49 protein-coding genes, 1 pseudogene and 2 riboswitches (2 of these 52 running past the window's edge) are annotated in these 56864 nt (G+C 72.1%); of the genes and pseudogenes, 28 read left to right on the top strand and 22 right to left on the bottom strand.

The window, feature by feature from the left end:
* Positions 1 to 176, top strand: partial view of a DNA helicase PcrA gene (gene pcrA, locus RE027_RS10010; protein ID WP_368808110.1) — the 3' end only. The gene continues 2287 nt to the left of window position 1, outside the view; only the last 176 of its 2463 coding nucleotides appear in the window; its start codon lies off the left edge, out of view; it ends in the stop codon at positions 174 to 176.
* Between the two features lie 170 nt (positions 177 to 346).
* Here the strand turns inward: pcrA and RE027_RS10005 are convergent, their stop codons facing one another.
* From RE027_RS10005 to RE027_RS09995, 3 genes are all read right to left on the bottom strand, one after another.
* A complete protein-coding gene (locus tag RE027_RS10005; protein ID WP_368808109.1) occupies positions 347 to 1792 on the bottom strand; it encodes a sugar porter family MFS transporter in 1446 nt (481 codons plus the stop codon).
* Between the two features lie 313 nt (positions 1793 to 2105).
* The gene (locus RE027_RS10000; protein ID WP_368808108.1) at positions 2106 to 2645 is read right to left on the bottom strand and encodes a hypothetical protein; all 540 of its coding nucleotides are present in this window, start codon (positions 2643 to 2645) and stop codon (positions 2106 to 2108) included.
* Between the two features lie 231 nt (positions 2646 to 2876).
* A complete protein-coding gene (locus RE027_RS09995) occupies positions 2877 to 3626 on the bottom strand; it encodes a hypothetical protein (RefSeq protein WP_368808107.1) in 750 nt (249 codons plus the stop codon).
* A gap of 264 nt (positions 3627 to 3890) precedes the next feature.
* On the opposite strand from RE027_RS09995, the gene sucC reads away from it, so the two are divergent.
* Positions 3891 to 5060, top strand: a complete 1170-nt coding sequence (gene sucC / locus RE027_RS09990) for an ADP-forming succinate--CoA ligase subunit beta (protein ID WP_368808106.1) — start codon at positions 3891 to 3893, stop codon at positions 5058 to 5060.
* 39 nt (positions 5061 to 5099) lie between these two features.
* The gene (sucD, locus tag RE027_RS09985; RefSeq protein WP_368808105.1) at positions 5100 to 6017 is read left to right on the top strand and encodes a succinate--CoA ligase subunit alpha; all 918 of its coding nucleotides are present in this window, start codon (positions 5100 to 5102) and stop codon (positions 6015 to 6017) included.
* Positions 6018 to 6159: 142 nt separating this feature from the next.
* Here sucD and RE027_RS09980 read toward each other — a convergent pair.
* A pseudogene (locus tag RE027_RS09980) lies at positions 6160 to 6300 on the bottom strand (tautomerase family protein); the annotation flags it as partial.
* Between the two features lie 354 nt (positions 6301 to 6654).
* Between RE027_RS09980 and RE027_RS09975 the strand changes: the two are divergent.
* From RE027_RS09975 to RE027_RS09945, 7 genes are all read left to right on the top strand, one after another.
* Complete coding sequence (locus tag RE027_RS09975; RefSeq protein ID WP_368808104.1) at positions 6655 to 7614, top strand: sugar phosphate isomerase/epimerase family protein; 960 nt, start codon at positions 6655 to 6657, stop codon at positions 7612 to 7614.
* Positions 7615 to 7648: 34 nt separating this feature from the next.
* The gene (locus RE027_RS09970; RefSeq protein WP_368808103.1) at positions 7649 to 8539 is read left to right on the top strand and encodes a sugar phosphate isomerase/epimerase family protein; all 891 of its coding nucleotides are present in this window, start codon (positions 7649 to 7651) and stop codon (positions 8537 to 8539) included.
* Positions 8536 to 9522, top strand: coding sequence for a 5-dehydro-2-deoxygluconokinase (iolC, locus tag RE027_RS09965; protein WP_368808102.1), 987 nt, complete (start codon positions 8536 to 8538; stop codon positions 9520 to 9522). The genes RE027_RS09970 and iolC overlap by 4 nt, the downstream gene beginning before the upstream one ends.
* Positions 9519 to 10457 (top strand): Cgl0159 family (beta/alpha)8-fold protein, encoded by a 939-nt coding sequence (locus tag RE027_RS09960; RefSeq protein ID WP_368808101.1) that lies wholly within the window; start codon positions 9519 to 9521, stop codon positions 10455 to 10457. Before iolC ends, RE027_RS09960 begins: the two co-directional genes overlap by 4 nt.
* Positions 10454 to 12409: a 3D-(3,5/4)-trihydroxycyclohexane-1,2-dione acylhydrolase (decyclizing) gene (gene iolD / locus RE027_RS09955; protein ID WP_368808100.1), complete on the top strand. Its 1956-nt coding sequence runs from the start codon at positions 10454 to 10456 to the stop codon at positions 12407 to 12409. Before RE027_RS09960 ends, iolD begins: the two co-directional genes overlap by 4 nt.
* A 12-nt stretch (positions 12410 to 12421) precedes the next feature.
* On the top strand, positions 12422 to 13948 hold the full coding sequence (locus tag RE027_RS09950) for a CoA-acylating methylmalonate-semialdehyde dehydrogenase (protein ID WP_368808099.1): 1527 nt from the start codon (positions 12422 to 12424) through the stop codon (positions 13946 to 13948).
* 166 nt (positions 13949 to 14114) lie between these two features.
* Complete coding sequence (locus tag RE027_RS09945) at positions 14115 to 15152, top strand: Gfo/Idh/MocA family protein (protein ID WP_368808098.1); 1038 nt, start codon at positions 14115 to 14117, stop codon at positions 15150 to 15152.
* Between the two features lie 89 nt (positions 15153 to 15241).
* Here the strand turns inward: RE027_RS09945 and RE027_RS09940 are convergent, their stop codons facing one another.
* A complete protein-coding gene (locus RE027_RS09940) occupies positions 15242 to 16246 on the bottom strand; it encodes a LacI family DNA-binding transcriptional regulator (protein ID WP_368808097.1) in 1005 nt (334 codons plus the stop codon).
* Between the two features lie 172 nt (positions 16247 to 16418).
* Between RE027_RS09940 and RE027_RS09935 the strand changes: the two genes are divergently transcribed.
* Together RE027_RS09935 and RE027_RS09930 are read left to right on the top strand one after the other, a co-directional pair.
* Positions 16419 to 17597, top strand: a complete 1179-nt coding sequence (locus RE027_RS09935; protein ID WP_368808096.1) for a Gfo/Idh/MocA family protein — start codon at positions 16419 to 16421, stop codon at positions 17595 to 17597.
* Positions 17594 to 18601 (top strand): sugar phosphate isomerase/epimerase family protein, encoded by a 1008-nt coding sequence (locus tag RE027_RS09930; RefSeq protein WP_368808095.1) that lies wholly within the window; start codon positions 17594 to 17596, stop codon positions 18599 to 18601. Before RE027_RS09935 ends, RE027_RS09930 begins: the two co-directional genes overlap by 4 nt.
* Positions 18602 to 18671: 70 nt before the next feature.
* Here RE027_RS09930 and iolB read toward each other — a convergent pair whose 3' ends face one another.
* Complete coding sequence (iolB, locus tag RE027_RS09925) at positions 18672 to 19589, bottom strand: 5-deoxy-glucuronate isomerase (protein WP_368808094.1); 918 nt, start codon at positions 19587 to 19589, stop codon at positions 18672 to 18674.
* Positions 19590 to 19652: 63 nt separating this feature from the next.
* Entirely contained in the window at positions 19653 to 20393 is a 741-nt protein-coding gene (locus RE027_RS09920; RefSeq protein ID WP_368808093.1) for a GntR family transcriptional regulator, read from the bottom strand.
* 190 nt (positions 20394 to 20583) lie between these two features.
* Between RE027_RS09920 and RE027_RS09915 the strand changes: the two genes are divergently transcribed.
* The 4 genes from RE027_RS09915 (at position 20584) to RE027_RS09900 (ending at position 24794) form a co-directional block, all read left to right on the top strand.
* Positions 20584 to 21612 carry a substrate-binding domain-containing protein gene (locus RE027_RS09915; RefSeq protein ID WP_368808092.1) on the top strand — a complete coding sequence of 343 codons (1029 nt, stop codon included), beginning with the start codon at positions 20584 to 20586 and terminating at the stop codon, positions 21610 to 21612.
* Positions 21613 to 21641: 29 nt separating this feature from the next.
* A complete protein-coding gene (locus tag RE027_RS09910; RefSeq protein WP_368808091.1) occupies positions 21642 to 22742 on the top strand; it encodes an ABC transporter permease in 1101 nt (366 codons plus the stop codon).
* A 9-nt stretch (positions 22743 to 22751) separates the two neighbouring features.
* A complete protein-coding gene (locus tag RE027_RS09905) occupies positions 22752 to 23654 on the top strand; it encodes an ATP-binding cassette domain-containing protein (RefSeq protein WP_368808090.1) in 903 nt (300 codons plus the stop codon).
* A 96-nt stretch (positions 23655 to 23750) separates the two neighbouring features.
* Complete coding sequence (locus RE027_RS09900) at positions 23751 to 24794, top strand: Gfo/Idh/MocA family oxidoreductase (RefSeq protein ID WP_368808089.1); 1044 nt, start codon at positions 23751 to 23753, stop codon at positions 24792 to 24794.
* Positions 24795 to 24846: 52 nt separating this feature from the next.
* On the opposite strand, the gene purU is transcribed toward RE027_RS09900, so the two are convergent.
* The 4 genes from purU to RE027_RS09880 form a co-directional block, all read right to left on the bottom strand.
* Entirely contained in the window at positions 24847 to 25719 is an 873-nt protein-coding gene (gene purU, locus RE027_RS09895; protein WP_368808088.1) for a formyltetrahydrofolate deformylase, read from the bottom strand.
* A 612-nt stretch (positions 25720 to 26331) separates the two neighbouring features.
* Positions 26332 to 27474, bottom strand: a complete 1143-nt coding sequence (locus RE027_RS09890; protein WP_368808087.1) for a VIT1/CCC1 transporter family protein — start codon at positions 27472 to 27474, stop codon at positions 26332 to 26334.
* A 249-nt stretch (positions 27475 to 27723) separates the two neighbouring features.
* Positions 27724 to 29139, bottom strand: a complete 1416-nt coding sequence (locus RE027_RS09885) for a TY-Chap domain-containing protein (RefSeq protein WP_368808086.1) — start codon at positions 29137 to 29139, stop codon at positions 27724 to 27726.
* A 175-nt stretch (positions 29140 to 29314) separates the two neighbouring features.
* Complete coding sequence (locus RE027_RS09880; protein ID WP_368808085.1) at positions 29315 to 32680, bottom strand: DEAD/DEAH box helicase; 3366 nt, start codon at positions 32678 to 32680, stop codon at positions 29315 to 29317.
* A gap of 127 nt (positions 32681 to 32807) precedes the next feature.
* Between RE027_RS09880 and RE027_RS09875 the strand changes: the two genes are divergently transcribed.
* On the top strand, positions 32808 to 35933 hold the full coding sequence (locus RE027_RS09875; RefSeq protein WP_368808084.1) for a hypothetical protein: 3126 nt from the start codon (positions 32808 to 32810) through the stop codon (positions 35931 to 35933).
* 82 nt (positions 35934 to 36015) lie between these two features.
* Here the strand turns inward: RE027_RS09875 and RE027_RS09870 are convergent, their stop codons facing one another.
* The 3 genes from RE027_RS09870 to betT all read right to left on the bottom strand — a co-directional run bounded on the left by RE027_RS09870 (position 36016) and on the right by betT (position 41380).
* Positions 36016 to 37635: a GMC family oxidoreductase gene (locus RE027_RS09870; protein WP_368808083.1), complete on the bottom strand. Its 1620-nt coding sequence runs from the start codon at positions 37633 to 37635 to the stop codon at positions 36016 to 36018.
* A gap of 110 nt (positions 37636 to 37745) precedes the next feature.
* A complete protein-coding gene (locus RE027_RS09865; protein ID WP_368808082.1) occupies positions 37746 to 39239 on the bottom strand; it encodes an aldehyde dehydrogenase family protein in 1494 nt (497 codons plus the stop codon).
* A complete protein-coding gene (gene betT / locus RE027_RS09860) occupies positions 39236 to 41380 on the bottom strand; it encodes a choline BCCT transporter BetT (protein WP_368808081.1) in 2145 nt (714 codons plus the stop codon). The genes RE027_RS09865 and betT overlap by 4 nt, the downstream gene beginning before the upstream one ends.
* 176 nt (positions 41381 to 41556) lie before the next feature.
* Here betT and RE027_RS09855 point away from each other — a divergent pair, with 176 nt between their 5' ends.
* The 5 genes from RE027_RS09855 (at position 41557) to RE027_RS09835 (ending at position 43624) form a co-directional block, all read left to right on the top strand.
* Positions 41557 to 42087, top strand: coding sequence for a TetR/AcrR family transcriptional regulator (locus RE027_RS09855; RefSeq protein WP_368808080.1), 531 nt, complete (start codon positions 41557 to 41559; stop codon positions 42085 to 42087).
* Between the two features lie 3 nt (positions 42088 to 42090).
* Positions 42091 to 42438: a DMT family transporter gene (locus RE027_RS09850; RefSeq protein WP_368808079.1), complete on the top strand. Its 348-nt coding sequence runs from the start codon at positions 42091 to 42093 to the stop codon at positions 42436 to 42438.
* Positions 42438 to 42761, top strand: coding sequence for a DMT family transporter (locus RE027_RS09845; RefSeq protein WP_368808078.1), 324 nt, complete (start codon positions 42438 to 42440; stop codon positions 42759 to 42761). Before RE027_RS09850 ends, RE027_RS09845 begins: the two co-directional genes overlap by 1 nt.
* Before the next feature lie 329 nt (positions 42762 to 43090).
* Positions 43091 to 43297 carry a transcription antiterminator/RNA stability regulator CspE gene (gene cspE, locus RE027_RS09840; RefSeq protein WP_047804984.1) on the top strand — a complete coding sequence of 69 codons (207 nt, stop codon included), beginning with the start codon at positions 43091 to 43093 and terminating at the stop codon, positions 43295 to 43297.
* Between the two features lie 144 nt (positions 43298 to 43441).
* On the top strand, positions 43442 to 43624 hold the full coding sequence (locus tag RE027_RS09835; RefSeq protein ID WP_368808077.1) for a hypothetical protein: 183 nt from the start codon (positions 43442 to 43444) through the stop codon (positions 43622 to 43624).
* A 74-nt stretch (positions 43625 to 43698) separates the two neighbouring features.
* On the opposite strand, the gene RE027_RS09830 is transcribed toward RE027_RS09835, so the two are convergent.
* Positions 43699 to 43995, bottom strand: a complete 297-nt coding sequence (locus tag RE027_RS09830; protein ID WP_368808076.1) for a hypothetical protein — start codon at positions 43993 to 43995, stop codon at positions 43699 to 43701.
* A gap of 8 nt (positions 43996 to 44003) precedes the next feature.
* A riboswitch (SAM riboswitch) is annotated at positions 44004 to 44117 on the bottom strand.
* Positions 44118 to 44397: 280 nt separating this feature from the next.
* Positions 44398 to 44523, top strand: a riboswitch (SAM riboswitch).
* A gap of 13 nt (positions 44524 to 44536) precedes the next feature.
* Between RE027_RS09830 and RE027_RS09825 the strand changes: the two genes are divergently transcribed.
* Together RE027_RS09825 and RE027_RS09820 are read left to right on the top strand one after the other, a co-directional pair.
* On the top strand, positions 44537 to 44716 hold the full coding sequence (locus RE027_RS09825) for a hypothetical protein (protein WP_368808075.1): 180 nt from the start codon (positions 44537 to 44539) through the stop codon (positions 44714 to 44716).
* 22 nt (positions 44717 to 44738) lie between these two features.
* Positions 44739 to 45122, top strand: a complete 384-nt coding sequence (locus tag RE027_RS09820) for a PIN domain-containing protein (RefSeq protein WP_368808074.1) — start codon at positions 44739 to 44741, stop codon at positions 45120 to 45122.
* Positions 45123 to 45125: 3 nt separating this feature from the next.
* On the opposite strand, the gene RE027_RS09815 is transcribed toward RE027_RS09820, so the two are convergent.
* A complete protein-coding gene (locus RE027_RS09815) occupies positions 45126 to 46295 on the bottom strand; it encodes a glycosyltransferase family 4 protein (protein ID WP_368808073.1) in 1170 nt (389 codons plus the stop codon).
* Between the two features lie 171 nt (positions 46296 to 46466).
* On the opposite strand from RE027_RS09815, the gene RE027_RS09810 reads away from it, so the two are divergent.
* Positions 46467 to 47975 (top strand): cell division protein PerM, encoded by a 1509-nt coding sequence (locus RE027_RS09810; protein ID WP_368808072.1) that lies wholly within the window; start codon positions 46467 to 46469, stop codon positions 47973 to 47975.
* On the opposite strand, the gene RE027_RS09805 is transcribed toward RE027_RS09810, so the two are convergent.
* Complete coding sequence (locus tag RE027_RS09805) at positions 47861 to 48370, bottom strand: hypothetical protein (protein ID WP_368808071.1); 510 nt, start codon at positions 48368 to 48370, stop codon at positions 47861 to 47863. The genes RE027_RS09810 and RE027_RS09805 overlap by 115 nt on opposite strands.
* A gap of 61 nt (positions 48371 to 48431) precedes the next feature.
* Between RE027_RS09805 and purN the strand changes: the two genes are divergently transcribed.
* Together purN and purH are read left to right on the top strand one after the other, a co-directional pair.
* Positions 48432 to 49013 (top strand): phosphoribosylglycinamide formyltransferase, encoded by a 582-nt coding sequence (gene purN / locus RE027_RS09800; protein WP_368808070.1) that lies wholly within the window; start codon positions 48432 to 48434, stop codon positions 49011 to 49013.
* Between the two features lie 78 nt (positions 49014 to 49091).
* On the top strand, positions 49092 to 50702 hold the full coding sequence (gene purH / locus RE027_RS09795; RefSeq protein ID WP_368808069.1) for a bifunctional phosphoribosylaminoimidazolecarboxamide formyltransferase/IMP cyclohydrolase: 1611 nt from the start codon (positions 49092 to 49094) through the stop codon (positions 50700 to 50702).
* 87 nt (positions 50703 to 50789) lie between these two features.
* Here purH and RE027_RS09790 read toward each other — a convergent pair whose 3' ends face one another.
* From RE027_RS09790 to RE027_RS09780, 3 genes are all read right to left on the bottom strand, one after another.
* Positions 50790 to 53012, bottom strand: a complete 2223-nt coding sequence (locus tag RE027_RS09790) for an NADP-dependent isocitrate dehydrogenase (RefSeq protein WP_368808068.1) — start codon at positions 53010 to 53012, stop codon at positions 50790 to 50792.
* 210 nt (positions 53013 to 53222) lie between these two features.
* Entirely contained in the window at positions 53223 to 53750 is a 528-nt protein-coding gene (locus RE027_RS09785; protein WP_387920588.1) for an Hsp20/alpha crystallin family protein, read from the bottom strand.
* Between the two features lie 203 nt (positions 53751 to 53953).
* Positions 53954 to 55048: a Gfo/Idh/MocA family protein gene (locus RE027_RS09780; RefSeq protein ID WP_368808066.1), complete on the bottom strand. Its 1095-nt coding sequence runs from the start codon at positions 55046 to 55048 to the stop codon at positions 53954 to 53956.
* Between the two features lie 81 nt (positions 55049 to 55129).
* Here RE027_RS09780 and RE027_RS09775 point away from each other — a divergent pair, with 81 nt between their 5' ends.
* Positions 55130 to 55729: a TetR/AcrR family transcriptional regulator gene (locus RE027_RS09775; RefSeq protein ID WP_368808065.1), complete on the top strand. Its 600-nt coding sequence runs from the start codon at positions 55130 to 55132 to the stop codon at positions 55727 to 55729.
* Positions 55730 to 55763: 34 nt separating this feature from the next.
* On the opposite strand, the gene RE027_RS09770 is transcribed toward RE027_RS09775, so the two are convergent.
* Together RE027_RS09770 and RE027_RS09765 are read right to left on the bottom strand one after the other, a co-directional pair.
* A complete protein-coding gene (locus RE027_RS09770) occupies positions 55764 to 56300 on the bottom strand; it encodes a gamma carbonic anhydrase family protein (protein ID WP_368808064.1) in 537 nt (178 codons plus the stop codon).
* 115 nt (positions 56301 to 56415) lie between these two features.
* Positions 56416 to 56864, bottom strand: partial view of a beta-phosphoglucomutase family hydrolase gene (locus RE027_RS09765; protein WP_368808062.1) — the 3' end only. It continues 2872 nt past the right edge of the window; 449 of the gene's 3321 nt are visible here — the last part of the coding sequence; the start codon falls outside the window, past its right edge — the gene reads right to left on this strand; it ends in the stop codon at positions 56416 to 56418.

Genomic DNA, 56864 nt, shown 5'->3' with positions numbered 1-56864 from the left:
CCAACAAGGAGATCCCCAGCCTCTCCGTCGGCGACACCGTGGACCACAAGGCGTTCGGCAAGGGGACCGTGGTCTCCGTCGAGGGGGCCGGCGACAAGACCGTGGCGAAGGTGCGCTTCGGCGGGGACGAGAAACGGCTGCTGCTGCGCTACGCCCCGCTCACCAAGGTGGGCTGAGCCCCGCCGCCGCGGTCCCGGGCGCCCCGCAGGACCCCGCCGTGGACGGTTGCGCACGCGTGTCCACTGGAGTGTCCAGGGAACGGGAGAGCCTCCGGGTGGGGGTGTGGCCCTTCGATCCGCCACGCCCCACCCGGAGGCCCTCCTCGTGCCAGGGTGTTCCCGGCCTCCTATGAGTCCTTCGCCTTGACCGTGTAGATCGCGCCGGTCGAGACGTCCTCCTCGAGCGCCTCGAGCGTGCGTCCCCGGGTCTCCGGGACCTGTGTGTAGACGAAGATCAGCGCCAGCACGCCGACTCCGGCGAAGAGGAAGAACGTGCCGGTGATCCCGACGGCGTTGACCAGGGAGGGGAAGTAGAGCGAGAGGATGCCGTTGGCGATCCACAGCGCGAAGACGGACACCCCGATCCCGAAGCCGCGCATGTGCAGCGGGAACACCTCGGAGAGGTAGACCCACACGGCGACGTTGAGGAAGGTCTGCATCGACCCGACGAAGGCCACCACCAGGGCCAGGATCACCCAGGGCCGCATCGGGTTGCCCGGCTCCAGGGTCATCGCGGAGAACCCGATCAGCAGGTGGAAGGTGGTCGTGAGGCTCAGACCGATCATGAAGGTCTTCCGCCGGTCGAGCCGGTCCATCAGGTACAGTGCGATCAGGCCGCCGATCACGGCGATCACCCCCGGGGCGATGTTGGCGATCAGGGCCGCATCGGCCTCGAAGCCCGATTCGATGAGCACGATCTGGCCGTAGTACATGATCGAGTTGATGCCGGTGAGCTGCTGGGCCACGCCCAGGCCGATGCCGACCAGCATGATGCGGATCAGGTTCTTGTTGGTCAGGATCGTGCCCAGCCCGATCTGGTTCTCGGCCCTCTCCTCCTCGGTGATGTGCTCGACCTCGCCGAGCTCGGCGATCGCCCGGTCCTCGGAGCGCACCGTCTTGAGCACCTGGAGGGCGTCCTCGTGCCGGCCCTTCTCGACGAGCCACCGCGGGGACTCCGGCATCCGCAGCATCCCGATGAACAGTGCCACGGCCGGAAGCGCGGAGATCGCGAACATGATCCGCCAGACGCTCGGGTCATCGGAGACGTTGCCGATGATCGCGTTGATCACGAACGCCGAGAGCTGGCCGATCACGATGGCCACCTCGTTGCGGCCGGCGATCGATCCGCGGATCTCATACGGTGCCATCTCCGCGAGGAAGACGGGCACCACTGCCGAGGCCCCGCCGACGGCCAGGCCCAGGCAGATGCGCCCGGCCACCAGGATCTCGAAGTTGGGGGTGAACACGACGATGGCCGTGCCGATGAAGAACAGGACGGCCAGCAGGAGGATGGTGCGCCGCCGCCCCCAGGCGTCGGAGATGCGCCCGCCGGAGAGCGCCCCGAAGGCGGCCGCGAAGACGAGCGAGCTGGTGACCACGCCCTCGGTGAACGGGGTGAGGCCGAGCTCGGCCGACATCGGGCGCAGCGCGCCGTTGATGACACCGGTGTCGTAGCCGAAGAGCAGGCCGCCGAAGCAGGCGACGATGGAGATCAGACCGAGGTACTTGCGATGCGGTCCGGGGGTGAGGGGAGGCAGCGCGGCGGCTGCCTCCCGGGGTGCTGATGTGGCCATCGAAGGCTCCTTCGTCCATGCGCAGAACTGCGCTCTTCACACTGTTGGTTCGCCGGTTCGACGGGCCACTCGGCACGTGACCCACGTCTCACTCGTAATGATGTCCTTATGTTAGGACATATGGGGGAGGGATGAAACCCTGCGGAACTAATTTCGTGTGACCGCCGCAGCAGCGGGGGCCGGGGCGGCGGGCGAAGGGTCCGGGTGTCAGGGCTTCGGGGGCCTTCGGGTCCCCGCTTGTGCTGCTCTCGCCCCCCGTGCCCGTCCCGACCGTCCCGGAAGGACTGCTGCCACCTCGGCCGGGCCTCGTTCCTCACGTCCTCCGACGATGATGGAGGAGCAGCAGGCGCGCGTAGCCGTCCGTGAGCCGGTCGATGAGGTCGACCTTCGCGTAGTCGCTCTCGGAGATCCTGCGGACGGTGTGGAGGGAGATCCCGTCGTACTCCACGGGATGGGGCAGGTGGTGCCGCCCGTCGGGCGGCTCCACCTCCAGCCGCCACGCACCCAGGTCCATCTGCGGTGTCGGGCCGGAGACCCGCTTGCGAGCCCACAGCCGGCCGTCCGTGCCGACGACCAGGCCGCGGATCACGTGCCACCCGTGACCGCACCCGACCCCGGAGAACGCATGGCCGAACAGGGGGTACGACCTCGCGCCCCGGGGGACGTACACGAGTCCGGCCGGCTTCAGCCCCTCTGCGCGCAGCAGTTCACTCGCCTCGACGGCGACCTGCCGGACCTCTTCCACGGCCCGCTCCAGACCGGCCTCGCGGTCATGCGGCGCTCGCCGGACCGACTCCTGCCCGCCCGCCTCCATGGCATCGGCCCGGGAGCGCTGCTCGTCCTCGATGCCCATGCCGGCTCCTCACCTCGATGGCCACGATCCTATGTGCGCCGCGCCACTCGGGAGTGACCCGGATCGGACGGCGCCCGCGTGTTTCCGTCCCGCCCAGCCGCGGCCGGGCCCGCGACGCCTGTCGAGGCCGGCCCATCACGTCCGGCCGTCGCCGGGCGACCGCCGAACGGTTCCCGTCGGCGGTCGCCGGGCCCGCACTCCCGGCGGACCCGGGCGGTCACCACCTGCCGTCTAGACGAACAGGAGCACCACGACCGCGGCGGGGGCCGTCCAGCGCAGCGACTTGCCGGTGAGGTTGTGCACCATCCCGAGGAGCGTGCAGCACACCACGGCCGAGGCCACGGAGGCCCACCCGCCGAGGACGAGCCCGGGCAGGGCCAGCAGGGCCCCCAGCACGAGCCCGCCCACCGGGGCCGCGCGGGTCCACGGGGCCGGTCGCTGCAGCTCCGCGGCCCGCTGCACGCACGTCAGCACCAGCGCCAGGAGCAGGGACCGGCCCACGTGGTAGGCGGCGAAGCCGACCATGCCCAGCCACGCGCCCCCGCCGTAGTCGGCGTAGAGGTCGAGGTAGAGCTGGATCGGCTGGAGCCGCCACTGGCCCACGAGGAAGACCGGCAGGATCACCCCCAGCAGCACCGCGGCCACGAACAGCACGAGAGCGGTGGTGGTCCGCCGGTGGTCGACCGCTGGGGAGAGCTCGGCGGCGGAGGGCGGGGGGGCCGCGGGATCGGCCGCGCGGTGGCGCAGCCACGCCACCAGTCCGCGCTGGATCCCGACCCAGGCCGCGCCCAGGCACAGCCAGGTGAGGACCTGCCAGCCCAGCGGGTAGACGTCGGGGATCTCGCCGGTGAGCGTGAGCACCGTGCCGTCGACCACGGCCTCCAGGCCGAGGGCCACGAAGGCGAAGGTCGCGATGGAGACGAGGAAGCCGGGATCGGCGGGGGCGAACGCCCGGTTCTCGGGGGAGTCTACGGAGCTCATGGGATCAGTCAATCAAGAAACGTCCGGGAACTCGTGCGCGCCCTCGGTTGCCGCCGCCGATTCAGCATGGACTACAGTCTCGTACAGGGAGTGCTCCGGTTCGTCCCGCGCCCGGGAACGGCTCCGCGGAACGGGCTGGACGCATCCGGCAGGCCTCGGCCGGCCGGATGCACGGTGCTCCGTTCACCATCAGGTCGGAGGACGACCCGTCTACTGCCCGGGCCGTCGCCGATCCACGACTTCGACGAAGAAGGGCATTCACCCGTGGACCTGTTCGAATACCAGGCACGCGACCTGTTCGAGAAGCACGGCGTCCCCGTGCTCCAGGGCATCGTCGCGACCACCCCGGAAGAAGCAAAGGCCGCCGCCGAGAAGATCGGCGGAGTCACCGTCGTGAAGGCCCAGGTCAAGGTCGGGGGCCGCGGCAAGGCCGGTGGCGTGAAGGTCGCCAAGACCGCCGACGAGGCCTACGACCACGCCCAGCAGATCCTCGGCATGGACATCAAGGGCCACACCGTCCACCGGGTCATGATCGCCCAGGGCGCGGACATCGCCGAGGAGTACTACTTCTCGATCCTGCTGGACCGCGCCAACCGCTCGTACCTGGCCATGTGCTCCGTCGAGGGTGGCGTGGAGATCGAGCAGCTCGCCGTCGAGCGGCCCGAGGCCCTCGCCCGCGTCGAGGTCGTCCCCACCGAGGGCATCACCGAGGCCAAGGCCCGCGAGATCGTGGAGCAGGCGAAGTTCGACGAGGAGACCGCGGCCAAGGTGGTGCCGGTCCTGGTCAAGCTGTGGGACGTCTTCAAGCAGGAGGACGCCACGCTGGTGGAGGTCAACCCGCTGGTCAAGACCGGCGACGGGCAGGTCATCGCTCTCGACGGCAAGGTCACCCTCGACGAGAACGCCGAGTTCCGCCAGGCCGACCACGCCGCGCTCGCGGACAAGTCCAGCGCCGACCCGCTCGAGGAGAAGGCCAAGGAGCACGACCTCAACTACGTCAAGCTCGACGGCGAGGTCGGCATCATCGGCAACGGCGCGGGCCTGGTCATGTCCACCCTGGACGTCGTCGCCTACGCCGGCGAGAAGCACGGCAACGTCAAGCCGGCCAACTTCCTGGACATCGGCGGCGGCGCCTCGGCCGAGATCATGGCCGCCGGCCTGGACGTGATCCTCAACGACCCGCAGGTGAAGTCCGTGTTCGTCAACGTCTTCGGCGGGATCACCGCGTGCGACGCCGTGGCCAACGGCATCGTGAAGGCCCTCGAGATCCTCGGCGACGAGGAGGACAAGCCGCTCGTGGTCCGCCTGGACGGCAACAACGTCGAGGAGGGCCGGCGCATCCTCGCCGGCGCCGACCACCCGCTGGTCACCCTCGCCGAGACGATGGACGAGGGCGCGGACAAGGCTGCCGAGCTCGCCCACGCCGCCAAGTAACCCGCCGACCGGACGAACACTTCTAAGGAACGAACAGCAATGGCTATCTTTTTGAACAAGGACTCCAAGGTCATCGTTCAGGGCATCACCGGCGGCGAGGGCACCAAGCACACCGGTCGCATGCTCGCGGCGGGGACCCAGGTCATGGGCGGCGTGAACGCCCGCAAGGCCGGCACCACGGTGGCCCACCAGGACAAGGACGGCAACGACGTCGAGCTGCCGGTCTTCGGCACCGTCGCCGAGGCCGTCGAGAAGACCGGCGCGGACGTCTCGATCGTCTTCGTGCCGCCGGCCTTCACGAAGGACGCCGTGATCGAGGCCGTCGACGCCGAGGTCCCGCTCGTCGTGGTCATCACCGAGGGCATCCCGGTGCAGGACTCCGCGGAGTTCTGGGCCTACGCGCAGTCGAAGACCGGTGCCGACGGCAAGCAGACCACCCGCATCATCGGCCCGAACTGCCCCGGCATCATCACCCCGGGCGAGTCGCTGGTGGGCATCACCCCGGCGAACATCACCGGCAAGGGCAGGATCGGCCTGGTCTCCAAGTCCGGCACCCTCACCTACCAGATGATGTACGAGCTGCGGGACATCGGGTTCACCACCGCCATCGGCATCGGCGGCGACCCGGTCATCGGGACCACTCACATCGACGCGCTCGAGGCGTTCGAGGCGGACCCCGAGACCGAGGCCATCGTGATGATCGGCGAGATCGGCGGCGACGCCGAGGAGCGCGCCGCGGACTTCATCAAGGCCAACGTGAGCAAGCCGGTCGTCGGCTACGTCGCGGGCTTCACGGCTCCCGAGGGCAAGACCATGGGCCACGCCGGCGCCATCGTCTCCGGGTCCTCGGGCACCGCACAGGCCAAGAAGGAGGCCCTCGAGGCCGCGGGCGTGAAGGTCGGCAAGACCCCGTCCGAGACCGCCCAGCTGATGCGGGAGGTCTTCGAGAGCAAGTGATCCGGCGGGCTCCGGCCCGATGCTCGACCACGGGGAAGGCCCCGGCCACGCATCGCGTGGCCGGGGCCTTCCCCGTGGTCGGCGACCGGGAGCCCTGGAGCTGTCCCTCGAGGAACGGGGCGACGCCCCGGCCGAAGGACCAGTGCTCGCGGGTGTTCTCCGTGACCGAGGCGATCAGGTCCTGGGGGTCCAGCCCGGTGCGCTGCTCGAGCCGGTCGGCCGGAGCACGCAGCCGCTCGGGGGTGCGGCGGCCTGCGACGACGTCGATGCGCACGAGGGGCATGGTGCGGACCTCTCGTTCGGGGCGCCGACGGGACCGCCGCCGTGTCCTCCCGGTGGTCGGAGGCGTCGTGGAGCGGATCCCGCCCCACGGGGACGTCGCCGAGACCACACGGTGCTGCATGATTGTTATTACATTAAGACAAAGCGGGAAGTGCTCGTGCTTCCGCCCGTCCGCCAGGTGCACGGCCCGGGTCGGACCGGGGTCGGCCGATCGGCGACCCGCCCCCTGGGGCATTGGACGTTATGTCTTTACAAACTGACCTAGTTCAGTATCCTGGTTGTGATCCCGACCACTGATCGCCCGGACGACGGACCGTGGTGGTGATCAGGGACCAGAACCAGGAAGCAGGTCATCATGGAGCAGCAGAACGCGACCACCACGACCGCCGGCGCGGCGGCGCAGCAGAAGAACCCCGTGCTCATCGGCACGGCCCCGGACTCCTGGGGTGTGTGGTTCCCGGACGACCCCCAGCAGACCCCCTGGGAGCGCTTCCTCGACGAGGTCGCCGAGGCCGGCTACTCCTGGATCGAGCTCGGCCCCTACGGGTACCTGCCCACCGACCCGGCCCGGCTCGCCGACGAGCTCGCCCAGCGCGACCTGAAGGTCTCGGCGGGCACCGTCTTCACCGCCTTCCACCGCGGCGCCGACCAGTGGCAGCAGGCCTGGGAGCCCGCCCGCAAGGTCGCCGAGCTGACGGCCGCCATGGGCGGCGAGCACATCGTGGTCATCCCGGCCATGTGGCGCGACGACGTCACGGGCGAGGCGCTCGAGAACGAGCACCTGAGCGAGGAGCAGTGGCACGCCCTGTGCACGGGCCACGACCGTCTGGGGAAGGTGCTCCGCGAGGAGTACGGCCTCCAGCAGCAGTTCCACTCCCACGCGGACTCCCACGTCTGCGGCCAGCCCGACATCGAGACCTTCCTGCAGCGCACGGACCCCGAGCTGGTCACCCTGTGCCTGGACACCGGCCACGCCGAGTACGGCGGGGCGTCGTCGGTGGACCTGATCCGCAAGTACCCCGAGCGGATCGGCTACCTGCACCTGAAGCAGATCGACCCCGTCGTCCTCGAGCGAGTGCGCCGGGAGAACATGACCTGGGCCGCCGCGAACCTGGCCGGCGTCATGGTGGAGCCCCCGGCCGGCCTGCCGGACCTCGCGGCGGTGATCGCGGAGGTCGAGAAGCTGGACCGGCCGATCTTCGGCATCGTCGAGCAGGACATGTACCCCGTCTCCTCCTTCGACGTCCCGCTGCCCATCGCCACCCGCACCCGCTCCTACCTGCTGGGCTGCGGGTCCCGCACGAGCGTCCGCTGACCCGCCCCGGTCCCGCACACCTGGAGAACCGTCCATGAAGATCGCTCTCGATCCCACCCCGTTCCACTCCACCCACTCGCTGCTGGAGTTCCCCGCACTCGCCGCCGAGCTCGGCTACGAGTACCTGCAGCTGACGCCCCACGCGGACTTCCTGCCCTTCTTCAACCACCCCAAGGCCGACGACGAGCTCGTCGCGCAGCTGCGCCGGGCCTGCCGCGACGCCGGCGTCGAGATCGCCTCCGTGCTGCCGGTGCTGCGCTGGTCCGCCCCGGACCCGGACGCCCGGGAGGCCGCCGTCCGCTACTGGAGGCGCGCCATCCGGATGACCGTCGACCTCGGCGTGACCCAGATGAACACCGAGTTCCAGGGCCGGCCCGAGCGCGCCGAGGAGTCCGAGCGCGCGTTCTACCGCTCCATGGAGGAGCTGCTCCCCATGATCGAGCGGGAGGGCGTGCACATCGCGATCGACCCCCACCCCGACGACTTCGTCGAGCAGGGTCTCGCGGCGTGGCGCGTCATCCGCGGCGTGAACTCCCCGAACCTCGGCTTCGCCTACGTGGCGCCGCACACCTTCCACATGGAGGACGCGCCGCTGGAAATCATGGCCGCCGTGGGGGACCGGCTGCGCGTGGTCCACGTCGCCGACACCATGGACCACCACCGCTCGCACGGGCTGCGCTACATCACCAACCCGCCGGGCAACGCGGCCCGGGTGCACCAGCACCTGAAGATCGGGGACGGCGACGTCGACTGGGGCGAGTTCTTCGGTGGGCTCGCTACCAACGGCTTCCTCGACCGCGAGGACACCGTGATGGTCTCGTCGGTCTTCGCGGAGAACGAGAACGCCGTGGAGGTCTCCCGGTACCAGCTGGAACAGATGCGCGAGCGCACCGCCGCCGCGCGGAAGGTGGAGGTAAAGGCGTGAGCTACGACGTCGTGACCCTGGGACGCATCAGCGTCGACATCTACCCCGACGACGTCGGGGTCGGCCTCGAGGACGTGACCACGTTCCGCAAGTACCTCGGCGGCTCCCCGTCCAACGTCGCCGTGGCCGCCGCCCGCCACGGCGAGTCCGCCGCGCTGATCAGCCGCACCGGCGACGACCCGTTCGGCACCTACCTGCACCGCGAACTGGTCCGCTACGGCGTGGACGACCGGTTCGTCACGGCCGTGCCGGGGCTGCAGACCCCCGCCACGTTCTGCGCGATCCGCCCGCCGGAGGACTTCCCGCTGTACTTCTACGGCCGTTTCCCGACGGCCCCGGACCTCCGTATCCGCGCCGAGGAGATCGACACCGAGGCCGTGCGCGAGGCGCGCATCCTGTGGTCGACGGTCACCGGGCTGTGCCAGGAGCCCAGCCGCTCCGCCCACCTGGCGGCGCACGAGGCACGCCCCCGCGAGCAGCTGCGCGAGGACCAGCACACGATCCTCGACCTCGACTACCGGCCGATGTTCTGGGAGTCCGAGGAGGAGGCCCGCGAGCAGGTCCACGCGCTGCTGCAGCACGTCACCATCGCCATCGGCAACGACAAGGAGTGCGCGGTGGCCGTGGGGGAGGGCACCCCCGACGAGCAGGCGGACCGGCTGCTCGAGGCGGGCGTGCGCATCGCCGTGGTCAAGCTCGGCCCGGAGGGCGTGATGGCCAAGACCGAGGACGAGCGCGTCGTGTCCGCCCCCGTCCCGGTGGAGACCGTCAACGGCCTCGGGGCCGGGGACTCCTTCGGCGGCGCCTTCTGCCACGGCATCAACCAGGGCTGGACGCTCGAGCAGGTGCTCGACTACGCCAACGCCTCCGGCGCCATCGTCGCGTCGAAGATCTCCTGCTCGGACGCCATGCCCACCCCCGACGAGGTTTTCCAGCTGCTGCGCGAGCGCGGCCGCGCCGTTCCCGAAGGAGCCACCCGATGACGACCACGTCCCCCACCGAGCTCGACACGGCCGACCCGCGCCGCTACGAGCACCTCAGCCGGATCCGGCTCGAGGACCCCCGGGCCGTCCAGCGTGCCGCCGACTCCCGCCGCCGCCACCCCGGCCTCGTGCACGGGCGGCAGAACTTCGTGGTCGCCGCCGACCACGCGGCCCGCGGCGCCCTGAAGGTGCGTCAGGACCCGACCGCCATGGCCGACCGGCGCAGCCTGCTCGACCGGCTGCAGATCGCCCTGGCCAACCCCAAGGTGGACGGCGTGCTGGCCTCCCCGGACGTGCTCGACGACCTGCTGCTGCTCGGCGCCCTCGAGGGCAAGCTCGTCTTCGGCTCCATGAACCGCGGGGGCCTGCCCGGGCTGGTCAACGAGATCGACGACCGCTTCACCGGGCACACCGCCGAGGCGCTGAACAGGATCGGCGCCGACGGCGGCAAGATGCTCACCCGGATCTGCTTCGAGGACCCGCACACCACGTCGGTGCTGGAGAACACCGCCCGCGCGGTGGACTCCCTCGCCGAGCTCGGGCTCATCGCGATGGTGGAGCCGTTCATCTCCCGGACCACCGACCGGGGGGTCGTCAACGACCTCTCCGCCGACGCCGTGATCCAGTCCGTGGCCATCGCCCAGGGCCTCGGCGGGACGTCGTCGCACACGTGGATGAAGCTGCCCGTGGTGGAGGAGATGGAGCGGGTCATGGCCTCCACGACCCTGCCGACCGTGCTGCTGGGCGGGGACCCGAGCGGCCGGCCGGACGAGGTCTTCGCGACCTGGGAGGCCGCGCTGGCCCTGACCGGCGTCCAGGGCCTCACGGTCGGACGCACCCTGCTGTACCCGGAGGACGGCGACGTCGCCGGAGCCGTCGCCACCGCCGCCTCCCTGCTGAAGGGGCACCCCGTCGAAGAAGGAGCCGCCCGATGAGCACCCGCACCCTGTCCGTCTCCCAGGCGCTCGTCGCGTTCCTGGCCAACCAGTGGACCGTGGACCGGATCGGCGCCGAGGAGTACCGGCAGCGCACGATCCCGGGCATGTTCGGCATCTTCGGCCACGGCAACGTGGCCGGGGTGGGCCAGGCCCTGAAGCAGTTCCAGGCCGAGGACCCCACGGTCATGCCCTACTACCAGGGCCGCAACGAGCAGGCCCAGGTGCACCAGGCCGTCGGCTACGCCCGGCACACCCGCCGCCGGGCGACCTTCGCGGTGAGCACCTCCATCGGTCCCGGGGCCACGAACATGGTCACCGGTGCGGCGCTGGCCACCACGAACCGCCTGCCCGCGCTGCTGTTCCCCTCCGACCAGTTCGCGTCCCGCCGGCCCGACCCGGTGCTGCAGCAGCTCGAGCGCCCGGACGCGAACGACGTCACGGTCAACGACGTCTTCCGGCCCGTCTCGCGCTACTTCGACCGGGTGTGGCGGCCCGAGCAGCTCTTCTCGGCGCTGCTCAACGGCATGCGCGTGCTCACGGACCCGGCCGAGACCGGGGCGGTGACCATCGCCCTGCCCCAGGACGTCCAGGCCGAGAGGCTCGAGGTGCCGGAGGAGTTCCTGGCTCCCCGGGAGTGGCGGATCCGCCGCCCCGCCCCGGAGGAGGAGGACGTCCGCGCCGCGGTCGCGGCGATCCGGGCGGCCGAGCGGCCCGTGGTCATCGCCGGCGGCGGGGTGCACTACGCCTTCGCGACCGAGGCGCTGCGGGAGTTCGCGGAGGCCACCGGCATCCCCGTCGCCTACACCCAGGCGGGCGTGGGCGTGCTGGACTGGGACCACCCGCTGTGCCTCGGCGCCGTCGGCTCGACCGGGTCCACCGCCTCCAACGCGGTGGTCGCCGACGCCGACCTGGTGATCGGCATCGGCACCCGCTACGAGGACTTCACGACCGCCTCCCGCACCGCGTTCCAGCACCCGGACGTGCGCTTCGTCAACATCAACGTCGCCGCGTTCGACGCCTACAAGCAGGGCACGGCCGTGCCGGTCGTCGCGGACGCCCGCAAGACCCTCGTCGCGCTGACGCAGGCGCTCGGCGGGTACCGGGCCGGCGGGGATCTCGCCGAGGTCGTCGAGGCGGAGAAGCAGCGCTGGGACAGCACGGTGGACGAGGCCTTCGGCGAGCGGCACGAACCCCTGCCCAGCCAGAACGAGATCATCGGGGCCGTCAACGACGCCATGGACGACCGCGACGTCGTCGTGTGCGCCGCGGGCTCCCTGCCCGGGGACCTGCACAAGATGTGGCGGGTCAAGGACCCCTACGGCTACCACGTCGAGTACGCGTTCTCCTGCATGGGCTACGAGATCGCCGGCGGTCTCGGCGTCAAGCGGGCCGCCGTGGCCGAGGCCGAGCGGGAGGGCGCTCCCGAGGACGCGCGCGACGTCGTCGTCATGGTCGGCGACGGGTCGTACCTGATGATGCACACCGAGCTCGTGACGGCCGTGGCCGAGGGCCTCAAGCTCGTGGTCGTGCTGATCCAGAACCACGGGTACGCGTCGATCGGTGCCCTGTCGGAGCAGCTGGGGTCCCAGCGCTTCGGCACCAGGTACCGCTACCTCGACGAGGAGCGGCACAGCTTCGACGACGGCTCGACGCTGCCGATCGACCTCGCCACCAACGCCGAGTCCCTCGGTGTGCGCGTGCTGCGCGTCGAGCCCGGCGGGGGCGTCATCGACCGGCTGAAGGCGGCCGTCGAGCAGGCCAAGGCCGTGCCCGAGGGCGCCGGTCCCGTGCTCGTGCACGTGGAGTCGGACCCGCTGATCGACGCGCCCAGCTCCGAGTCCTGGTGGGACGTGCCCGTCACGGACACCGCCACCCTGCCGTCCACGAACGAGGCCTACGAGGTCTACCAGCAGCACAAGTCCCGGCAGCGTCCGCTGCTCGGGAACTGAAGGAGGAATCCCATGACACAGCAGACCCAGCAGCAGATCCAGCACGTCGAGCACTTCATCGACGGCAAGCGCACCCCCGGCACCGGGAACCGCACCCAGGAGATCTACAACCCCGCCACCGGTGAGGTGTCCGGCATCCTGCACCTGACCACGGACGAGGACCTGCAGGCCACCGTCGCCGCCGCACGGGCGGCGGCCGACACGTGGGGTGACATGTCCACCGCACGGCGCACCGCCGTGCTGTTCACGTTCCGTGAGCTCGTGGCGGCCCACACGGACGAGCTGGCCGCCCTGATCACCGCCGAGCACGGCAAGGTGCTCTCCGACGCCAAGGGCGAGGTGGGCCGTGGCCTGGAGGTCGTGGAGTTCGCCTGCGGGATCGCCGAGCAGCTCAAGGGGGAGTACTCCGACCAGTTCTCCACCGGCATCGACGTCTACTCCTTCCGCCAGCCCCTGGGCGTGGTGGCCGGGATCACCCCGTTCAACTTCCCGGTGATGGTGCCGCTGTGGATGGCTCCCGTCGCCATCGCCACCGGCAACGCGTTCATCCTCAAGCCCTCGGAGCGCGACCCCTCCCCGTCCCTGCTGATCGCCGAGCTGTGGCAGCAGGCCGGCCTGCCGGACGGCGTCTTCCAGGTCCTGCACGGCGGCAAGGAGGCCGTGGACGGCCTGCTGACCCACCCCGATGTCGACGGCATCTCCTTCGTCGGCTCCACCCCGATCGCGAAGTACGTGCACGAGACCGCGACCAAGCACGGCAAGCGCGTCCAGGCACTGGGCGGGGCGAAGAACCACGCGATCATCCTGCCGGACGCGGACATGGACTCGGCCGCGGACAACCTCACGGCGGCGGCCTTCGGCTCCGCCGGTGAGCGCTGCATGGCCGTGTCGGTCGCCGTGGCCGTCGGCGAGGCCGCGGACCTGCTCGTGGACAAGCTCGCCCAGCGGGCGAAGGACATCACGGTGGGCAACGGCATGGACGCCTCCTCCGACATGGGCCCGGTCATCACCCCGGCCTCGCGCGACCGCGTGGTCCGGATCGTGACCGCCGCTGAGGAGGCCGGCGCGGCCGTGGTCGTGGACGGGCGCGACCTGATCGTGCAGGACCACGAGGACGGCTTCTTCGTGGGCCCGACCGTGCTGGACAAGGTCCGCCAGGACATGGAGGCCTACGAGGAGGAGATCTTCGGGCCCGTCCTCGTCGTGCTGCGCGTGGACAGCCTCGACGAGGGCATCGAGATCATCAACGCCAACCCCTACGGCAACGGCACCGCGATCTTCACGTCCTCCGGCGCCTACGCCCGCCAGTTCAAGCGGCGCGTCACCGTGGGCATGATCGGCGTCAACGTCCCGATCCCGGTGCCGGTCGCGTGGCACTCCTTCGGCGGCTGGAAGGCCTCCCTGTTCGGTGACCACCACATCTACGGACCCGACGGGGTGCGCTTCTACACCCGCGGCAAGGCCGTCACCGAGCGCTGGCCCGAGCCGCACCACGCGTCCGGGGCGTCCTTCGCCTTCCCGTCCTCGTCCGACCACTGAGTCCAGCCCGTCCCACGGCCCGCGGTTCCCAGCCGCTGTGCCCGGACCTCGGGTCTTCGTCCCTGCCCCGCCCGCGAAGGTGCGGCAGGGACGGAGCGACGCAGCTCTCACCACCATCCGGACCGATCCGGTCCACACGCCCCCAGCGGGCGGAAGGAGATTCATCATGACCAAGACTCTGCGGGTAGCCGTCGTCGGAGCAGGCCGCATGGGCGCCGACCACATCGAGCGGATCCACCGCCGTATCAACGGCGCCGAGATCGCCGCCGTCGTCGACATCGACAGGGCCCGGGCCGAGGCCGCCGTCGCCCACATCCCCGGCGCGGTCGCCCACACCGACTTTCAGGAGGTGCTCGACCGGGACGACGTCGACGCCGCCCTGATCGCCACCCCGGGATTCCTGCACGAGCAGGTGCTGCTGTCCGCGATCGAGCACGGGCTGCCCACCCTGTGCGAGAAGCCGCTGACCCCGGACGCGGAGTCCTCCTGGCGCGTGGTCGAGGCGGAGGTCGCCGCCGGCCGCCAGCTGATCCAGGTCGGCTTCATGCGCCGCTTCGACGCCGGCTACCTCTCCCTGCGCCGGATGATCGAGGAGAAGACCTACGGCGAGCTGCTGACCCTGCACCACCAGCACCGCAACCCGACCACCCCGCCCGGGTTCACCAACGAGATGATCATCAACGACTCCGTGGTGCACGAGTTCGACGCCGTGCGCTTCTTCACCGGGGAGGAGATCACCTCGGTCCAGGTACGGTTCGGACGCTCCACCCGGAACGCCCCGGAGGGCCAGAAGGACCCGCAGCTGGTGCTCATGGAGACCGAGTCCGGGGTGCTCGCCCAGGTCGAGGCCTACGTCAACGCCCAGTTCGGCTACCAGGTCGCCACGCAGGCGTCCTTCGAGACCGGTGTCGTGGGCATCGGCGGCGACACCGAGCCCTACGTCCGCACCGCCGGCACGTGGGGCGGCAGCGTCACCCCGGGCTTCGAGGAACGCTTCGTCGAGGCCTACGACCGGGAGATCCAGGCGTGGGTCGACGCCGCGGCGCGCGGGCAGATCGGCGGGCCCTCGGCGTGGGACGGCTACGCCACGGCCGCCTGCTGCGAGGCCGGCGTCCAGGCCCAGGCGAGCGGGGAGATCGTGCCCGTGCGGATGGAGCCCAAGCCGGAGCTCTACGGCACGGCACAGGTTCCCGCCCGCGCCTGAGCGGCGGGACCGGCGTCAGGGCGCGGTGGGGCGGTTGCCCCGCCGCGCCCTGACGTGTTCCCCGGCGACCCGCTCGGCGAGCTGCTCCATCAGGCGGTCGAGCGCGGTGCCGCCGTGGACCCGCGGACGACCAGCTCCGGCTCGAGCAGGACCGCCGCCCCCGCGCCCGGGCTCCCGGCGATCCGTGCCACCAGCCGCTCGGCGGCCGCCGCGCCGATCTCCGCGTTGCGGCTGTCGACGGTGGTCAGCCGCAGGAGGTGGGTGGAGGCGATGGGGGAGTCGTCGTAGCCGACCACGGAAAGGTCCTGCGGCACGCGCTGCCCGCGCTCGCCGGCCGCCGCGAGCGCCCCCATGGCCATGGTGTCGTTGGCGGCGAAGACCGCCGTGGTCTCCGGCGCGGTGTCGAGCAGGCGCACCGCGGCGACGTAGCCGTCCTCCTCCGTGGTGGCGCCTCGCCCCGGGACGGTGCGCGGCTCGAGACCGGCCGCGACCATCCCCTCCGCGAAGCCCTCCGCCCGCAGCCGGGCCGCTCCGCCACCGCCCGTGAGATGGCCGATCCGGCGGTGGCCGAGGCCGATCAGGTGCTCCGTCGCCAGGCGCGCGCCGAGGCGGTCGTCGTTCGCGACGACGTCCGCCCCTGGGACCCGGCCCTCCCGGTGGCCGGCCACCACGACGGGCAGCCCCTCGGGCACGCGCATGGCCCCGGTCGGCTCGGTGGCGATCACCAGCCCGTCGACGCGCATCGACAGGAACCCGTCCAACGGGTGCGCTTCCACGTGGGCGTTGAGCGTGTGGTCCGCGACCGCGATCCGCAGCCCGTGCGGCGCCAGACCCTCCTGCAGGCCGCGCAGCAGCTCCACGAACCAGAGATTCCGGTAGTCGTCGATCACCACCCCGATCGTGCGGGTGGGCGCTCCGGCCAGCGCCGCGGCGGCCTGGCTGGGGCGGTAGCCCAGCTGCTCCACCGCCTCCAGGACGGCGGACCGCCGGGCCTCCGACACGCTGGGGGAGCCGCGCAGGACGAGGGACACCAGGGACTTGGAGACCCCCGCGGTCCTGGCGACGTCGTAGATGGTGGGCGGTCGTGCGTTCATCACAGCATTGTCTCCCCAAATTTGTCCTGACAAATCTCTTGACCCGGTCCGCGGAAGATCTTACGCTCGTTGGAGCGCTCCAATCGGAATCGGCACCACAGTGGTCGACTCGGCGGTCGCACTTCGTTCTCGATCCTCCCTTCCCCACTCGTCGTCATTCCAGGAGACAGACATGACCGACAGCATCGGCATCGCCGTCATCGGCGCCGGCATGGCCGGACAGGCCCACGCGGCGGCCTACCGTGTGGCCCCCACGCTCTACGACCCCGTCCTGCCCCCGCTGCGCCACGTCGCCATCGGCGACGTCAACGAGACACTGGGTGGTCACGTCGCCCGCCGCTACGGCTACGAGAAGGCCGTGGGGTCCTGGGAGGCGATCGCGGAGGATCCGGAGATCGACGTGGTCAGCGTCGTGATCGCCAACCGCTTCCACCGCCGGGTGGTCGAGGGCCTGCTGGAGGCCGGCAAGCACGTCCTGTGCGAGAAGCCGCTCAGCGACACCCTCGAGGACGCCCGGGCCATGGCCCGGGCCGCCGAGCAGGCCGAGTCCATCGCCCGCATCGGCTTCACCTTCCGCCGTACCCCCGGCATCGCCGCCATCCGCGACCTCATCCAGGACGGCACCCTGGGGAGGGTCCTGCACTTCAGCGGCCGCTACTGGACCGACTACGGGTTCAACCCGAAGGCCCCGATGAGCTGGCGGTACCAGGGCGGTCCCGGCTCCGGGGCCCTGGCCGATGTCGGCAGTCACCTGTCCTACGTCGCGGAGTTCCTCTGCGGCGACATCGCCTCCGTGTCCGGCGGACAGCTGGCCACCACGATCACCGAACGCCCCCTGCCCCTGGGCGCGGTGACCGGGCACCACCTGGTCGAGGTCAGCGATGCATGCGAGTCGGTGGAGAACGACGACTACGCCGCGTTCTCGGCGGAGTTCGCCTCCGGCGCCGGCAGCCTCGAGGTCTCCCGGGTGGCCGCTGGGCACCCCAACACCCTGACCTTCGAGGTGTTCTGCGAGAAGGGCGCGGCGCGGTTCAACCAGCTGTGCCCGGCAGAGATCGAGCTCTTCCTCACCGACGGGTCCGAGGCCACCAACGGCTACCGCACCGTCAACCTCGGCCCCGGCCACGCCTACCTCTCGCAGGGACTGGCCATGGACGCCCCCGGCGTCGGCTTCGGCCAGAACGACGCCTTCGGCTACCAGGCCCGCGCCTTCCTCGAGGAGGTCGCCGGCCTCGACGAGTCCGTCTCGCTGCCGCGCAACGCGTCCTTCGCGGAGGGCGTGCACAACATGGAGATCCTGGCGGCCGCTGTGGAGTCGGCCACCGACCACGGAAAGAAGGTCACCCTGTGAAGCTCGGCGTCTACAACGCGATCCTGCACGACCGCCCACTCCCCGACGCGCTGAAGGTCATCGCCGATCTCGGCCTGACCGGCATCGAGATCAATACGGGTGGATTCCTCCCGGCCGTCCACGTCCCGGACATGGACCAGATCCTGGTCAGCGACGCGGCCCGCGACGACTACTTGGGCGTCTTCGAGGGCACCGGTGTCTCGATCGCCGGTCTGAACTGCAACGGCAATCCGCTGCACCCCAAGCGGGGAATCGGCGAGAGGCACGCCGAGGACATCCGCCGCTCCATCCGGCTGGCACACCGCCTGGGCCAGGACCGGGTGGTCACCATGTCCGGGCTGCCCGGCGGGGAGCCCGGGGCCACCGTGCCCAACTGGATCGTCAACGCCTGGAACTCCGCCTCCCTGGACGTGCTGGACTACCAGTGGGGGATCGTGGCGGACTTCTGGAGGGAGACCGACCGCCTGGCCGCCGATCACGGCGTCAAGGTGGCGCTGGAGCTGCACCCGCAGAACGTCGTGTTCAACACCGCCGATGTCCGCAGGCTCATCGACCTGACCGGCGCCACGCACGTGGGTGTCGAGCTCGACGCGTCGCACCTTTTCTGGCAGCAGATGGACCCGGTCGCCGTGGTCCGCGAACTCGGCCCGCTGATCTTCCACGCGGCCGCGAAGGACGTGCGGATCAACCAGGAGAACGCCGCGCTCTACGGTGTGCTGGACAACAGCTTCCGCCGCCTCTCGTCCGAGGAGGACCGCACCAACCTCGGCGGCGACGAGTGGGCCAACGGGTGGCCCAAGGACTCCGCGTGGGACTTCGTGGCCCTGGGCCGCGGCCACGACACCGCGTACTGGGCCGAGTTCCTCGCCGCCCTGCACGAGGTGGACCCGGACATGGCCGTCAATATCGAGCACGAGGACGTCTCCCTGGGCCGCATCGAGGGCCTCGAGATCGCCGCGGGCGTCCTGAAGGACGCCGCCGCGTCCGTCGGCGCGCTGCGCTGAACCGTCCGCCTGTGCGGAAGGGCCCGTCCCCTCGGGGCGGGCCCTTCCGCACGGGCGGTGTCGAGGGTGCTCAGCGGCCGAAGGGCAGCCGCGGGTCGACGGCCGACTCGTCCCAGGTCCGGCGGATCCAGCCGTGGTGCGGGTCGTCGCTGATCAGCCACTCGCGCACCCGGCCGGGGCCGGCCATGACGTTGAGGTAGTACATGTCGTAGCCGGGGGTCGCCATGGCCGGGCCGTGCCAGCCGTAGGGCACCAGGACGACGTCGCCCGAGCGCACCTCGGCACTGACGTCGATGGGGCGGTCGTCCGAGGCGTAGACCCGCTGGTAGCCCATGGGATCGGTGCCGCCGGACTCCGGGGCGGGCATGCCCTCGGCGAGCTGCGTCTCGAAGTAGTAGATCTCCTCCAGCGCCGTCTCCCCGTCCTTCTCCTCGTCGTGCTTGTGCGGGGGGTAGGAGGACCAGTTGCCGGCGGGGGTGAGCACCTCGCACACGATGAACCGGTCGGCCTCGAGCGCGGCGGGCGTGCCGAAGTTGTGCACCTGCCGGGAGCAGCTGCCCGCCCCGCGCAGCTCCACCGGGATCTCGTCGCGGCTCACGAGCCGCGTCGGGTGCTCAGCGCGAGCCGGCGCCGACGCCACAGCCACCCGGCCGCCGGTCGCGGTGGACACGGTCAGGTCTCGGCGGATCCCGGTGTAGAGGACGTCGGTGGGGCCGGCGAAGACGGACGGGCGGCCGGCGAGGTCGTAGCTCTCACCATTCGCCTCGGCCGTGAAGCTGCCCGCGAGGGGCACCACGATGCGCTCCTCCTCGGCGGCGTCCAGGGTGATCCGCTCGCCCGGGCCCAGGTCGGCCACGCGCAGCCCCGTGTGGGCCCAGCCGGGGACCTCGGTGGCGGAGTCGTGGCCGCCGAGCGAGACGAACCAGCCGTCCTGGGCGGCCGAGTCCTTGGGGTGGACCCATTCGGGGCGGGAGCTGTCGGTGTGCATGGGATCGGTGTGCCTTCCGGTGTCGTCGTCGTACGGTGGTCTCGGGTCGGGGTGGTCCTGTGCTCAGCGCTGGACGAGGGTGAGCTCGATGGTGTACTTGTCGGCCCGGTACACGTGCCGGCCCGTCTCCACCTGCCGGCCGAGGTCGTCCATGGCGGTGCGGTGCATGCTGACCAGCGCGGCACCCGGCTCGACGCCCAGCTGCTCCGCCTGGAACGCGTCGGCCGACACCGCGCCCACCTGCTGGTGGGCCAGCTGGAAGTTGACGCCCTGGCCGCGCATCAGGGAGTACAGCCCCTCCTGCTCGAGCTGCTCGCGCGTGAGCTCGCACAGCGAGCAGGGAATCCAGTTCTCCATGAGGGCCAGCGGCTCGCCGTCCGTGCCGCGCAGGCGCATCAGGTGGTAGACCTCGTCGCCCGGCGCGATGCCGAGCAGCAGCGCCACCTCGTCGTCGGCGGGGACCCGTGCGAAGTCCAGCACGTCCGTGCTGGGACTGCCTCCGCTGCGCTGGAGGTCCTCGTGCAGACTGGTCAGCTCCAGCGAGCGGCGGACCTGGCTGCCCACCACCTGGGTGCCCACGCCGCGCTTGCGCACCAGCAGGCCGGCACGGACGAGCTGGTCCATGGCCTTGCGCATGGTGGGGCGGGACAGGTTGAGCCGGTTGGCGAGGTCGATCTCGTTGTCCAGCTTGGTTCCCGGGGGCAGCTCACCGCTGCGGATCGCGTCCTCGAGCCCCTGCGCCACCTGGTGGTAGAGGGGCACGGGGGAGGTCTTGTCGACCGTGAGACGGAGTGGGCCGGACATGGTGGACCTCCAAGGGGTGGAACCGAGCGGGCGGGACCGCCGACTTCCTCAATTGTGAACGCAGAGATGTAAATATGTCCATACATTCTATTGACATCTGTGATCCGGGTCACCCAGGATGATCCCCAAGCGGACGGCCGAGGCGGCGCCTGGAGGCGCGCGGTCCCGCAGCGACACGAGGAGAACTCCCATGACTGCACGACGCGTTTCCCCCGAGACCCCGCGGCCGGGGGCGCCCCGACGTCTCCTGGCGGCCGCCGCACTGCTCGCCCCGGCCCTGGTGCTCGCCGGCTGCTCGTCCGAGGGCGGCCGGGAGACCACGGCCGCGGGCGAGGGCGGTGGCGGCCAGGTGGCCCAGACCGAGCAGATCAAGATCGCCATGATCACGCACGCGGCTCCCGGCGACACGTTCTGGGACCGGATCCGCGCGGGCGCGGAGGAGGCCTCGGCGAAGGACAACGTGGAGTTCCTCTACGCCTCCGATCCCGAGGGTGGGCGCCAGGCCCAGCTCGTGCAGCAGTACATCGACCAGGACGTCGACGGGATCGCCGTGACCCTCGCCAAGCCCGACGCCCTGCGCGACGTGCTGCAGCGGGCGGAGGAGGCCGGGATCCCGGTGGTGACCCTCAACGCGGGCGAGAACGAGTTCGAGGAGCTCGGCGCCTTCGCGCACTTCGGGTCCGACGAGCAGCTGGCCGGTGAGACCGCCGGGGAACGGCTCAAGGAGGAAGGACTGCAGCACCCGATCTGCGTCATCCAGGAGCAGGGCCACGTGGGCCTCGAGGCCCGGTGCGCCGGCGTCAAGGAGGCGCTGCCGGAGACGGAGATCCTCTACGTGCAGGGCACCGACATGACCCAGGTGTCCTCCACCGCCACGGCCAAGCTGCAGACCTCGGCGGAGGCCGACTCGATCATCGGGCTGGGGGCGCCGTACACGATGACCCTGCTCGAGGCCAAGGAGTCGGCTGGCAGCGACGCAACCGTCGCGTCCTTCGACATGAACGGCGATCTCGCGCAGGCGATCGTCGACGGCGACGTGCTGTTCACCATCGACCAGCAGCCGTGGCTGCAGGGCTACATGTCCGTGGACTCGCTGTGGCAGAACCACCGCGGGGCCTTCAAGATCGGCGGCGGCCAGCCGACGCTCACCGGTCCCGCCGTCGTGGACTCGTCGAACGCCGAGGACGTCCTCGAATACGCCAACGAGGGCATCCGCTGAGCGGGCCCGCGAACCAGGAGAAGAAGACCATGTCCTCCACTCGCACACCGGCCGCCGCACCCGCGCCGGACCGTGGCTCCTCCGGGGCTCCGTCCACGCCCACCGCCGCGGCCCCGGCCGACGAGCGGATCCAGACCAAGGGCCTGCTGGGCACCTTCCTGGCCCGCCCCGAGATCGGGGCCCTGGTCGGGGCGATCGTGGTGGCGCTGTTCTTCGCGATCGCCGCCCCCTCGATCACCCAGGCCCAGTCCATCTCCACCGTGCTCTACGGGGCCTCGACCATCGGGATCATGGTGGTCGGGGTGTCGCTGCTGATGATCGGCGGGGAGTTCGACCTCTCCACCGGGGTCGCGGTGATCACCTCCGCGCTGGCCGCCTCGATGTTCAGCTGGTTCTTCGGCGTCAACGTCTGGGTCGGGGTGGGCGTGGCCCTGCTGACCTCCCTGGCGATCGGGCTGATCAACGGCTGGCTGCTGATGCGCACCAAGCTGCCGTCCTTCATCGTGACCCTGTCCACGTTCCTGATGCTCACCGGCCTGAACCTGGCCCTGACCCGGCTGATCGGCGGCTCGGTGTCCTCCCCGTCGATCAGCACCATGGACGGGTTCGCCTCCGCCAAGGCGATCTTCGCCTCCTCGGTGACCATCGCCGGGGTGGATGTGCGGATCACGGTGTTCTACTGGATCGCCCTGGTCGCCGTCGCCACGTTCATCCTGCTCAAGACCAAGATCGGCAACTGGATCTTCGCCGTGGGCGGGGACGAGAACGCCGCCCGCGCCGTGGGCGTGCCGGTGGCGCGCACCAAGATCGGGCTGTTCATGGGCGTGGGCCTGTGCGGCTGGTTGCTGGGCATGCACAACCTCTTCGCCTTCGACTCCGTGCAGTCCGGGGAGGGCGTGGGCAACGAGTTCCTCTACATCATCGGCGCGGTGATCGGCGGGTGCCTGCTCACCGGTGGCTTCGGCTCCGCGATCGGCGGGGCCCTGGGCGCGCTGATCTTCGGGATCGCCTCCCGCGGGATCGTCTACGCCGAGTGGAACCCGGACTGGTTCAAGTTCTTCCTGGGCCTGATGCTGCTGCTGGCCACCATCGTGAACATGTACGTGCGCAAGCGCGTCGAGAGGAAATAGGTGACCGACATGACCACGCAACCGCACACCACTGCCGGCGCCCACCCCGCCGCTGCCGGCGACGGCCCCGCCTCACTGGTGGAGCTGGAGAACGTCGGCAAGCGCTACGGCAACATCATCGCCCTGCGCGAGGTCACCATGACCGTCGACGCCGGCAGGGTCACCTGCGTCCTGGGCGACAACGGGGCCGGGAAGTCCACTTTGATCAAGATCATCGCCGGACTCCACCAGCACACCGACGGGACCCTGCGGGTCAACGGACAGGAGACCACCTTCAGCTCCCCCCGCCAGGCCCTCGACGCCGGCATCGCCACCGTGTACCAGGACCTGGCCGTGGTCCCGCTGATGCCGGTGTGGCGCAACTTCTTCCTCGGCTCCGAGCTCACCACCGGGTTCGGCCCGTTCAAGCGCCTGGACGTGGCGAAGATGAAGGAGATCACCAAGCAGGAACTCGCGGACATGGGCATCGACCTGCGCGACGTGGACCAGCCCATCGGGACGCTGTCCGGCGGTGAGCGCCAGTGCGTGGCCATCGCCCGGGCCGTGCACTTCGGGGCGAAGGTGCTGATCCTCGACGAGCCCACCGCGGCCCTGGGCGTGAAGCAGTCCGGGGTGGTGCTGCGCTACATCCTCCAGGCCAAGGAGCGCGGTCTGGGCGTGGTGTTCATCACCCACAACCCGCACCACGCGTACCCGGTGGGGGACCGGTTCCTGCTGCTCAAGCGCGGCAAGTCCATCGGCTACTACGAGAAGCAGGACATCCTGCTGGGAGATCTCACCGCCCAGATGGCCGGTGGCGCGGAGCTGGAGGAGCTCACCCACGAGCTCGAGCAGCTCGGCGGGCACACCTCCCAGCTGCAGCAGGTCCAGGCGGACATGGCCGAGAGCCCGGCCCCGCCCCGCCAGGACTGAGCGAGCCGGCGCCCGGAGCGCGCCGGCGCACGGGACCGCCTCCCACCACCATGTCGTGCGGGCAGGATCCGGCCCGTGTCCTACGCAAGGAGCACCATGGAGCACCTCACCCTCGGCCTGGTCGGGGTCGGGCGGATCGGCGTGATGCACGCCGAGAACCTCGTGGCCCTCAACGAGGAGCTGCACCCCCGGGGAATCGACGTGCAGCTGGTGCTGACCGACGTCGCGGCCGTGCACGCCCGGGCGGTGGCGGAGCGGCTGGGGGCCCGGTTCGTGCCCTCCGTGGCGGAGCTGCTCGCGTCCGGGGTGGACGGGCTGGTCGTCGCCACGGGGACCGCGACGCACCCGGAGCTCATCCGGGCGGGCGTGGACGCGGGCGTCCCGGTGTTCTGCGAGAAGCCCGTGGCCCTGGACGTGGCCGACTCCCTGCCGGTGCTGGAGCACATCCGGTCCCGGGGCGGGACCGTGCAGATCGGCCACCAGCGACGCTTCGACGCCGGCTACCTGCGGGCCCGGGCGGCTCTCGAGGCCGGGGAGCTGGGCTGGATCCACTCCCTGCGCGCCGTCACCTGCGACATGGCCCCGCCGCCGGTGGAGTTCCTCGCCGCGTCCGGCGGGCTGTTCCGCGACTGCTCGGTGCACGACTTCGACGTCCTGCGCTGGCTGACCGGCCGCGAGATCGTGGAGGTCTACGCCCGGGGCTCCAACAACGGTGATCCCGCCATCGGCGCGGTCGGGGACGTGGACACGGCCCTGGCCGTGGTCACCTTCGACGACGGCACCGTGGGCACCGTCTCGGCGAGCCGCTACAACGGCGCCGGCCACGACGTGCGCCTGGAGATCCAGGGCTCGGAGTCGTCCCTGACGGTCGGACTGGACGAGAGGACCGCCGTGCGCTCGGCCGAGCCCGGGGTGGACTTCCCCTCCGGCACCCCGCACCGGACCTTCGCCGAGCGCTTCGCCCCGGCCTACCGGGCCGAGATGATCGCCTTCGTCGAACTGGTCCTCGGACGCCGGCCCAATCCGTGTCCGCCCGAGGACGCCGTGGCCGCCGCGCGGGTGGCCGACGCCGCCCAGGAGTCCCTGCGCACCGGTGTCCCGGTGCGGGTGGCCGTGGAGCCCGCCGGGACGACCCGGTAGGAGCCGCCGGCGCCGGAGCCGCGCACCGGCGGGCCGGCGCCCGGCCGGGACGTCAGACCAGGACGATGGTGCGGTTGCCGGAGAGCACCACGCGGCCCTCGGCGTGCCACCTCACGGCGCGGGAGAGGGCCTGCATCTCGGCGTCGCGGCCGACCGCCACGAGGTCGTCGGGCGTGTGCGCGTGGTCCACGGGGATGACGCGCTGGGCGATGATCGGGCCCTCGTCCAGGTCCGAGGTGACGTAGTGGGCCGTGGCGCCCACCATCTTCACGCCGCGGGCGTAGGCCTGGTGGTAGGGCTTGGCGCCCTTGAAGGACGGCAGGAACGAGTGGTGGATGTTGATGCACCGCCCCGACAGCTCACGGGTCAGCTCGTCCGAGAGGACCTGCATGTAGCGGGCCAGCACCACGAGCTCGGCGTCGTAGCGGTCGACCAGCTCGAGCAGCTTCGCCTCCGCCTGCGGCTTCGTCTGCGCGGTGACGGGCACGTGGTGGAACGGGACGTCGTGCCACTCGACGAGGCTCTTGTGGTCGAGGTGGTTGGAGACCACGGCCACGATCTCGATGGGCAGCTCGCCGATCCGGGTGCGGTGCAGCAGATCGGTGAGGCAGTGGGAGAACCGGGAGACCATCACGAGCACCCGCGTCCGGTGCTCCATGGAGACCAGGCGGAAGTCCATGTCGTGCTGCTCCGCCACGGGCGCGAAGCCCTCGGTCAGGGACTCGACGGTGGCCGCGCCGGCCTCGCTGACGGTGTGGCAGCGGATGAAGAACTCGTCGGTGAAGCGGTCGGAGAAGTGCTTCACGTCGAAGATGTCGCAGCCCTGCTGCGTGAGGTTCGACGTGATGGCGCTGACGAGCCCGTGGGCCTCGGGGCAGTGGACGGTCAGGACGTGTTCGACGGTCCCCGGGACCTGGTCGGGCATGGGAGGGCTCCTCGGCGCTGGGCAGGTGGTGGGCCGCGCGGTCGGGCGTGGACGACGTCCGGCGCGGCCCTACGATCCTAGCCCGCCCGGCCGAGGCGGCGGGACGTCGGGGTCCGTGCCACGGGGTCCGGTGCCGAGCCGGTGCGGTGTAGACCGATGGCCGCGGGAACGGGCGGTAGGAGTCCGCCCGGCGCGGGGAGAGATGCGCCTCACTCGGAGGACCCGCGGCCATCGGCAGGCGTTGCACGCCTCAACAGAGGAGAGCCGTGGGCTGAGCGGCTTTCAGAACACGGGTGCCGCAGACGGTGCACCCCCCAGTGCGTCCGAATCGGTCCGACCCGTGCAATTTCCCCCATTGCTGTGGTTTCCACCACGATCGCAACTTTATCCGACCCGGTGCCCTCTCCGCACCAGCTTTCCCCAGGAAATTGTCAGGAAGGCCCGGTGGGGCCCCCGCCGCGGGGTCGTGCCGGTGCCGGTGCACGGGTCCCGGAGGCCGTGCACCGCCGGGAAATCAGGTCTGACCAGTACCTCCGCGCACGGTCCCCGACGAGGAGCGAGGCGGCACCGCGGCCCGGCGTCCGCCTAAATGGGGACAGGGAACGGCGTGTCTCAGGCCACGGTCGTGTTGAACACCAGTCCGAGCCCGTAGGTGGCCAGGGCCGCGCCGTAGCCGATGGCCAGCTGGCGGAGTCCCCGCTTCCACGGGGACGCCCCGGAGAGCAGGCCCACCAGCCCGCCGGTCACCAGCAGGGCGAGGCCGACCAGCACGAGTGCCAGGGCCATCGCGGTGAAGCCGGTCAGGCCCACCAGGTACGGCAGGATCGGGATCACGGCACCCGAGGCGAAGAAGCAGAAGCTGGAGCCCGCGGCCCCGAGGTCGGTGCCCAGCGCCACGTGCTCCCGCTGCTCGGGCTCGTCCTCGGCCGGGTCCTGGAAGGAGCGGGACGGGTCGCAGTCGCAGTCGAAGAAGCCCAGCCGCTCCGCGGCCCGGTGCTCGGCGGCCTCCTCGCTCATGCCCCGTGCGCGGTAGATCAGCACGAGCTCGTTGGTGTCCAGGTCCAGGTTCGGGGCGACGTGCAAGGTGACCTGGGTGGGCTGCGAGGCGTCGAGCAGCTCCCGCTGGGACCGCACGGAGACGAACTCCCCGGCGCCCATGGACAGGGCGCCCGCGAACAGGCCGGCGACCCCGGCGAAGAGCACCATCGCGGGGGAGGTGCCGGTGGCGCCCACGCCCATGACCAGTGCCAGGTTGGAGACCAGGCCGTCGTTGGCGCCGAAGACGGCCGCCCGGAAGTTCCCGGAGAGCTTGTGCCGGCCCTCGGTGGCCAGCGCCCGGACGATCTCCTCGTGCACCGCCTCGTCCGCGGCCATGGCGTCGGACGCGTCCTGGTCCTCGTCGTAGGGCGAGCGGCTCTCGGCGCGCTGGAGCAGGGCCAGGACGAACACGGAGCCGAAGTGGGCGGCGAGGAGGATCAGCAGCCGGGAGTACAGGGACGGGCGGGCACCGGTCGCGGCGTGCGGGCCCAGCAGCCGCACCCAGTGCTCGGCGTGGCGATGCTCGGCCTCCGCCACCCGGTGCAGGATCTCCGCCTCGCGCCCGGAGCTGCGGGCGGCCAGGAGACGGTAGATCCGGGCCTCGGCCCGCTCCTCCGCGAGGTACTTGCGCCATCGGCGGATCTGGCTGCGCTCCGGCGGCCGGTGGAGGGGGTGCTCCCCGGAATCGGGGGAGGCGGCAACGGGTTCGGGGCTCATGGGGCCTTCCTCGGGCCCGGCGCGCAGCACGGCGCGTGGGGTCCGACAGGGGTGGGGATCAGTCCGGAAGGTCTCGTTCGCCCGCGGGTGCGGGTGGGCTGCCGGGGCTCCACGTCGGGACCGGGATGGCGACAGACCGACGGGTGCACAGCACCCGGGAACTACTCCCCTTCGCTTCCCGACGAGTGTAGACCGGGGGGCCCGACCCGTGATTTCGGTGCACCGAAGCCGCGCGGTGGCGGCAGGCGCTCAGGAGTCGACGCTGTCCGTGCTGGCCGGGGCGTGCCACCGCCGGCTCTCGGTGGAGATCACGGAGCTCTCCTCCCGCGTCTCCGCGGGGAAGGAGCCCACGCCCCAGTGGAACCGGTAGGGGTCGGAGCAGCCCCAGCCGAAGCGCAGGCCCTCGACGAGCTTCTGCGCCGCCTCCGAGAAGCCGAGCGGTTCCGTGGTCCACGGCTGGTTCCACGCCGTGGGCTCGTTCCACTCGTCCTCGTGGAAGAACGTGGCGTCCACGGGCCAGGCCGCGTGGGTCAGCTGGCCCCCCGAGACCACGGCGCACTCCACGCCGTGGGGGCCCACGCCGGCCCAGGCGACCGGCGCTTCCGAGCGCTTGTCGTAGCGCTCGTACTCGAGCACGAGGAAGTCGTTCCAGGGCAGCCGGGCCAGCACGGTGGCGACGAGCCGCCGCAGGTCCTCCCACACGTCCTCGTCGACGACCTCGACGGTGGTGCCGGCGCCGACCACGCCGATGCCCGCGCGGCCGAGCATCTCCTGGGCCTCGGGCGTGGCCAGGTCCGACCAGGTCCGTGTGTCCGAGAAGCCCTCGCCGATCGGCTCCCCGGCCGGCTGGCGGACCGAGGCGAAGCGCATGGCCTCCTCCCAGGAGCCGAAGAACCTCCGGACGCCGTCGAAGTAGGGCCGGCGCGCGCTGGCGGCCTCCTGCTCGACGACCCACCGGCCGTAGCGCGCGGTGGTGGGGTGGTGGCCGGCGCTGCGGCAGTGGGAGAGGAAGGCCGTCACCGCCGCGGTGTACTCGTCCTCCGTGAAGACGTGCTCGGGGGTGGGCTCGGCGCTCGCGCGCAGGCCGGTCCGCTCGAGCGCGAGGTCCCAGTGGCCCTCGCCCAGGCGCCGGGACACGGCGCGCTCGGACAGGGGCCAGTAGTGGGCGATGGTGCACAGGAAGTTCGTCTCCGTGCACAGGCTCAGCCGGGACAGCTCGTAGCCGTGCGCGCTGAGCGGCGGGCACGTGGTGCCCTCCTGGGTGCAGTGCTGCTGGGCCGCGCCGATGAGGCCCAGGGCCCGCCGGGTGGTGGCGCCGTCGGGGTCGGAGGTCGCGAGCAGCGCGGTGACGTCGCGGACGACGTCGGTGCTGAGGTTCAGCGCCGCGTAGTCGGGGGCGGGGCTCAGTCCGAGGTGCTGCGCCATGACCAGCCACACGCCGGCGGCGGCGGCGCCGTCGTTGATCTCGGGGGTGGCGGCCTCATGCGCGAAGCGCTGACCCAGCTCGGCGATCGCCGCGTCCAGCAGGGCGGTCGACGCCTCCGGGAACAGCAGCTGGAAGCGCACCCGCACCTGGCCGCGCGTCATGCCGCGGTCGGCCATGGCGCGGAGCAGGGGGCCGTAGCGTTGCACGAACGCTGCGAGGCCCGCCACGGCGTACGGCATGGAGGGTCCTCCGGTCGGTCGGTCGTCGGGTGCCCGGACGGGGAGGCCGGGCGGGGCGCCCCGTGGGATGCGGGCGCGCACTGTCGATCCTAATCCGTGGCCGGGGCTTCCCGTCTGCCCCGGACGATTGTGACCGGCGGATGACGAGAGGGCAACCGATGGACGAAACCGCAGGTCAGGGCGCCAACAGTCCCTGGATGTCCTCGGCCGTGAGCGCGCTGGAGAACATCCGGTCGTCGTCCAGCACGGCCGTGAACAGCTTGGCCTTGCGCTCCTTGAGCGCCATGACCTTCTCCTCGATGGTGTCCCGGGCGACGAGACGGTAGACCATGACCTTCTTCTGCTGGCCGATGCGGTGGGTGCGGTCCACGGCCTGCTCCTCCGTGGCGGGGTTCCACCACGGGTCCAGGAGGAAGCAGTAGTCGGCCTGGGTGAGGTTCAGCCCGAAACCGCCCGCCTTGAGGCTCACCAGGAACACGGGTGCCTCGCCCGAGGTGAACCGCTCGAGCACCCGCGCGCGGTCCCTCGTCGAGCCGTCGAGGTAGGCGTAGGGGATGCCGAGCTCGTCCAGGCGGGCCGCGGCCTTCTTGAGGAAGCTCGTGAACTGGCTGAACACCAGCGGCCGGTGCCCCTCCGCGACGATCTCGGGCAGGTGCTCGAAGAGCAGGTCCAGCTTGCTCGAGGAGACCTCAGCATCCGGGTCCACCAGGGACGCGTCGAGGCTGAGCAGGCGCAGCGTGGTCAGCGACTGGAAGATCGTGAAGCGGTTGCGGTCCAGGTCCCGCAGCAGACCCAGGACCTTCTGCCGCTCGCGCTGCAGGCGGGTGTCGTAGAGCCGGCGGTGGGCCGGGGAGAGCTCCACCTCGATGGTCTGCTCGAGCTTGGGCGGCAGGTCGAGGTCCACGGACTCCTTGGTGCGCCGGAGCATCAGCGGCTTCACGCGCCGGCGCAGGCGGGCCAGCGCGGCGGGGTCCTCCCCGCGCTCGATGGGGCGCTGGTAGGTCTCCGTGAACTTCCGCCGCGACGGGAACAGTCCCGGCGCGGTCAGGGACAGCAGCGCCCACAGCTCGACCAGGCTGTTCTCCAGGGGGGTGCCCGTGATCGCGAGCTTGAACGGGGCGTCGAGCTCCTTGACGGCCCGGTGCGCCTTGGTCCGGGGGTTCTTCACGAACTGCGCCTCGTCCAGGAGCACGCCCGCCCACGCCAGCCCGCGGTAGGCGGTCTCGTCCAGGCGCAGCAGGGTGTAGGACGTGACGACCACGTGGGCGCCGGCGGCCGTGTCCGCGAGCGCGGTCCCCGCCTTGGCCTGGGTGTCGGACACGCCCACGGCCGTCAGGGACGGGGCGAAGCGGTGGATCTCCGCGACCCAGTTGGGCACCACGGAGGTGGGCGCCACCACCAGGAACGGCGGGAGGTCCGGGTCGCGCTCGACGGCGCGGCAGATCAGGGCAATCGCCTGGACCGTCTTGCCCAGGCCCATGTCGTCGGCGAGGACCCCGCCGAGCCCATGGTCCCACAGCACGCTCAGCCACGAGTAGCCGTCGCGCTGGTACGGGCGCAGCTCGGCGTGCAACGACGCGGGCACGGGGGGCGCCCCGACGGTGTCGAGCTCGAGCAGGGAGCGCACCCCCGCCCGCCAGGCCTCCGCCTGGTCCGTCTCCGCCGCGAGGTCCTCGAACTCCTCCCACAGCCCGGCCTGGTGGCGGTGGATCCGGAGCGGGCCCTCGGTCGTCTCCTGCAGGGAGCGGGCCTCGGCGATCAGCTCGCGCAGCCGGTCGAACTCGGGCCGGTCCAGGGAGAACCACGAACCGTCCGGGGCCAGCATCACGTCCTGGCCGAGGTCCAGGGCGCGGAAGACGTCGGCGAAGGAGATGTAGAACTCGCCCACCTTGATCGTGACCCCGAGGTCGAACCAGTCGCGGCGCTCCGTGGCGGCGGTGCTGACGGTGATGGTGGGCGGATCGGCGATCTGCTGGTAGGCCGGGCGCCCGCCGGTGTGCTCGATCCGCAGGTCCTGGACCTTCTCCAGGGCGGGCAGCCACTCCCGCACCAGGACCAGGGCGTCCCCCGCGACGTAGCTCGAGCGGCGGAAGTCCACGCCCGGGGCGCGGTGCCGCACCGCGGCGGTGACCGCGGTCTCCCAGGAGGACTCGCGGTGCACGGGCTCGTCGGCGAGGGGGTCCACGGGGCGGAAGGGCAGCAGGACCCGGTCCCGGCCCTTCTGGTACTCCCACTCCCACCGGACGCGGATCGTCAGCTCCTGGTGCTCCAGGGTGAGCACGAGCTCCGGGTCGGCGACCTGCGGCAGCTCGATCGAGCCGTCCCCGTTGTCGACGTCCATGCTGCGGTGCAGCCGGGGGAAGTAGCGGTCGAAGAACTCCTCGACCTCGTCCTCCGGGATCGTCAGGCCGCCCGCCGTGTCCAGGAACCGCCGCTGCTCCCGGGTGAGCCGGGTGGCCAGCGGCACGAGGCGCAGCGGGAAGACGTTGAGGTCCTCGGTGCCGGCGACGTCCTGCGGGTCGCCGTCCGGGTGGAAGAGCCCGTGCCCGGGATCGCCGATGATCCGGGCGGTGTCCAGCGCGATCCGGCGGCCGCCGGTGTCCACGGTGGGCCGCAGCTCGAGGTCCTCGCCGGGGCCGCGGACGACGTCCACGTGGAACCGCCCCGGCTCCTCGACCGTCACGGGCAGCCCGTGCTCCCGGCCGACCAGCGAGATCCCGGCGTCCTCCGCCCGGGCGAGGATCCCCCACAGCAGCGGCGAGGCGTAGGAGTCCAGCCGGATCCAGTGCCGGTCGTGCACCACGTAGGGGGAGCGGGTGGCGCTCAGCGCCCGCAGCTCGTCGAACCAGTCCGACTGCCCGGGGCTGAGCGACCCGGCGGCGGGCTCCCCGGTGACGGTCTCCCCGGTGACGGTCTCCCAGTCCAGCCCGCCCTTGATCCACTGGCCCCGGCGGCCCCTGCGCACCGGCCGGGCGTAGAGGTGCCACGGGGAGCCCGCCCGGCCCGTGCCGTGCACGTAGCGGTAGGGCTCCCGGCGCAGGTCGAGCTCCAGCGCCACTCCCGCCGGGTCCTCCGGGGGCGGACCGGACGGGCCCGCGCCGCCCAGGATCTCGGCGAGCGCGTCCTTCCAGTCCGTGGACCCCTCCCGGGCCCGGAGCGGGGTCCCCCCGGCGGGGCGGGACCGGGTCTCCTCGGCGGGGCGGGGCGCCGCGCTGCCGCCCGGCCGGTGGGCGCGGACCGCGGCCTCGAAGTTGTGCCGCAGGACCGTGGCGACGGCGTGCTTGCAGAACCCGCCGGCGGGGCAGCTGCACCACGCCGGCCCGGGCGCGCCGCCGGTGCCCACGCGCACGGACACGGAGTACACGGACCCCGAGCCCTCGACCTCGGCGGAGAGGCTGCCCGCCCCCTGGGCGCCCGGGGACCACCGCACCGAGCGGACGCGCCCGGCGCGGAAGTACTCCTGGCCGCGCTGGAAGACCGCGGGCCCGGAGGCGGCCACGAGCCGCCGGGAGTCCACGAGGGGACCGGGAGGGGGTTGCATCCTCCCACCGTATCCGTCCGCGCGGACGAACGACGAGCGTGCGGAGCGCTCCCGCGGGCTCCCTATAATCGAGACGACCCCTCGAACGACGACAGCGGCCCCACGTGCGGCCGCGGACGGAGGACTCGTGCCCGACACTGCTGGGCTCCGCCTCGGAGACCATGCCATTGCCGACAGTGCCGAGGAGCTCGCCTACCTCCGGTGGAACGACGCCGTCTGCGCGGCCTTCTTCGGCCCGGAGCGGGCGGGGGAGCTGATCTACCTCGACCTCGACGACAAGACCCTCGCCTCGATCGGCGAGGAGCTGGGGCTCGACGGGCCCTCGGCCCTGCGGGCGCTCGCGGACTCCGTGACGCCGCTGCTGGTGACCGGGGACGGGCGGCGCTCGGTGTTCGACGCGTTCAACCGCCTCAACGGCCAGTGGTACCGCGCGACCCGCCGCAGCCTGGACTCCATCGCGGAGATCCCGCCGCCGCCCGTCGTCGCCCTCCTGGCGCTGTTCGCGCTCGCCGGGCGGCACATGTCCACCCTGGCGGCGCGCACGGGCAACAAGTCCGTCTCGACCTTCTTCCTGCCGCTGACCGTGCTGCTGCAGGCCGGCCCGGACAACGCCAAGGCCCTCGAGTCCTCGTTCAAGAAGGACACCGAGGCGTACTGGGACGCGCTGCGCTACTGGCTCGAGCTGCGCGACGGCGAGATCGGCCTGCCCACCGCGTACGCGGTGAACCAGCGCCCCGTGGGCCTCGCGCTGTCCCAGACGATGTTCGGCGAGGCCGAGCGCCGCCAGCTGCACCGCATGTTCGAGGACCTGGGCATGACCACCGCCCAGGGGCTCTCCGCCGCCGAGCTCGGGGTCTACCTCGACTTCTGGCTCGACATGGCCGAGACGAAGGCCTCGAAGGCCATGAAGCAGGTCTGGGCGAACCCGCTCACCCGGGAGCCCGGACTGGAGATCGCCCTGGCGGAGCTCGCGGTGTGGGAGCAGTCCCGGGAGCAGGCCCGCGCCGAGGTCCGTGCGAACGGCCGGGGGCCGGGCCGCAGCGCGGTCAAGTCGTGCTCGCTGTCCCTGGCGGACAGCACCGACTACGTGGGCAATCCCGTGTTCGAGCTCGGCTTCGTCGTGCCCAAGCGCTTCCTCTCCGGCCGGGAGGTGGAGCTGGAGACCACCGCGGGGCCCCGCACCGTGTTCCTGTCCTTCATCGGGGACGCCTTCCTGGGCGTGTCGGCCTACACCGCCCGGATGGACCCGGAGACGCTGCTGGGCGGGGCGCTGCAGCTCAGCGCCGGGGACGTGCGCTTCGAGCGCAACCCGCGCCCGGTCGTGATCTTCGCCAAGGACGGGTTCTCGGACACCTTCATCTCCGTGGACCACATCCCGGCGGCCTGGCCCTGCCGGATCATGGTCCGTGACGAGCCCGAGTGGATCGCCCAGATCAAGCGCATCCTCGACGACTCCGCCTCCCCGGACTACCGCTTCGTGGAGGCCGGCACGCACGGCCTCGCGGAGGGCTGGGTGATGTTCGACGACGTGCAGGTGCTGCGCGCGGGCAACCCCGAGCTCACCGCCAACGACAACTTCTCCGGTCTCGTGCCGCGGCTGGTGTCCGCGGTGACCCTCTCCGGCGGTCTGCGCATCCCCGGCGACGTGGTGCGCTGGTCCACGCAGCGGCCCCCGCAGGTGACGATCACCTCGGACTCGGACGTGCCCCTGACCGTGGAGTGCGAGTGGCGCAACCCGCACTCCTTCAAGCTCGAGAAGGCGAAGCTCACGGAGGCCCGCGTGCCGCCGTTCCAGATCTCGCTGCAGGGCACGCCCCTGTCCCGGGCCGACGGCACGCTCAAGCCCAACGACTACACCCTCGTGCTCAAGGCGGGGCGCACGGTCAGGCAGCGCCGGGAGTTCAAGCTGCGGGACTCGTCCTTCTACCTCACCCAGCGCTCCCTCGGCTACGAGGGCGAGATGGTCCACACCGAGGAGGAGCCCCTGTGGCCGGTCACGGCCGCAGCGGTGGCGGAGCTGCCCGAGCAGTACGTGCAGGGCTCCTTCGACAACCTGCCCGCGCGGGAGGCCTCCGCGGAGCACGAGGTTCCCGGCGCCCCCGGCTGGCACTCCTCCGAGGGGCAGCTGCTGCTCGAGCGCACCAACGTGCTGCCCCAGCCGGAGGGCCGGTCCTGCCTGGCCACCGGCCGGCACCGCATCGTGCTGCCCGCCATGGAGCCCAAGGCCAGGGCGCCCTGGATCTTCGGCGAGTGCGCCCAGTGCGGGCTGCAGAAGCGCTACCCCGGCCGGCTCACGAAGCTGTCCGCGATCACCTCCACCGGGTCCGTGGACGCGCTGCGCTTCATCGGCCCGGACGAGGGGGAGTACCCCACGTCCTGGGCGGCGTTCCGCGACGCCCTCACGTTCCTGGGCGGGGGCAAGCGCTCCAGCCTGTCGATCGTGGCCCGGCAGCTGGAGGACTCGGAACGCTTCGAGGAGTGGTTCGTGGGCCACCTGCAGGCTCTCGGGTTCCTCGAGGTGGTCCGCGACGAGCACTGGACCGTGCGGCGCTGGCAGGTCTGCAAGCCCTCCCTCACCCAGCTCGTGGACGGCTCGGTGCTGCTCACGGGCGGGTGGACCCCCGAGAAGGAGGCCGTGGTGGCCGAGGCGGCCGCCGCGCAGGACGCGTCCGTGGTGGTGCTCTCCCCGGAGGACCACGCCACGACCCTGCTCCAGGACGTGGACCTCGAGAAGCTGCAGGAGGCCCTGCCCGAGGACTTCTGCGACGTCGTCCTCGACGCCGGGCCCGTGATGCTGGACACCCTGCCCCCGCTCTCCGAGATCGAGGAGAACCTGCGGCGCGCGGAGATGCAGTACAACGGGGTGGCCGAGCGCTTCGTGCCCGAGGACGCCACCTGGGAGCTCACCGAGGACCGGAACCGGCCGGGGCTGTACCGGATCAACCACCACCACCGGACGCGGTACGCGTTCCGCACCCCGGCCGACGTCGAGTCCGGCCACGCGCGGTTCGTGGCCTCGGGCCTCGGCAAGCACTTCGCGGCCCGGCAGGCCGGGGTGCCGATCGTCTCCTACGACCCCGAGCTGGAGCTGCTGTCCGTGCCCATCGGGGCGGAGCTGTCGGGGCTCTACGCCCGCGCCGCCGTGCTGTGCTCGGGGCTGCTGCCGGCGAAGGTGGACGAGGACTTCTCGCTCAACTACGGGGACGTCTCGCCGGAGTTCGCCCAGGCGCTGGTGGACAAGCTCATGAGCTGAGCGCGTCCCGGCCGGCATCGGCGGCGGGCCCCGGGTCGTCCGACCCGGGGCCCGCCGCCGTCCTGCTCCGCGGGGCGGACGCTCAGGCGCCGGCCTCCGCGGCGACCAGCTCCGCGCCGGCGTCCGCGGCGATCAGCTCCGCGGCCCGCTCGCCGATCATGTAGACGGTGATGTTGGGGTTGACGGTGGTCAGCTCCGGCATCACCGAGGCGTCGGCCACGCGCAGCCCGGCCACGCCCTTGACCCGCAGCTGCGGGTCGAGCGGGGACATCGCGTCCTCGGCCGGGCCCATCCGGCAGGAGCCGGCCGGGTGGTAGACGGTGTTGTGCGTCCGGCGCACGTAGTCGGCGATCTCCTCGTCCGTCTGCACGTCCTTGCCGGGGAACAGCTCCTCCCCGGCCCACTCGGCCAGCGGGGACTGGGCCACGATCTCGCGGGCCTTGCGGATCCCGGCGGTCATGATCCGCATGTCGTAGCCCTCCGGGTCGGTGAAGTAACGGGGGTCCACCCTGGGCTTGTCGCGGAAGTCCCGGGAGCGCAGCCGGACCGTGCCGCGGGAGCGGGCGTGGGTCACGTTGGGGGTGAGGCAGAAGGCGTTGTCCGCGGTCGGGTAGCCCTGCCGGTAGGTGTGCATGTCGAAGTTCACCGAGCCGTAGTGCATCATCAGGTCCGGCCGGTCGGTGTCCGGGTCCACCTGGGTGAAGATCCCGGCCTCCCACCACTGGGTGGACTCGGTGACCATGGGCTGCTTGGCCTCCCACTGGATCACGCCCTCGGGGTGGTCCTGCAGGTTCGCGCCGACCCCGGGGGCGTCCACGAGCACGTCCACGCCGACCTCGCGCAGGTGCTCCGCCGGGCCCACGCCCGAGAGCATCAGCAGCTTGGGGGTGTCGATGGCACCGGCGGAGACGACCACCTCGCGGCGGGCGCGCACGGTGCGGGCCGTGCCGAAGGCGTTGTCCACGACCTCGACGCCCACGGCGCGGCCGTCCTCGACGACCACGCGCTTGGCCTGCGTGGAGTGCAGGACCGTGAGGTTCTCCCGGTCGGCGACCGGGTGCAGGTAGGACACGGAGGCCGAGGCCCGGGTGCCGTCCGGCCTGCGGTTGACCTGGAAGAAGTTCGCGCCGTTGACCACGGTCTTGCCGGTGTTGAACGGGGTGCGCGGGATCCCGGCCTGCTCGCAGGCCTCGAGCACGGCCACACCGCAGGGGTCGTTGTCGGGGATCTGCATGAGGTGCACGGGCCCGTCGTGGCCGTGGTGTGCGCCCTCGTCGTCGTTGGTCTCGAGCTTCTGGTAGAGCCGGAAGGCGGTCTCGGCGTTCCAGCCCTCGGCGCCGAACTTCTCCTCCCACTCGTCGATGTCCTCGGCGGGGGCCCAGAAGGCGATGCACGAGTTGTGCGAGGAGCACCCGCCCAGCACCTTGGCGCGGGCCATGCGCATGAACGAGTTGCCGTTCTCCTGCTCCTCGAGCGGGTAGTCCCAGTCGTAGGCGGACTCCAGCAGCTCCATCCAGCGGCTGAGGGTCAGCACCTCGTCGATGCCCTGGTCGTGCGGGCCGGCCTCGATCAGCCCGACCGTCACGGACGGGTCCTCGGACAGGCGGGCGGCGACGACGGCGCCGGCGGAGCCTCCGCCGACCACCAGGTAGTCGAACTCCTGCGGGGCGTCGGGGGCGGGGGTCGTGCTGGGAACGGTCATGGTCTGTCTCCTTGCAGAAATCGGGGCAGAAATCGTGGAACGAGGGTCCGCGGGCCCGCGCCGTCGTCGTCCCCGCGGATCCGGGGACGACGACGCCGTGCGGAAGCGGCTCAGTGCTGGGCGAACCAGCCGGTCACGGCCGGGGCGGTGTTCTGGTAGACGTGCTTGAGCTCCTGGTACTCGCCCAGGCCGGTGGGGCCGAGCTCGCGGCCGATGCCCGACTGCTTCATCCCGCCCCACTCGGCCTGCGGCAGGTAGGGGTGGTAGTCGTTGATCCAGATCGTGCCGTGGCGCAGCCGCGCGGCCACGCGCTGGGCCCGCCCGGCGTCCTGGGTCCACACCGCACCGGCGAGGCCGTAGATCGTGTCGTTGCCGATCTCGACGGCCTCGTCCTCGGTGCGGAACGTCTCGACCGTGACGGTGGGGCCGAAGGCCTCGTCGTGGACGCAGTCCATCTCCCGGGTGCACCGGTCGATGACGGTGGGCGGGTAGAAGAAGCCCTGCTCCAGGTCCAGCGTCCCGTCGGCGGATGCCCCGGTCGAGTAGGCGCCGCCGGTGCGGATCCGGGCGCCCTGCTCACGGGCGCGCTGCACGTAGGCGTGGACCTTCTCGCGCTGGGCGGCCGAGATGATCGCCCCGGTCTCGGCCCGGTCGTCGAAGGGCCCGCCGAGGCGGATCTGCTCGGCCCGGCGGACGAGCTCGTCGACGAAGCGCTCGGCGATCGACTCCTCGACCACCAGGCGGGCCCCGGCCGAGCAGACCTGCCCCGAGTGCACGAACGCGCCGTTGAGGGCGTTGTCCACGGCGGCGTCGAAGTCGGCGTCGGCGAAGACCACGTTGGGGTTCTTCCCGCCCAGCTCCAGGGCGATCTTCTTGACGGTCGGCGCGGCGGCGGCCGCGATCCGCCGGCCGGTCAGCACGCCGCCGGTGAAGGAGACCAGGTCCACGTCCGGGGACGAGGACAGCGGCGCACCGGCCTCGGCGCCCGCGCCGAGCACGAGGTTGGCCACGCCGTCGGGCAGGCCGACCTCCTGGAGGACCTGCATCATCAGGATCGCCGTGTGCGGGGTGAGCTCGGCGGGCTTGAGCACGAAGGTGCAGCCGGCGGCCAGCGCCGGGGCGATCTTCCAGGCGGCCTGCAGCAGCGGGTAGTTCCAGGGCGTGATCATCCCGCACACCCCCACCGGCTCGGTGACGACCGTGGAGACCACGGCGGGGTCCCCGGCGTCGACGACGCGGCCGGCCTGCTCGGCGGCGTTCTTGCCGAACCACGCGAAGCACGCGGCGATGTCGTCCATGTCGATTTCGGACTCGACCAGGCGCTTGCCGGTGTCCAGGGACTCGGCGCGGGCGAACTCGTCCTTGCGCTCGCGCAGCCGGGCGGCGACCCGCAGCAGCAGGTCACCGCGCGCCGGGGCGGGCACCGACGACCAGCGGCCGTCGTCGAAGGCGCGACGGGCCGCGGCGATCGCGCGACCGGTGTCCTCGGCCGTGGCCTCGGCGACCACGCCGACCTCGGTGCCGTCGGCCGGGCAGACGATGGTGCGGGTGCCGCCCTCGGCGGCGGCCTCCCAGCGTCCGTCGATGAACAGTGTCTCGGTCACGGGTGTTCCTCCTTCACCGCGGGGATCTGCCCCGTCGGCACGTCGTGGATGTCGGTGGACCAGTCGGGGTGGCCCTCGGCGCCGTCCTGGATCCTGGACGGGCCGGTGTGGATGCTCAGGAAGGCCAGATGCGCCTCCCAGCTGTCGAGGACGTCGTTGATGACCTGTTCGCGGTCCCAGTCCATGACGTCGGTGCCCTGCGAGCCGGTCTCGCTGAAGACCTCGAGGCGGTAGTAGAGGTCGGAGTCCGGGTTGGTGCGGAACCCGCCGAAGGCGGGCACCGGGGTGGCCACCGGATAGATCTGGTAGCAGAAGCCCCGGTCCTTGCCCATGTGCACGCTCAGCGTGTGCTCGGACAGCCCCTGGTAGCCGACCACCGAGCTGGTGAGCTCGGCGTCGCGGCCATGGGCCCGGAACTCCTCGACGACCTCCGCCAGCGCCGGGGCCAGCACCTGCTCCTCGTAGCGGAGCACGGCCCGCGGGCCCGGGAACGAGCCGGTCCGGGAGAGCCGCCGGCGCCAGTGGCTGTCCGGGCCGGGAATGCGGGAGGCGGCCGCGGAGCGGCGGGTGGAGCTGCGCCCTTCGCGCTGGGAGCGCTCGGTGCGCAGAGCCTTCCAGAACCCGATCATCACCAGGTACATCACGATCGAGAAGGGCAGGCCGATGATGAGCGTGGCCGCCTGCAGGGTGGCCACGCCGCCGACGAGCAGCATCGCCAGGGTCAGCAGGCCGGTGGCGGCGGCCCAGAAGACGCGGAGCCACTTGGGCCCGTCCTGGGTCGGGTCCTGGATGGTCGAGGTGAACGTGGACATCACGAGCGCGCCCGAATCGGCGCTGGTGACGTAGAACAGCAGCCCGGCCAGCGAGGCGAGCGCGATCAGCAGCGGGGCGCCCGGATACTGCTCGAGCAGGGAGTAGAAGGCCCGCTCGGGGGTGTTCATGGCGACCTGGCCGAAGGCGTCGTCGCCGCCGGTGACGATCGCCAGGGCGCTGTTGCCGAAGATCGAGACCAGGATGAGGATGAACACGAACGGCACGGTCAGGGTCGCGATCACGAACTCGCGCAGCGTGCGGCCGCGGGAGATGCGCGCCAGGAAGAGCCCCACGAACGGCGCCCAGGCGATCCACCAGGCCCAGAAGAACAGCGTCCACCCGGCCATCCACTCCGCGGCGCCCGTGTAGGCGAAGGTGTCCAGGGTGATCCCGGGCAGCGCGGAGACGTAGTCGCCGAGGTTCTGCACCATGGCGTCGAGCAGGAACGAGGTCCGGCCGGCCACGAGCACCCAGACGATCAGCGCCACGGCCATCAGCACGTTGAGCTCCGAGAGCCGGCGGATGCCCTTGTCCACGCCCGAGACGCACGAGGCGGTGGCCATGACGACGGCGACGACGATGAGCCCGATCTGGGCGGCGACGCCCTCCTCGATCCCGAACAGCAGGAACAGGCCGTAGTTGAGCTGCACCACGCCGATGCCCAGCGAGGTGGCCACGCCGAAGATCGTGCCCAGCAGCGCGGCGATGTCCACGGCGTCCCCGGCCCGGCCGTGCACCCGCTTGCCGATCAGCGGGTAGAGGGCCGAGCGGATGCTCAGCGGCATGTTCCAGCGGTAGGCGAAGTAGCCGAAGGCCATGCCCATCAGGGCGTACATCGCCCAGCCGCTCACGCCGTAGTGGAACAGGGTCCACACCACGGCCATGCGGGTGGCCTCGGCCGTCCCGCCGTCCCCGGTGGGCGGGCCGTAGTACTGGGTGACCGGCTCGGCCACGGAGAAGAACAGCAGGTCGATGCCGATGCCCGCCGCGAACAGCATCGCGGTCCAGGTGAAGAGGTTGTACTGGGGCTTGGAGTGGTCCGGGCCCATCTTGATCGTGCCCTCGCGGGAGAACGCCACCACGAGCACGAAGACCGTCACCACGGTGGCGGTCAGCACGTAGAACCAGCCCATGTTGGTGGCGATCCAGCCGACCACGGCGCTGATCACCGTGGAGGCCTGGTCGGGGGCGAGGATCGCCCACAGCGAGAACAGGATGATGCTGACGCCGGAGCCGGCGAAGACGACCCGGTTCACGGCCGGCCGGGCGCGTTGCGCGCCGGCGGGGGCCTCGGTGTTCGACGTGCTGTCGTGCACGGCAGTGGTCATGGGACGGATCCTCCTGTGGAGAGTGGTCCAGAGCGTGGTGCGCCCGGTGACCGGTCCTGCGCGGACCGGACGGGGCGGGACGTCGTCGTCCTGCAGCGGGCCGCTGGAGTGCTGTGCATCACACCGGCCACGCGTCACATCGTGACACCATCCTTCCGGTTGGTAAAGTCCTACTTATGAACACCTCTTCCCGCGAGCGGATCCTCGGCGGCGCCCTCGAGCTGATCCGGAGCGGCGGCACGGTCTCCCTCGCCTCGGCCGCACACCAGGTGGGACTGACCAAGCCGGGCGTGATGTACCACTTCCCCACCAAGGAGGCGCTGATGCTCGCCCTGGTGGACCGGGTGATGGACGGCTGGGACGCGCAGATGTCCCGCCGCCTCTCCGCCCCGCCGGAGCAGGTGCCTGCCGAGGAGCGGCTGCGCGCCTACCTGGACTGGTGTCTCTCGGGCGAGGTCGACGAGACGGACCTGGTGATGCTCACGGACCAGCGGCTGCGCGCCACGCTCAAGGAGCGCTGGGTCGCGCGGGTGGCGCCGTGGGTGGACCTGCCCGAGGACCTGCCCGCCGAGCGCCGGAGCCGGCTGCTGGCCGTGCGGCTGCTCGCCGACGGCGTGTGGTTCGCCGACGCCGCGGGCGTCTTCGCCCCCGACCCGGACGAGCGGGTGCGGGTCCGGGCAGTGGCCGACGCGCTGCTGGCGGACTGAGCCGTGGTGCGCTGGCTGCTGCTGATCGCCGCCGTGCTCAGCGAGGTGGTGGCCACGCTGTCGCTGAAGGCCGCGCTGGACCAGCCCGCCTGGTACGCGCTCGTCGTCACCGGCTACGGCGCCGCCTTCGCGTTCCTCGCCGCCGTGCTGCGCCGGGGCACACCCGTGGGGGTCGCCTACGGCGTGTGGGCCGCCCTGGGCGTGACGCTCACCGCCCTGGGGGCGGCCGTGGTCTTCGACGAGCAGCTGAGCCCGGCCGTGCTGGCCGGGATCGGGCTGGTCGTGGCCGGAGTGCTCTGCGTGGAGATCGGCTCCCACCGTCCCGCCCGGCGGCAGGACGGGGCGGTCTGATGGCCTGGCTGTTCCTCACCGGCTCGATCCTCACCGAGGTCGCCGCGACCCTGTCCCTGCGGACGGCCGCCCGGGGCCGCCCCCGCTGGTACGCCGCCGTGGTCGCGGGCTACCTGGTGGCCTTCACCTGCCTGAGTCTCGCGCTGGCCGAGGGCATGGCCCTCGGGGTCGCCTACGGCATCTGGTCGGCCGCCGGGGTGGCGCTGACGGCGGTGGCCGGGCGGCTGCTGTTCCGCGAGCCGTTCACCTGGGTGACGGCGGCCGGGGTGGCGCTCATCGCCGGCGGGGTGCTGCTCATCGAACTGGGCGCCCCGCCGGTCTGAGCGGCTCCCGACGGAGGACTCTGCCCCGGCGGGGCCGGTGCCGCTGTTCCGGTCCCGCCGGGAGCCCGGCAGGACCGGCCCGCGGGCGAGAAGGTCCACCACGTCCCGGTGCGGGTGCCCGGGACCTCCGCCCTCTGCGCCGCCCGGGTGGCGTGGTGCCGGAACTCGTGTAGAGTGGTCCCCGGTTGTTGAGGTTCGTTTTTGTATTTCAAGCAGTTCGGCCCATCCGGGTGCAGCAGTTTTTCTGAGAAGACGTTTTCCACGCATCACAACTTTTGTGTTTCTCGAACGTCGGGAAACGTGCATCTCATGAAAGATCAGGTCTCTCCATGACTACCGGTATCGTCAAGTGGTTCAACGCTGACAAGGGCTTCGGCTTCATCACCCCCGAGGACGGCTCCAAGGACGTCTTCGCCCACTTCTCCGCGATCAACTCGGGTGGCTTCCGCTCCCTGAACGAGAACGACCGCGTCGAGTTCGAGACCCAGGACGGCCCCAAGGGCCCCCAGGCCGCGAACATCACCGTCATCTCCTGACGATCCCCTCCGCGGGCCTGCGCGCCCGCTGATCGTCCAGAACCGCCGTCGAGCCCTGCGCCCGGCGGCGGTTCTGTCGTCCCGGCGACGCCCCGCCGGTCCGTGCCGTGGCGGCCGTGCCGCCGCCGACCGAGAGGATCCCCTGTGACCGGACCCGTCCCGCCCCCGGACGAGCCGGAGGACCCGTTCGTGGTGAACCGGGTCTCCGACGCCGAGCTCGACGTCTCCGTGCCCTTCGAGCTCGAGGCCTCCGAGTGGGACCTCGAGGGGTCCGCCGACGAGGCCGGGGACGGCTGGGGCCCGGCCGGGGACTACGGCCTGGAGTGAACCGCCCCGGGGTGCCCCCACGACGAAGGCCGCAGCCCACCGGGCTGCGGCCTTCGTCGTGTCCCGCCCGCCGGCTACGCCGACAGCGGGAGGGACACGGGGTGGAGCTTGAAGAACGGGTGCCGTCCCGTCGCCGCCAGGGCGCCGGGAACGAGGAGCTGGCGGTACTTGGCGCACCATTGCGCGCTGCCCGTCGTGTGCTCCGCCGCGGCGGCGAGGTCGTCGGTCTCCGGGCTGAGGTACTCCTGCACGCCGCCGTCCGTCGAGGTGAGCCGGACGAGGTGCAGATCGGGGAGGGCGGTGACGGTGACGTCGACCCACTCCTCCCGCTGGTCGGTGGTGGTCGCTGTTCTTTCTTCGGACATGGTCATGTTTTCTCCTGACGTTCTTGTGGGCATCCGGTGTCGTTGCCCACCGCTTCGTCATCCGATCCACCCGTGAACATCGGGTTGGCGCGCAGCGGGTCGGAGCCCCTCCGCGGACCCTCCGGAGGACCCGTGGCCCTCCGTCGAGCACGCGGACGCCGCATCTCGAGAAGCAGGTCCAGGCTACCCCGCACCTCCGACGGACCGCCAAGCCGGTCGCGAGTTGTGTCACCGAACCGTAATGGGCGGGGCCGCCCCGGTGCTCGCCACCCATTCCAGCGCAACGATGTGTCAGCGAGATGTCCTCCCGGTGACCGGCCGGGGAAGGCCTGCGCGCAGGCCCGCCCACGCCTGCACCGGGGCCGCCGGAGGACGCGCGGGGGCCCGATGTGGTTCAATGGGGGACAGCTTCAAGAGACCCGGTTGCCAAGCTCCGACTAGACCGGGCACCAACCCCATGTTCACGGGTGGTTCGGATGACGAAGCGGCTCGCATCGCCGCAGTGGCGGCACCCGGTGCGAGCAAGAGCGCCCCGAGGATCCCGGTCATGCCAGATGCCTTTCCCCCTGTCGCCGTCGCCCACCTGGGCGGCCCCCCTGCCGCCGCCGCCGTGCTCGGCACCGCCGCGATGAGCATCGACGACTACGCCCGCGTGGTGCAGGCGCGCACGGAGTTCGTCGACTTCCTGCTGGCCCCCGTGCGCGGGCAGCTCGCCGCCGCGGCCTGAGGCCCGGCCGAGGACCGACGACGTGGACCTGCTCCTGGACCGTTCCGTGCTGCTCGGGGTGCGCACCCCGGACCGCTCGCCCGAGCTGGCCGGGGTCCTGCGCCAGCACGGCCACCGGCGGCTCTTCCTGTCCGCCCTGGTGCTGGGCGAGCTGCTGGCCGGGCGGCCCGACGAGGCGCAGTGGACGGAGCAGCTCGAGCTGCGCTTCCCCGACCGCGTGCTCCCCGTGGACGCCGCCGTGAGCAGGGCGTGGGGAGGCCTGGGCGCCGCAGGGACGGCCGACCCGGTGGCCGGTCTGACCGCGGCCACCGCCCTGGTGCACGGACTGACCGTGCTGAGCGCCGAGCCGCAGCGGTACGCGGGCACCGGGGTGCCCGTGCTCGACGTGACTCCCGTCCGGGGATAGGCCTCAGGCGGCGCGGCGGGAGCGGGGGCCGTGCTCGCGGGCGCCCAGCGCCACGGCCCGGTCGTAGTGCTCGATCAGCTGCCCGACCAGGACGTCCCACGTCCGGCCCTGGACCGCGGCGTGCGCGGCCGCCCCGAAGGCGGCCCGCTTGGCGTCGTCGCCCAGGAGGTCGGCCACGTGCCCGCGCAGGGCCGTCAGGTCCCCGGGCGGATAGAGCCAGCCGGTGCGGGAGGAGTCCACGAGGTCCACGGGCCCGCCCCGTCCCGTCGCCACCACCGGCACCCCGGAGGCCATGGCCTCCTGGATCGTCTGGCAGAACGTCTCGAACTCTCCCGGGTGGACGAACACGTCGAAGGACGCCATGATGCGGGCGAGGTCCGCCCCGGAGCGCCGGCCGGTGAAGTGCGCGCCCGGGAGCCGGCGGCGCAGGGCCTCCTCCTCCGGCCCCGAGCCCACGACGACGAGGCGGGTGCCGGGCAGGTCCGCGACCGCGGCGAGGTCCTCGACCTGCTTCTCCGGGGCGATCCGGCCCACGTAGCCCACGATCCGGCGCCCGCCGCCGACCTCCGCCCGCCACCGCTCGTCGCGGTGCCGCGGGCAGAACCGGGTGGTGTCCACGCCCCGCCGCCACAGGTGCACGTCGCGCACCCCGTGCGCGACGAGCTGCCCGACGGCGGACGAGGACGGGGCGAGGGTCAGGGTCGCGGCGTTGTGCATGCTGCGCACGTGTCCCCACAGGAGCTGCTCGAGGAACGGGGCGCCGTACTTCGCCGCGTAGCCGGGCACGTCGGTCTGGTACACCGCCACGGACGGCACGCCGAGCTGGTGGGCGGCCAGGATCGCCCGCCGGCCCAGGACGAACGGGGAGGCGACGTGGACGACGTCGGGGCGGAACCGCTCCAGCTGCCGCCGCACCCGGGCCACGGTCCCGCCCGCCACGCGCACGTCGGGATAACCGGTGAGGGGCAGGGCGGGCAGCCGGTGCACGGGGACCCCGCCGAGCTCCTCGACGACCTCCTCCGTGCGGCGCCCCAGCGGTGCGGGGTCGTAGGAGGGCGCCACGACCACGACGTCGTGGCCGCGGGCGCCCAGCTGCTCGACCACCCTAAGGACCGAGTGGGTGACACCGTTCAGGTGGGGGAGGAACTGCTCGGCGACCACGGCGACTCTCATGGCCCGAGCCTCTCCGGCGGAGGCGTCCCCCCGGGAAGCGGCACGTGGCCCGCCGGTGAAGGCGCCGTGAAGCCTCGGCCGAGGTCCCGGACGCGCGTGGGAAGATGGGCGGTGATGAACTCCCAAGGCTCTTCCTCCCCCGCTCCGTCCGCCGACCGCCGCGGTGTCCCCATGCCGCTGTGGCTGCAGGGCGTGCTGGAACTCGGCTCGGTGGCCGTGGTCTCCTACCTGCTGGTGCTGCTGACCGTCCTCATGGTGTGGCTCGCCGACGGCTCGGACTCCCTCGGCCTGGCCGGGAGCTTCGTGCTCTCCGGCCAGGTGTGGCTGCTCGCCCACCTCACCCCGCTGCAGGTCGCCCTGGACCCCGGGGCGGGGCTGCCCGCGACCACCGGGACGCTCAACCTCGTCCCGCTCGGGCTCACCCTCGTGCCGTTCGCGCTCGCGTGGCGCGCCGGGGGACGGCTCGCGCGCGCCTGCTGGGAGGGGCAGTTCTGGCAGCCGTACCTGAGCGGGCTCGCCGTGTACTCCGCGGCCGGGGCCGTGGCCGGGCTGCTCTTCGGCACCGGCGAGGTCGCGGCGAGCCCGGGGGCCGCGGCGGTCTTCCCGCTCGTGCCGGTGGCGCTGGGGGCGTTCGTCGGGGCCTATCGTGCCTCCCGCTCGCTGCCCGGGCTGATCGGCGTCAACGCCGCCGCGTGGGTCGAGCGGACCAGTCAGTACTCACGGTGGGCCGGTTCGTACGTGTGGGCGGTGCTGCGGGCGGGCTTCGTCGCGGCCGTCGCCGGAGTGGGCGTCGGGGCGACGCTGCTGGCCGCCGCGCTGCTGTGGAACTGGAACGACGTGGTCAACGTCTACCAGCGGCTGGGCACCGGCGTGCCCGGGGACACCGCCCTCACGGGGCTGCAGCTGGGCTACCTGCCGAACCTCGCGGTCTACGCCCTGGCCTGGGCCACGGGTGCGGGGTTCGAGGTCGGCGCCGGCACGCGCGTGTCACCGCTGGGCACGGACGCCGGTCCCGTCCCGATGCTCCCGGCCCTCGCCGCGCTGCCGCCCGCCGAGCTGCCGGCCTGGTCGCTCGCCGTGCTGGTGCTGCCGGTGCTGGCCGGGGTGCTCGCCGGCTGGTGGTTCCTGCGCGAGGGCGAGAACCACCTCGACGACTGGATGGCCCTGCGGCTGCCCGCCCGCTGGATCACCTTCCCGCTCGCCACGCTGCTGACCGGGCTGCTCATCGGGGCGGTCGCGGGCGTGCTGGTGATGCTGCTGAGCTGGCTGGCGCACGGCTCGCTCGGGCTCGGCCGGCTGACGGTGGTCGGCCCGGACGGCCTCGACGTCCTGCTGTGGTTCGGGGCGGAGGTGGCGGTGGGCGCGGTCCTCGGCTACGTGCTGGGCCCGTGGCTCGAGCACGAGCCGCCGTTCGCGCCGTCCCGCGGCGTCCCGGGCGAGGGGCTCGGGCGGCGCGAGACCCGACGGCGGCGCCGGGCCGAGGCCGCGGCGCGGCGCGCGATGCGCTCGGCCGGGGGGCGCATCGCGCCGGAGCCTGCCGGCGGCGAACCGGACCCGCGCGCGGGTCAGAGCCGCCGAGCGGCCGGCGCGGAGCCCTCGGGGTCCGACGAGGCGTTCGACGTGGACGCGCCGGCGGGGCCGGAGGAGTCCGCGGAGGCCTCCGGGCCGCCGGAGAGGTAGCTCCAGATCCCGTCCTCGAGCTCCTGCTGGCACTGGGCCGTCCCGGAGAGGGTGAGCGTGCTGGACACGCACTGCTGGTAGGCCTCGGCCACCGGCCACAGGGCCAGCCGCGCCCCGCCGGTGACCAGGCTCAGGAGGCCCAGCACGATCGCGGCGACCGCGCTCACGACCAGCAGCCTGCGCCGGCCCGTCCCGCGGGAGCGCACGAGCGCGGCGATGCCCAGTCCGAGGCCCGCGGCCGCCGCCACGACCCCGGCGACGGTCAGCCACAGCCCCGAGCCGACGAGCACCAGGGCGACGGCCGCGCACACCAGCGCGGCTCCCGCCGTGCGGGTCGTGGCGGCGCTCCGTGCGTCCGCAGGGGCAGTTTCGGGGCTCGGCCGGGGAGGGGTCATGCTCCTCACTCTAGGCCACCTGCGCGGAGCCTCCCGCTGCCGCACGACTAGACTCGACGGCATGCGCATCGTGGTCATGGTCTCCGGCTCCGGCACCAACCTGCAGGCGGTCCTCGACGCCGTCGAGGAGGGCCGGATCGACGTCGGGATCGCTGCCGTGGGCGCGGACAAGCCCTGCCGCGGGCTCGAGCGCGCGGAGGCGTCCGGGATCCCGACGTTCCTCGTCCGGCCCGCGGACCACCCGGACCGCGCGCGCTGGAACCTGGCCCTGCAGGACGCCGTGGCCGCCCACGCGCCCGACCGGGTCCTGTTCGCCGGGTTCATGCGGATCGTGGACGCGGGCTTCGTCGAGGCGTTCCGGGGCCGGATCGTCAACACCCACCCGTCCCTGCTGCCCTCCTTCCCGGGGGCGCACGCCGTCCGGGACGCCCTCGCGCACGGGGTGAAGGTCACCGGCGTCACCGTCCACGAGGTCGTCGCCGACGTCGACGCCGGACCGATCCTGGCCCAGGCGGCGGTGCCCGTGCAGGACGGGGACACCGAGGAGGAGCTGCACGAGCGGATCAAGGCCGCCGAGCGCGAGCTGCTCGTCGGGACCCTCGGGTCGCTGGCCCGCTCGGCCGCGCTGCACGACGTGCGGTGAGACGGGTCGGCGCGGGTCCGTAAAATGGTCCCCGGCGGATCCCGCCGGCGCCCACGACCTACGACGCTTGGAGAACCTGTGAGCCCCATCCAGCCTGACCGCGTGCCCATCAGACGGGCCCTGGTGTCCGTCTACGACAAGACCGGTCTGGACGACCTCGCCCGCGGCCTGCACCGGGCCGGCGTGGCCCTGGTCTCCACCGGATCGACCGCGCGGCGGATCGCGGAGGCGGGGGTCCCCGTGACGGAGGTCTCCGAGGTCACCGGCTTCCAGGAGTGCCTGGACGGGCGGGTCAAGACCCTGCACCCGCGGGTGCACGCCGGGATCCTCGCGGACCGCCGGAAGCAGGACCACGTGGACCAGCTCGCGGAGCTGGAGATCGAGCCGTTCGACCTCGTGGTCGTGAACCTGTACCCGTTCGCGGACACGGTGCGCTCGGGCGCCGGCCAGGACGAGGTCGTCGAGCAGATCGACATCGGCGGCCCCTCCATGGTCCGCGCCGCGGCGAAGAACCACGCAGCCGTGTCCGTGGTCGTGGACCCGGCCTCCTACGGCGCGGTGGTCGAGGCCGCCGGCGCCGGCGGGTTCGACCTCGCCGCCCGGCGCCGGCTGGCCGCGGCGGCCTTCGCCCACACCGCGGCCTACGACACCGCCGTGGCCACCTGGACGGCCCAGCAGTTCGAGCAGGACGAGGACGCCAACTTCTGGCCGCCCTACGCCGGGCTCGCCCTCCAGCGCTCCGCCTCCCTGCGCTACGGCGAGAACCCGCACCAGAAGGGCGCCCTCTACGTCGACGAGGCGGCCGCCCCCGGCATCGCCCAGGCCGACCAGCTGCACGGCAAGGAGATGTCCTACAACAACTACGTGGACGCCGACGCCGCCCTGCGCGCCGCCTACGACTTCGACGAGCCGGCCGTCGCCGTCGTCAAGCACAACAACCCGTGCGGGATCGCCGTGGCCACCCCGGGCGCCGGGGACCCGATCGCGGACGCCCACCGCAAGGCCCACGCGTGCGACCCGCTCTCCGCCTACGGCGGGGTGATCGCGGCCAACCGCCCCGTGACCCGGGCCATGGCGGAGACCGTCAAGGACATCTTCACCGAGGTCGTCGTGGCTCCCGGGTTCGAGCCGGAGGCCCTGGAGATCCTGCGGGCGAAGAAGAGCATCCGCCTCCTCGAGCTGCCCGAGGGCTTCGAGCGGGACGCCCTCGAGTACCGGCAGATCTCCGGCGGGGCCCTCCTCCAGGTCTCGGACCGCCTCGACGCCGCCGGCGACGACCCCGCGACCTGGACCCTCGCCGCCGGGGCGCCCGCCGACGAGCAGACGCTCGCCGACCTCGCCTTCGCGTGGAAGGCGCTGCGGCCCGTGAAGTCCAACGCGATCCTGCTCGCCGACCGCGGCGCCGCCGTGGGCATCGGGATGGGCCAGGTCAACCGGGTGGACTCCTGCAGGCTCTCCGTGGAACGGGCCAACGGCCTGGGCGAGGACGGCGCCGAGCGAGCCCGCGGGGCCGTGGCGGCGTCGGACGCCTTCTTCCCCTTCGCGGACGGGCTGCAGGTGCTGCTCGACGCCGGCGTGCGCGCCGTCGTCCAGCCCGGCGGCTCGATCCGGGACGAGGAGGTCGTGGCCGCGGCGGAGGCCGCCGGCGTGACGATGTACTTCACCGGCGCCCGGCACTTCTTCCACTGATCTTCCGCTGACCCGCCCCCGTCCGGGGCGCGCACGAGAAGGGCCGCACCCCCGCGCGGAGGTGCGGCCCTTCTCGTGGGCGCGGGGTCAGGCGCTGAGCGAGGCGAGGACCGTGTTGAAGGTCTCCGACGGGCGCATCACCGAGAACGTCCGGGCGTCGTCCGGGCGGTAGTAGCCGCCGATGTCGGCGGGCCGGCCCTGCACGGCGAGCAGCTCCTCGTTGATCGTGTCCTCCTGGGCGGCCAGCTGCTCCGCCACGGAGGCGAAGGCCTGGGCCAGCTCGGCGTCCTCGTCCTGGCGCGCCAGCTCCTGCGCCCAGTACAGGGCCAGGTAGAAGTGGCTGCCGCGGTTGTCGATCTCGCCGACCTTCCGGCTCGGGGACTTGTTCTCCTCGAGGAAGGTGCCCGTGGCGCGGTCCAGGGTCCCGCCGAGGATCCGTGCGCGGTCGTTGCCGGCCGTCGAGGCGAGGTGGTCGAGGCTCGCGGCCAGGGCCAGGAACTCGCCCAGGCTGTCCCAGCGCAGGTGGTTCTCCTCGACCAGCTGCTGGACGTGCTTGGGCGCGGACCCGCCGGCGCCGGTCTCGAACAGGCCGCCGCCGTTGATGAGCGGGACCACGGAGAGCATCTTCGCGGAGGTGCCCAGCTCCAGGATCGGGAACAGGTCGGTCAGGTAGTCGCGCAGCACGTTGCCGGTGACGGAGATGGTGTCCTCGCCGCGGCGGATCCGCTCGATGGAGAAGGCGGTGGCCTCCTCGGGGGACATGATCTCGATCTGCAGGCCCTCGGTGTCGTGCTCGGGCAGGTACTGCTCGACCTTCCGGATGAGGTTGGTGTCGTGGGCGCGGGAGCGGTCCAGCCAGAACACGGCCGGCGTCGCGGAGGCCCGGGCGCGGGTCACGGCGAGCTTGACCCAGTCCTGGACCGCGACGTCCTTGGTCTGGCAGGCGCGCCAGATGTCGCCGGGGGAGACCTCGTGCTCGATCAGCACGGCCCCGGAGGAGTCGACGACCTGGACGGTGCCCCTCGTGGCGATCTCGAAGGTCTTGTCGTGGGAGCCGTACTCCTCGGCCTTCATGGCCATGAGCCCCACGTTCGGCACGGAGCCCATGGTGGTCGGGTCGAACGCGCCGTTGGCGCGGCAGTCGTCGATGACGACCTGGTAGATCCCGGCGTAGGAGCTGTCCGGCAGCACCGCGAGGGTGTCGGCCTCCTCGCCGTCCGGGCCCCACATGCGCCCGGAGGTGCGGATCATGGCCGGCATCGAGGCGTCCACGATGACGTCCGAGGGCACGTGCAGGTTGGTGATGCCCTTGTCCGAGTTCACCATGGCCAGCGCGGGCCCGTCGGCGAGCCCCTGGTCGATCGCGGCCCGGACGTCGTCGCGGACGTCGGCCGGGAGCGCGTCGAGGCCGTTGAGGATGGCGGCCAGGCCGTTGGCGGGGGACAGGCCGGCCTGCTCCAGGGCCTCGCCGTGGGCTGCGAACAGCTCCGGGAGGAACGCCTTGATGACGTGGCCGAAGATGATGGGGTCGGAGACCTTCATCATGGTCGCCTTCAGGTGCACCGAGAAGAGGACGCCCTCCTGCCGGGCGCGCTCCACCTGCTCGGCGAGGAACGCGTCCAGCGCGGCGGCCCGCATCACGGTGCCGTCCACGACCTCACCGGCGAGCACGGGGACGGACTCCTTGAGCACCGTGGTGCTGCCGTCCTCGCCGACCAGGCGGATCGTGAGGGTGTCCTCGGCCTCGACGACCACGGACTTCTCGTTGTCGCGGAAGTCGTCGGCGGCCATGGTGGCGACGTTGGTGCGGGAGTCCGCGGACCACTCGCCCATCCGGTGCGGGTTCTTGCGGACGTAGTTCTTCACGGAGGCGGGGGCGCGGCGGTCCGAGTTGCCCTCGCGCAGCACCGGGTTGACCGCGGAGCCCTTGATCTTGTCGTAGCGGGCCCGGGCGTCCTTCTCCTCGTCGGTCCCCGGCTCGTCCGGGTAGTCCGGGAGGGCGAAGCCCTGCTCCTGCAGCTCCTTGACCGCGGCCTTCAGCTGCGGGACGGAGGCCGAGATGTTCGGGAGCTTGATGATGTTGGCCTCGGGCTTCTTGGCCAGCTCGCCGAGCTCGGCGAGGGCGTCGTCGACCCGCTGGTCCTCGGGCAGGCGGTCGCCGAACGCGGCGAGGATGCGGCCGGCCAGGGAGATGTCCCGGGTCTCGACCTCGACGCCGGCGGTGGAGGCGTAGGCCTCGATGATCGGCTTGAAGGAGTAGGTGGCGAGCAGCGGGGCCTCGTCGGTGCGGGTGTAGATGATCTTTGCCATGTGCGGACTGTCTCCCATGGATGTCTTCGGATACGGGACGATGCTTCCTGGTGCCAAGATACCCGAGGCCGTGCCCGCCCCGGTGATCGACGTCCGCCCGCGGACGGCCCCGGGCACGACGGCGGGCCCGTTCCCCCGCGTGGAACGGGCCCGTGGCCGCACCGGGCCGAACCGGCCGCACCGGGGCGGCGGGCCCCGGCGCGGCCCGGCTCAGCCCTCGGTGGACTGGGTGGAGCGGGTGCCGTTGACGAGCTCGCCCTCGCCGATCACGCGGTCGCCGCCGCCCTCCTGGTCGCGGCCGTCCTCCTGGCCCTCGCCCAGGGCCTGCTGCTCGCCCTGTCCGGAGACCACCTGGATCCTGCGCGGCTTGGCCTGCGCCGACACCGGGATGGTCACCGTGAGCACGCCGTTGTCGTAGCTCGCGGCGATGTTCTGGATGTCGATGCCCTGGCCGAGGTTGAGCTGGCGGACGAACGAGGAACTCTGCCGCTCGCGGGTGATCCACTGGACGTCCTGCACCTCGGGCAGCGTCCGCTCGGCCCGGATGGTCAGCAGCTGGCCGTCGACGTCGACGTCGACGCTCTCCGGGTCGATGCCGGGCAGGTCGGCCCGCAGGATGTAGCGCTCGCCCTCCCGGTAGAGGTCCATGGGCATCTCCCGCAGGCCCTGGCGGGCGAACAGGGAGGCGGCGAGCCGGTCGAAATCGTTGAACGGCGTGAACATCGTGGCCACGTCCATCATCTCCTCAACTACATGAGCAATGCCTCTGACAGTTAGTTGAGTCCGATCAACTCAACTGTGATGAATGATAGCTCCGCCGCAGTGGAGGTTCAACGATTCCGGGCGCGCATCGCCCAGGGCGAACCGGGCGCCGCCGTGGCTCGTGGGCACCTGGCCCCGCCGTGGCTCGGGGGCACCCGGCCCCGCGGCACGGGGGCCGCTCAGCGGCGGTCGTTGGGGTAGCTCAGGCCGATCCGCTCGCGCACCCGGTCGAAGAGCTCGACGAGCTCGAGGGAGTCGGCCCAGGGCATCACGGGCGACTCCGGCAGCCCCTGCTGGATGCAGCGGGTCGCCTCCCGCATCTCGTAGACGTACCCGCCTCCGGTGACCTCGACGTGCTCGACGACGGGAGCGGCGCGCTCGCGGGCCCCGTCGGCGCTCTGCCGCACCAGCGTCGTCGGGCAGTTGATCCGACCGTCCACCCGCAGCCAGCCCTCCGTGCCGCTGATCACGACCTGGTGCGGCACGGTGGCGGCGAGGGTGCCGCTGACGTGGCCGCGGCCGTGCCCGAAGTCCAGGGTCAGCGCGGTGTCCAGGTCCACGGCCGTGTCGCCGAGCTCCGCGCGGGCGCTCCAGCTCCGGGGCGTGCCGAGTGCGGCCCCGGTCCAGGTGAGGGGGTAGACCATCATGTCCAGCAGCACGCCGCCGCCGTCGGCGTTGCGGAAGAGCCGGTGGGCGGGGTCCACCGGGCGGTGCATGCCGATGGAGGCCTCGACCGAGTGCACCCGGCCCAGCCGCCCGGCACGGACCCAGCCCATGGCGGTGCGGAAGCCGGGGGTCATGCGGGTCCAGACCGCCTCCATGAGGAAGACGCCGTGCCCGCGCGCCAGGTCCTGGAGGTCCCGGACCTCCGCGGCGGTCATGGCGAGGGCCTTCTCGCACACCACGTGCTTGCCCGCGCGCAGGAGCGCGGACACGTCCCGGTGGTGGTAGCCGTGCGGGGTCGCCACGTAGGCGACCTCCACCTCGGGGTCGGCCGCGAGGCGCTCCAGGCCCGTGGCCCCGGCGCTGTTCCCGTACGCCCGCTCGACACCGTGCCGGCGGGCGAAGTCCTCGGCCCGGTGCTGGTCGCGGGAGCTCACGGCGACGAGCCGGGCGTCCGGCAGCGCCGCGATGTCCGGCACCACCTTCTCGGCGATGTCGGCCGTGCTGACGACTCCCCAGCCGAGCGTGCGGCCGGTCGGGGAGAGGGGCTCGTCCAGGTGGGCGGCGTCGAGGGAGGCGGCGACGAAGGGGGCGAGGGTTCCGGCAGGCATGGGCGCATTCTGCCACGCGCACCGGCCGGGAGGACGCCCCGGCACCGGGGCGAACGACCGTTCGTCGCCTAGGCTGGCGGCATGCCCCGGGTCAGCCAGCAGTACAAGGACGAGCGCCGCCGCGAGATCGTCGCGGCCGCCAGCCGGTGCTTCCTGGAGCACGGCTTCGAGGGGGCGTCGATGCACCGGATCATCGCCGCCACGGGACTGTCCGCGGGTGCGCTGTACAACCACTTCCCGTCCAAGCAGGAGCTCGTGCTCGAATCCGCGCGCACGGCGCTGGACCGTGTCCTGGACCCGGCGGAGGGCGCGGACGAGGGCGCGGACCCGCACGGTGGGGGTCCCGCGGAGTGGGTCGCGGGGCTGCTGGAGCGCCTCGCCGCGGACCCGGCCGCCACGCGGCTGCTGCTCATCACGTGGGGCGGGGCCGTGAGCGAGCCCGCGCTGGCGGCCGTGGCCGGCGAGCACCTCGGGCGGGTGCGCGACCGGGTCGAGGAGCGCTACGGGCGGTGGGTGGTCGAGGAGCTCGGCCTGGACCCCGAACGGGCCCGGGAGTGGGTCGCGATGTTCGCCCAGGCCATCCTCTCGGTGCTGCAGGGCTACGTGGTGCAGTCGTGCCTGCTGCCCGGCTTCGACCACGACGCCTACCTGGACTACGCGCGCACCCTCGCGGCGCAGTAGTGACCGGGACGGCCCCGCGGCGTCCGCCCCGGGCTCAGGCGTTGAGCTCGCGGTGCTCGGCGGAGAGCTGCACGTAGGTCCGGGCGTTGGCACGGACCTTCTCCTGCTCCGGGCCGGTGAGCTCCCGGCGGACCCGGGCGGGCACCCCGGCCACGAGGGAGCGCGGCGGCACCACGGTGCCCTCCAGGACCACCGCGCCGGCGGCCACGAGGGAGCCGGTGCCGATCACGGCGCCGTTGAGGACGGTCGCGTTCATCCCCACGAGGACCTCGTCCTCCACGGTGCAACCGTGCACCACGGCGCCGTGGCCCACGCTCACGCCCGCCCCGATCGTGCACGGGTGACCGGGGTCCGAGTGGACCACCACGTTGTCCTGCAGGTTCGATCCCGCCCCGAGAAGGACGGGGGAGCGGTCCCCGCGCACCGTGGCGCCGTAGAAGACCCCGGACTCCGGGCCCAGCTCGACGTCCCCGACCACCGTGGCGGTCGGCGCCACGAAGGCGGAGGGGGCGATCCGGGGCGCGTGCCCGGCGTGCGGGAGGACCAGACCGGTCGGGGCGCGGCGTTCCATGGCCCCAGCCTAGCGGCCGCGGCGCGTCCGTCCCGGGGCCACTGCCCCCTGGGCCCCGGCCCGGTCCGGGGCCCAGGGGGCCGGGCTCAGGCGTGTCGCGACGCCGCCGCCCGGCTCAGCCCTGCCGCGACGCCACCGGCAGCGGGGCGTGCGGGGCACGGTGCTGGATCGCCACCCGGATCTTCTGCCCGCCCTTGAGCACGTACTCCGCGCCGTGGACGTGGATGGTGACGTTGTCGGCCCGGCGCGAGGAGCCCTCGAGCTCGAGCACGTGGTGGTCGATGCAGACCCGGATGACCTGTCCCCGGTAGAGCACGGTGAACGAGACCCGGTCCAGCTGGCTCGGCAGCGCCGGGTCGAACTCCAGCCACTCGCCGCGCACGCGCAGCCCCGCGTACGCGCGGGTCACGACGTCGACGGAGCCGGCCATGGCGCCCAGGTGGATGCCCTCGCCCGTGGTCCCGCCCTGGGTGTCGTCCAGGTCCACCAGCAGGGCGTCCTGGAAAGCCGACCAGGACCGGTCCGGGTGCAGCCACGCGAGCACCGAGGCGTTGACCACCCGGG

Source organism: Kocuria sabuli (assembly GCF_040981185.1).
Lineage (GTDB): Bacteria > Actinomycetota > Actinomycetes > Actinomycetales > Micrococcaceae > Kocuria > Kocuria sabuli.
The sequence above is the reverse complement of the archived record's forward strand: the minus strand, read 5'-3'. Positions and strand labels throughout refer to the sequence as shown.

Coding starts and splice junctions, on each gene's coding strand:
- RE027_RS10005 (WP_368808109.1), bottom strand. CDS start 1,792: ATGGCCACATCAGCACCCCGGGAGGCAGCCGCCGCGCTGCCTCCCCTC.
- RE027_RS10000 (WP_368808108.1), bottom strand. CDS start 2,645: ATGGGCATCGAGGACGAGCAGCGCTCCCGGGCCGATGCCATGGAGGCG.
- RE027_RS09995 (WP_368808107.1), bottom strand. CDS start 3,626: ATGAGCTCCGTAGACTCCCCCGAGAACCGGGCGTTCGCCCCCGCCGAT.
- sucD (WP_368808105.1), top strand. CDS start 5,100: ATGGCTATCTTTTTGAACAAGGACTCCAAGGTCATCGTTCAGGGCATC.
- RE027_RS09975 (WP_368808104.1), top strand. CDS start 6,655: ATGGAGCAGCAGAACGCGACCACCACGACCGCCGGCGCGGCGGCGCAG.
- RE027_RS09970 (WP_368808103.1), top strand. CDS start 7,649: ATGAAGATCGCTCTCGATCCCACCCCGTTCCACTCCACCCACTCGCTG.
- RE027_RS09960 (WP_368808101.1), top strand. CDS start 9,519: ATGACGACCACGTCCCCCACCGAGCTCGACACGGCCGACCCGCGCCGC.
- iolD (WP_368808100.1), top strand. CDS start 10,454: ATGAGCACCCGCACCCTGTCCGTCTCCCAGGCGCTCGTCGCGTTCCTG.
- RE027_RS09950 (WP_368808099.1), top strand. CDS start 12,422: ATGACACAGCAGACCCAGCAGCAGATCCAGCACGTCGAGCACTTCATC.
- RE027_RS09945 (WP_368808098.1), top strand. CDS start 14,115: ATGACCAAGACTCTGCGGGTAGCCGTCGTCGGAGCAGGCCGCATGGGC.
- RE027_RS09940 (WP_368808097.1), bottom strand. CDS start 16,246: ATGAACGCACGACCGCCCACCATCTACGACGTCGCCAGGACCGCGGGG.
- RE027_RS09935 (WP_368808096.1), top strand. CDS start 16,419: ATGACCGACAGCATCGGCATCGCCGTCATCGGCGCCGGCATGGCCGGA.
- iolB (WP_368808094.1), bottom strand. CDS start 19,589: ATGCACACCGACAGCTCCCGCCCCGAATGGGTCCACCCCAAGGACTCG.
- RE027_RS09920 (WP_368808093.1), bottom strand. CDS start 20,393: ATGTCCGGCCCACTCCGTCTCACGGTCGACAAGACCTCCCCCGTGCCC.
- RE027_RS09915 (WP_368808092.1), top strand. CDS start 20,584: ATGACTGCACGACGCGTTTCCCCCGAGACCCCGCGGCCGGGGGCGCCC.
- RE027_RS09910 (WP_368808091.1), top strand. CDS start 21,642: ATGTCCTCCACTCGCACACCGGCCGCCGCACCCGCGCCGGACCGTGGC.
- RE027_RS09905 (WP_368808090.1), top strand. CDS start 22,752: ATGACCACGCAACCGCACACCACTGCCGGCGCCCACCCCGCCGCTGCC.
- RE027_RS09900 (WP_368808089.1), top strand. CDS start 23,751: ATGGAGCACCTCACCCTCGGCCTGGTCGGGGTCGGGCGGATCGGCGTG.
- purU (WP_368808088.1), bottom strand. CDS start 25,719: ATGCCCGACCAGGTCCCGGGGACCGTCGAACACGTCCTGACCGTCCAC.
- RE027_RS09890 (WP_368808087.1), bottom strand. CDS start 27,474: ATGAGCCCCGAACCCGTTGCCGCCTCCCCCGATTCCGGGGAGCACCCC.
- RE027_RS09885 (WP_368808086.1), bottom strand. CDS start 29,139: ATGCCGTACGCCGTGGCGGGCCTCGCAGCGTTCGTGCAACGCTACGGC.
- RE027_RS09880 (WP_368808085.1), bottom strand. CDS start 32,680: ATGCAACCCCCTCCCGGTCCCCTCGTGGACTCCCGGCGGCTCGTGGCC.
- RE027_RS09870 (WP_368808083.1), bottom strand. CDS start 37,635: ATGACCGTTCCCAGCACGACCCCCGCCCCCGACGCCCCGCAGGAGTTC.
- betT (WP_368808081.1), bottom strand. CDS start 41,380: ATGACCACTGCCGTGCACGACAGCACGTCGAACACCGAGGCCCCCGCC.
- RE027_RS09855 (WP_368808080.1), top strand. CDS start 41,557: ATGAACACCTCTTCCCGCGAGCGGATCCTCGGCGGCGCCCTCGAGCTG.
- RE027_RS09845 (WP_368808078.1), top strand. CDS start 42,438: ATGGCCTGGCTGTTCCTCACCGGCTCGATCCTCACCGAGGTCGCCGCG.
- cspE (WP_047804984.1), top strand. CDS start 43,091: ATGACTACCGGTATCGTCAAGTGGTTCAACGCTGACAAGGGCTTCGGC.
- RE027_RS09830 (WP_368808076.1), bottom strand. CDS start 43,995: ATGACCATGTCCGAAGAAAGAACAGCGACCACCACCGACCAGCGGGAG.
- RE027_RS09825 (WP_368808075.1), top strand. CDS start 44,537: ATGCCAGATGCCTTTCCCCCTGTCGCCGTCGCCCACCTGGGCGGCCCC.
- RE027_RS09815 (WP_368808073.1), bottom strand. CDS start 46,295: ATGAGAGTCGCCGTGGTCGCCGAGCAGTTCCTCCCCCACCTGAACGGT.
- RE027_RS09810 (WP_368808072.1), top strand. CDS start 46,467: ATGCCGCTGTGGCTGCAGGGCGTGCTGGAACTCGGCTCGGTGGCCGTG.
- RE027_RS09805 (WP_368808071.1), bottom strand. CDS start 48,370: ATGACCCCTCCCCGGCCGAGCCCCGAAACTGCCCCTGCGGACGCACGG.
- purN (WP_368808070.1), top strand. CDS start 48,432: ATGCGCATCGTGGTCATGGTCTCCGGCTCCGGCACCAACCTGCAGGCG.
- RE027_RS09790 (WP_368808068.1), bottom strand. CDS start 53,012: ATGGCAAAGATCATCTACACCCGCACCGACGAGGCCCCGCTGCTCGCC.
- RE027_RS09785 (WP_387920588.1), bottom strand. CDS start 53,750: ATGGACGTGGCCACGATGTTCACGCCGTTCAACGATTTCGACCGGCTC.
- RE027_RS09780 (WP_368808066.1), bottom strand. CDS start 55,048: ATGCCTGCCGGAACCCTCGCCCCCTTCGTCGCCGCCTCCCTCGACGCC.
- RE027_RS09775 (WP_368808065.1), top strand. CDS start 55,130: ATGCCCCGGGTCAGCCAGCAGTACAAGGACGAGCGCCGCCGCGAGATC.
- RE027_RS09770 (WP_368808064.1), bottom strand. CDS start 56,300: ATGGAACGCCGCGCCCCGACCGGTCTGGTCCTCCCGCACGCCGGGCAC.